Genomic DNA, 57,671 nt, shown 5'->3' with positions numbered 1-57,671 from the left:
AATTCGATTTGCGACAGAAGCCGAATTTACACTGTCAGCCTGCAATATTTCGCCACTGTATTGGTCGATAGAAATCGTGCTAATCCCGTTTGGGTGCGGGTCATTAGGAAATTTCTTCCTGACTTTAAAAGTTGCTTCAGGTGTCAAAGGCAAAGAAATAAAAGTGGTTTTAGCTTCCGGCCAAACAATACTAACTTGCTGTAATATTTCATCAAGGCTTTGCCTCGAACTGCTAGAATTGGGATGAGAAGTCAATGCTGGCTGGGGCTTTTCATTGGTTAGCCAATACAGAGTAGATTCAACCGGCACGTAAAAAATTATCGCTGTCCCTGTAGCAGAAATGAGGATTAGAAAAGCGACCGATACAATCCCAGAAACGTTATGTAAATCAAAGACAGTCCGCTGCCAATGAGCTTTCCAATTAATCGAAAATCCGCGACCCAAATTACGCCAACCAGTCCACAATACCAAGCCCGTAAAAATTATTCCTAGCATTACCAAACCGCAAATACCCACAACAAAATGACCGAATTCTCCTCCAGCTAATTCCGCGTGTAACGTAAAAACAAAACCTGTAAAAGTTTCTTTTTCAAAGTGCGTACCCGTAATTTCTCCGCTGTAAGGATTGACATAAACGTTAACTACTTCCTCACTCTTTGAAAGCATCGAAACTTGGCAAACTTCCTTCGCCGATCGCGGTAGCAAGATACTAAGAGCCTGATTTTGCGGATAAGCTTTTTCGACAAGTTGCAGGACATTTTCCAGCGGTATCCGTTCGGCTTGAGGAATTACTTGCAGGAGTTGGGGATTGAAGAACCGCTCGATTTCGGGACTGAAAACCAGCAAGCTACCCGTTAAAGCAATTACTGCTAAAAATATTCCTACCACCAACCCCAAATACAAGTGCAGTTTAAATGCGAGTTTGCGGAACTTCATCTGGAAATTTTTCTCAAAGCCGTTAACTGTTCTCATTAAGGTAAAACCGATAGTCCGACAGGGAATGAATTCCCTGTCTCAAAGCTAAAGTCCTCGCTATTAGGACTGAGAAAAACACTTTGGGAGCATCTCATATTTGTAAAAAGACTTCTTTTGACTCCTTCTTTCTTCCTCTTTCCTCCTGTCTCCTGTCTCCTGCCTCCTACCTCCAATTTCTAGCTTGGCTGCAAAAGTGAGATGCTCCCAACACTTTTCAACTCATTAGTCCTATGTAATACCAATTTAATGTGAAGTTGCACATATCTCGATCCCCCTCGCATCCCCCGAAAGCAAGGGGGACTTTGATCGGAATCTTGTCCCCCCCTTACTAAGGGGGGCTAGGGGGGATCGGATTCTATGCAGCCTCATAAAAAATTGGTATAAGAGGACTTTAGCTATTAGACAGGGAGTTTCAACCCCTGGCGGACTAGCGGGTGCGAGGACTGGCAGACTAACAGCTTAAATTGACACGCCTTGGGTTCTTGGAGTGTCCCTACGGGGGATACTAAACTACCTCATAAACCTGCAATCTGCTGTAATTACCAGTTAAGGCGGTAATTAACACTGAGAGTTAAACCTCTCGCTGCATAATTAGAGCTGTCTGAGCCAAATCCAGCTAAGTATTGCGACAGCACAGGAAAATATTGATTGTTCAATAAATTCTCAACTTTGACTTGTAGTTCGCCCAATCCAATTTTCACCGAGCTGATGTAATCCAACGTGAGATAGCTGCTAATCGGGCCGCCATCCGAGCCGTCTTTGAATGCTAGATCGCGATTTCCAGAATATAATAACTGTAACCGATTGTTCCATCCCGGCAAAGTTTCATTTTGCAGATAAGCTGTTAGCTTGAGCGGTGGAATTCGGCTGCTATCGAGGGCGAGAGAACGGCCATTGTCGTCCTCATATTCACCTTGAATATAAGTAGCAGTACCGCCGAGCGACCATGCTGGTGCAGGTTGCCAATCCACAGTTCCTTCTAAGCCGTAAATACGTTCTGGGGCGCGGATTAGTTCCAGGCGGCCTGTGTTGCCAACTGGTTGAAAATTCACTCCTAAATCGGAGGTATTGTAAAAAGCAGCCAGCGACATTTGCACCGATTGCCATCCTCCTCGAATGCCAATTTCGTAGTTGTTGACTTTTTGCGGTTGAGTTACTTCTAACGAAGATTCAATTCCGACAAAATCGTCGGGGGGTTGGCGGAGGATGCGACCGAAATCGGGAACTGAGAAACCTTGAGAAAAGTTGCCAAATACGTTGAAGTTGTTATTTAGTTTATAGACAGCTCCTGTATTAAATAAAGTGGCGTTAAATTTGCGATCGCCTCCTTGGATCTGGCGATCGTTAAAAGTCGTATAATCATTGACTTCTAACCCGATGCGTTCGTGACGTATCCCGCCACTTAGAATGACGATATCGTCAATATTCCATTCCACTTGACCGAAAAGGCCAAGGCTGTTGTAAGTGTAAGGAGGAACGAAAGGACGCTCGGAGATTTTCCGGTAAACCCGGCCGCCACTTGTGTCAAATCTCTCCGGGTCGTACAGGTCGAAACGCTGTCTGCTATCTTCAGTAACATAGTCAGAACCCCAAGTTAATCGCAGATTTTCGGCACGGGATAAAGGAGTGACGATCGCCAATCTACCTCCTATCTGTTCGTTCTCGCCTCGCGATCGAGTAACGCCGAGAAATGGCCCAAAGAAATCGGACGTGCGGTAATCAGAGGGAACACCTACATTGGAATTAGTTCGATAGTAGATTTGACTTTGAAGGCTGCTGCCAAAAAGGTTTTGGTTGGTGTAACTTAGGTTGAGCTGTGTACTTTTATTTCCCGGTGTTTCCCCGTCGATATCCAAATTTCCGGTGCGGATGGCCCGGGCTTTTTGTCGTCCTTCCCGATCGTCAACGCTAAAATCTTGGATCACATTGGGATCTTGGGTTTCCCGATAGTGATTGACAGTTAGTTGCAGCCGCTGTTGGGTGTCCAAATCTACCCCGACTTTGCCCATCACGTTGAAGAGGGTGCTGCTATCTCCGCCGAGTTCAAAAAAGGGAATACGATCGCCTTTGGCATCGTAAAAAGCTCCACTTCTGGCGATCGAGACAGTGCCGGTGAAATCGAAATTGCCACTTCGGCCAGAAATCGTCTGCTGAGCGTTAAAGCTTAGAGCATCTTCTGTATTTGTTAAAGCGCTACCGACGCCAACTTCAGTAACAGCAGTTAGCCTTTCCTCAGTTGGCCGGCGAGTAATAATATTAATCACGCCACCCGTAGCCTGAGAACCGTAGATTGCGGTAGACCCCCGCACTACCTCAATGCGTTCGATCGCACTGGGATCTATGTTTCTAAATTCTCTGCCAAAAGATTGAAGATTGGTCGTTTGCGGCACGCCGTCAATCAGAACGGAAACGTCGCGCCCCCGCAAAGTTTGTCCATAAGTGCTACTTTGTTGAGTCGGAGGCGCGAAACCAGGAACCTGATTTGCCAGAGCTTCCCCGATATTTCTCGATTGCCCTACCTGCTGCTGAAGTTCTTCTGAGTCTACAACTGTTATAGAGCGCGGCACGTTTGTCACTCTTTCTGCGGTTCGCGTTGCAGTAACGACGATTTCAATCGAGTCTCTCCCCACCTGTGGCGTTATAGCGGGTGGCTGTGTTGGTGTTCCTAGTGGCTGTGCTGTCGGCGGTAAGGGTTCTGTTGGTGTTCCTGGTGGCTGTGCTGTCGGCGGTAAGGGTTCTGTGGGCGTTGCTGGCGGCTGCGCTGTCGGCGGTAAGGGTTCTGTGGGCGTTGCTGATGGCTGCGCTGTCGGCGGTAAAGGTTCTGCGGGTATCTCTACCGGCTGCCCTGTCGGTGGTAAGGGTGCTGCGGGTGTCCCCGGCCGCTGTGTTGTAGGAGCCGGTGCAGGCGGGCGAGCAGTCATCTCCGAGCTGGGTTTTAAGCCCAGAATCAGACCCGCAGTGTTAGGAATCACCCGTGCTACTGGTTGACCCCTCTCGCCAATCACTTTGATGCGGATGGTGTTGTTATCTAAAGGAGTAACGGTGACAGAAGCAATTCCCGCAGCCGGTTTGTCTTGACGAAACTCATTTCCCCCCGGTAGTCGCAGTTGAGCGGTGATGACATCAGCTTGTAAAGTTTTGCCAAAGCTGGTGCTGAAGACTTGCAGGGGTCTTCCATCTTCAGTGTCTAGGATGATTTCGATGCCTTCTGACGTGGGGTTGAGGCGAACGCCCGTCACCTGCGCGATGGTGGAAGCGCACGCCGACTGAGCGATTAACGCTGGCACGACTCCTGCCAGCCCGAGGCTGCTTAATAATTTCTGCGATCTGTTCATTACTCTTGAATCAACAATTAATGGAACTTCGGATATGTGGTTGGCGTTGCTTGCACAACCTGATTTGTGGCAGCGTGGCTGCTTTTCTCTGGCTATTGAAACTGACTTGCCGAAGATCCTGCCCAGTTTTCGGGCGCATTTCGAGCCGATTCTCCCGTCCCTAGGGGATTTGTCTGGGAATGCAGGAGGTGCGTGAGGACAAAAGCCTCAGTCCGGTGGCGCCTTTGGGCGAGTTGGCACAGTGGGCGCGTTCCTCGGTTAAAGGCAGTAGTCGCTGGACACTTAATGAGAAAGTGCCTTAATTAGATAACAGAGTCCTTGCATCTGTCAAGAGCTAACTAATGCAAATTAATTGCATTTTAGATTGGTATGCGACCCTTCTATCTAGTTGGGGACTACTTGCCTATTATGGTTAATGGTAAGATCTTGACAAACGAGCGCCTAAAATGCTATGGCAAGAGTTAGAAAAAATTCTCATATAGGAAATGACAGGAGTCAATAAAATACCTCAAGCACTCTTGACAATTGATATCATCTAGTCTACTATCCTTAAAGTCGATAGTCGTAAAGTCCCTGAAGCTGATGTCGAAGCTGGCTCGGACTGAAAATTGCCCCAGAGCCATTGCCGAACAGGGCGATCGACCACAAAACGTGAAAACAAGCGTTAATCACCCGAATTGAAGACTAAAACGCGCTGATGGGAGACTGGTAACGCCTGACAACTGTTCACAGAAAGTATATGTGGCAAGAATTTGGCGGAACTGGTTGGCGTACTGCAAACAAGATTTATTAGGTGAAAAGAATCGATGAGTGACGCAAGCATTAAGGGAAACCAACTCACCGAAAGTTGTACTAATTTGGTGGAACTCCTACAAAACAGAGCGCTACACCAACCAGAGCAGAAATATACATTTCTGTTAGACGGAAAAACTGAAACCGCCAGTTTGACTTATCGACAGTTAGATGCGATCGCCCGATCGCACGCCGTGCGACTTCAGAAATTGGGGCTGACTGGCGAACGAGCCTTACTGCTTTTCCCGCCAGGATTGGACTATCTCGCCGCCTTTTTCGGATGTTTGTACGCCAAAGTTATCGCCGTTCCCCTCTATCCGCCGAAGCGGAAACGGAATTTAGGGAAAATTAGCGCCATCGCCAAAGACGCAGGAGCAACAGTTGCGATCGCTCCCACACGACACCTAGAAAATTTAGAGCAACTGTGCGAGCAAGCCCCGGAACTCAAAGCGATGCACTGGCTGAGTGCAGAGGCGCTTTCCGATGACGGCGAAAAGTGGCAGCAGCCAGCCATCCATCCCGACGAAGTGGCTTATCTTCAGTACACTTCCGGCTCAACCTCCACCCCCAAAGGCGTCATGGTGAGCCACGCCAACGTTTTGTACAACATCGAATACATTCACCGAGGCTTTCACCACGATGCCGAAAGCGTTGCGGTAACGTGGCTTCCCCCCTTTCACGACATGGGGTTAATTGACGGATTGCTCAAACCTTTGTATCTGGGAATTCCCTCTTACTTCATGCCGCCAGCCGCGTTTATTCAGAACCCGATGTGCTGGTTGGAAGCGATTTCACACTACAAAGCTACCCACAGCGGCGGGCCAAATTTTGCTTACGATTTGTGTGCTAGCAAAATCTTGGGCGATGGCCAAAAAATGCTCGACTTGAGTAGTTGGCGCGTGGCCTATAACGGCGCAGAACCGATTCACAAAGAAACCCTAGAACGATTTACCAAAGCTTTTGAACCCTGCGGTTTTCAGGCGGATGCCTTTTGTCCTGCTTACGGAATGGCAGAAACCACGCTAAAAATTGCCACGGTTCGCAGCGGGACAACACCGACTTTCTTAGCTGTTGATGCTGGGGCGCTGGAAAATAATCATATTGTAGAAGCATCAACAGGCGAAGGGGGCGCGAGAACTTTAGTCGGCTGCGGTTTCCCTGAATTTGGGACTAAAGTTGCGATCGTCAATCCCGAAACTCTGACGCCATGCCAGCCGCAGGAAGTCGGAGAAATTTGGGTAGCCGGCCTCACAGTTGCGCGAGGCTATTGGAATCGCCCAGAAGAGACAGAAAAAACCTTTCAAGCATATCTTTCAGATACCAGCGAAGGGCCATTTTTGCGAACCGGAGATTTAGGCTTTTTACGCGACGGAGAACTGTTTATTACAGGGCGACTCAAAGATTTGATTATCATCCGAGGTCGCAATCTTTATCCCCAAGATCTAGAAAGAACAGCAGAACGGAGCCATCCCAGTTTGCGGCTAGGGGCGATCGCGGCATTTTCCGTAAAAATTGCAGGCATTGAACAACTCCTTATTGTCCAAGAAATAGAATCTCGCAAAACACCGACCAATAGCGAGGAAATTATCAGCGCCATCCGATCCCGCATTGCGATCGAATATGAAATACAAGCCTATGGAGTAGTGCTGATTAAGCCCGGAAGCATTCCCAAAACGACCAGCGGTAAAATTCAACGTCGCGCCGCCTGTGCTGACTTTCTAGCTAACAAATTGGAAGTTGTCGCCAGTAGCATTTTAGAGATATCTAATTTTGTTGAAATAGAGAATCGCCTGACGCGAGAAAATCTGCTGACAGCCGAGTTAGAACAACGGCAGGCACAGTTAGAAACCTATTTGCGACAGCAGGTAGCGAGGGTGCTGAAAGTCAGCGTTTCCCAAATCCCATCGGCACAGGATTTTAGTAACTTGGGTTTCGATTCATTGGCGGTATTTGAATTAAAAAATCAGCTCGAAACGGATCTCAAAATTGCTTTATCAATAGAAGACTTATTCGAGAAATTAAGCCTTGCTCAACTAACAGCCAAAATTTTAGAAAAATTGGCAGAAGCGCCGACACTTGAGTCTATTCAGGCAGTTTCTCGCCTACAAAACATCCCCCTTTCTTTTGCCCAAGAGCGCTTATGGTTCTTTGACCAATTGGAACCAGGAAACCCCTTCTATAACCTCTGCGGTGCAGTTCGGATTACAGGACAACTCAATGCAGAAACGCTCAGACAAAGTATTGAGAAAATTATCGAGCGACACGAGATTTTAAGAACTGCGTTTGCTGGTGGAGAAAAAGCCCAAGTACAAATTATTTCTGATGCAAAAAGTTTCCCATTACCGCTGATAGATTTGAGCTATTGCTCCCCGGAGAAACGCGAAAAAGCAGCGCAAGAACTGTCGTTGCAAGAAGCACAATCGCCCTTTGATTTGACTCAGCCAAATCTGCTCCGCGCCAAGCTTCTGCACCTATCTGAAATAGAACATACCCTGCTCTTGTCCGCCCATCATATCATTTTTGACGGGTGGTCTTTGGGCGTATTTTTACGGGAAATAGCTGCATTTTATGAAGGATTATCTAATAAGAATTTAGTCGCGATTCCACCGCTGCCAATTCAGTATGCAGACTTTGCAACTTGGCAGCGCCAACAAATGCAGGGAGAAATATTAGAAACTCAACTTACTTACTGGAAACAGCAGTTAAGTGGCAGCGCAGCGGTTCTAAATTTACCAACAGACTTTTCTCGTCCCGCTGTTCAAAGCTACAAGGGAGGTCGGCAATTATTTGAATTGCCAGAGCACTTAACCGAGGCAATTAGACAATTGAGTCGCCGCGAAAAAACTACTTTCTTTATGACATTGCTGGCAGCATTCAAAACACTGCTTTACCGCTACACGGGGCAAGAAGATATCCTCGTCGGTTCACCAATTGCCAACCGCAACAGCAGCGAAACCGAATCATTAATTGGATTTTTTGTCAATACTTTAGTCCTGCGGACTGACTTAAATGGAAATCCCACTTTTCGAGAGTTGCTGAGTCGAGTGCGAGAGGTTGCATTAGGCGCTTACGCGCATCAAGATGTACCGTTTGAGAAGTTGGTAGAAGAATTGCAGCCGAATCGAGATTTAAGTCACTCGCCTTTATTTCAGGTGATGTTTGCCTTTCAAAATGCCTCTGAATTCGCCTTAGAATTGCCGGGTTTAAGCCTGAACTGCCAACAGATTCACAGCGGCACAGCCAATTTCGATTTAACGCTGGAATTAGAAGCGACAGCAACAGGTATTAGAGGGTGGTTTGAATACAGCATAGACTTATTTTCACCGACCACTATTGCGCGAATGGCAGGACACTTTCAGAACTTATTAGAAAGTATCGTTGCCAATTCTTCCGCACGACTGTCAGATTTGCCCATGCTTGCAGAAGCAGAACGCCAGCAACTACTCTTTGAGTGGAATAATACTGGGATAAATTACTCCCAAAATGGGTGCGTTCACCGTTTGTTTGAAGCGCAGGCTGCGAAAACCCCTGATGCTGTTGCGGTGCAATTTGAATGTCAAAGTTTGACTTACCAAGAATTAAATAATCGCGCGAATCAACTCGCACATTACCTGCACTCTTTCGGCGTAAAACCCGATGCCATAGTCGGCGTTTATCTGGAGCGATCGCTCGATGCGATCGTCGGAATCTTAGGCGTATTAAAAGCAGGTGGCGCTTATTTACCTCTCGATCCGAATTATTCCAAAGAACGTCTTAATTTCATGTTAGAAGACGCTGGAGTTCAGGTACTGCTAACGCAAACACAATTAGCAGCAAACTTACCTGCGCAGAAGATTACTGTGATTTGCTTGGATGCAGAATGGGAGAAAATTTCTCCACAACATCAGTCAAATCCTGATAGCGTCGTTGGGCCAGAAAACCTCGCTTATATTATCTATACATCCGGGTCTACTGGCAAGCCAAAAGGGGTTATGGTGCAGCATCACTCTTTGGCGAATTATACGCAGGCTGCAAGTGTCGAATATGGCATTGAAGCGAACGATCGCATTCTTCAATTTGCTTCCCTCAGCTTCGATGTCAGTGCTGAAGAAATTTATCCCTGTTTAACGCGAGGCGCAACTCTGGTACTGCGCGAAAATTCCATGTCAGACAGTATTTCTTCCTTCCTACAAAAGTGCCGGGAGTGGGAAATCACCGTCCTGAATTTGCCGACAGCTTACTGGCACGAATTCACAGCCATGCTCAGTACCAAAACCCAAGAATTTCCCCCGTCAGTGCGCTTGACAATTATTGGTGGAGAAGCAGCGCTTCCAGCGTCGCTAGATCGGTGGCAAAAGTGCGTATCAGAAAAAGTGCGGCTTGTTAATGCTTATGGCCCCACAGAAACAACGATTTCCGCGACGTGGTGCCAGTTATCGGCAAATATTTCTACTGCAAAATCTCTGCCGATTGGTCGTCCAATTCCAAATGCCCGCACCTATGTACTCGATGCTAATTTGCAACCTGTTCCGATCGGAGTTCCCGGCGAACTTTATATCGGGGGTGCAGGGGTTGCGAGAGGATATATTAACCGTTCAGAGTTGAATCGAGAAAAATTTATTCCCGATCTTTTTAGCAAAGTGCAAGGCGATCGCCTTTACAAAACAGGCGATTTAGTCCGCTATCTCCCCGATGGCAACTTAGAATTTCTCGATCGCACCGATCGCCAAGTAAAAATTCGCGGTTTCCGCATAGAGTTGGGAGAAATCGAATCTGCACTCAGCCAACATCCAGACGTGCAAGAAGCCGTCATTTTGGCGCGTGACGAAGATTCAGCCGGAAAGCGCTTAATCGCCTACCTCGTTTTAAATTCAGCACTCAGCATTGGCAACTCTGCACTGATTAAAAATCTGCGCTCTTTTCTCCAGAAAAAACTGCCAGATTATATGGTTCCTGCCAGTTTCATGTTTTTAGAAGCGATGCCACTGACGCCAAACGGCAAGGTGGATTTTAAGGCACTTCCCGCACCGGAAACTAACAGTTCAGATGCGGATTTTATCGCTCCTCAGACTTTAGAAGAACAAGTATTAGCGGAGATTTGGGCGGAGGTTCTGGGTTTAAAACAGGTGGGAATCAATGACAATTTCTTTGAGTTGGGAGGTCACTCTTTGTTAGCAACTCAACTGATTGCCAAGGTGCGCGATCGCTTTCAAGTCGAGCTATCGCTGCGCTGCTTGTTTCAATCCCCCACTGTCGCCAGTTTGGCAGTTGCGATCGCGGAAACTAAAAGCGAGCCATATCAAGAACCTATTAAATTACTGCCGACAATCGCCCCCGATGCTCAAAATCGCTACCAACCCTTTCCGCTCAACGAAATGCAGCAGGCGTACTGGATCGGGAGAAATAGCTTCTTTGAAATGGGCAATGTTGCGATTCACGGTTATGTAGAAATTGAGAGCGACGAGTTAGATTTAGAGCGGTTTAGCCTCGCATGGCAGCGAGTTGTAGAGCGTCACGATATGCTGCGGGCGATCGTACTTCCGAACGGACAGCAGCAAATTCTGGAAAACGTGCCCGCTTATAAAATTGAGGTTTTGGATTTGCGATCGCTCGATCCAAAAGTTGCCGGCGAACAACTCGAAGCAATTCGCGATCGCCTTTCTCACCAAGTGCTGCCGCTCGATCGCTGGCCGCTGTTTGAGATTTGCGCTTCGCAAATAAGCGATCGCCGCATCCGCCTCCACATCAGCATTGACGCCTTGTGCATAGACGGCTGGAGTTTTCAAATTTTGTTTGGCGATTTGGTAAAACTTTACCGCAATCCCAATACTGCGATTCCCTACGGGATAGCTCCGCTTCACGCGCCCTTGCAACTGTCTTTCCGCGACTGCGTGTTAGCTGCGATCGCCTTAGAAAACTCCCCATTTTACCAGCAATCCTTAGATTACTGGCGCAATCGCCTCAAAACCCTGCCACCAGCGCCGGAATTGCCCCTCGCCAAACACCCGAATTCCTTAACGCAGCCGCGATTTAAACGTTGGAGCGATCGCTTAGATTTCTCAACTTGGCAGCGACTCAAAACGCGCATAGCTCGCGCCAGCCTCACTCCTACGGGTTTATTGCTCGCCGCCTATGCAGAGGTGCTTTCCCTGTGGAGCAAAACACCTCGGTTTACCCTCAACGTGCCGCGCTTTAATCGCCTTCCCCTCCATCCTCAAGTTGAGGAAATTATCGGAGAATTTGCGTCATTTACTCTGCTAGAAATAGATAACTCCAAGCGAGAAAGTTTTGAAGTACGAGCCAAGCGATTGCAAGAACAACTTTGGCAAGATTTAGAACACCAATATGTCAGCGGCGTGCGCGTTTTGCGAGAACTCGCCCAAGCGCAAGGTACAACGGCAGCGTTGATGCCAGTTGTATTTACGATCGATCCGCAAAACGCGCCAGGGGAAGATACTTCTATCTTTTCACTCATTCAAGAATTGGGAGAATTGGTGCACATTATCGGTCAAACTCCGCAAGTTTGGATCGACGCGCAATTTACCGAAACCGCCCAGGGGCTTTCTTTTAGCTGGGATGCAGTGGAAGAACTCTTCCCGCCAGGGATGATTGACGATATGTTTGACGCCTATTGCCGCCTGTTGCAACGCCTCGCCAATGAAGAGGAAACTTGGCAGAAAACGGTGCAGTTTCAGCAAGCCTTTACTAACAGCATTGAGGCACCCATTCCTGATGTATTGCTGCACGAATTGTTTGCTGAGAAAGTCGCGTCGCGATCGCACGAACCCGCCATCATTACTTCAACGCGCACTCTGAGTTATCAAGAATTGTATCTGCGATCGAATCAAGTCGCTCACCGATTGCGGAAGCTGGGAGCTCGCCCTAACCAGTTGGTTGCCGTCGTCATGGAAAAAGGATGGGAGCAAATCGTCGCTGTGCTGGGCATTCTCGCATCCGGGGCAGCTTATTTGCCCGTAGATGCGGCGCTGCCAAAAGAGCGGCTGTGGTATTTGCTGGAAAATGGCGAAGTTGAGATTGTTTTGACGCAATCTCAGTTAAATCAGCGATTGGAATGGCCGGAAAATGTGCGGCGAATTTGTCTCGATACTGAGGAATTGGTGGCCGAAAGCAACGAAGCTTTGGAATCAGTTCAGCAACCGGAAGATTTAGCTTATGTGATTTATACTTCTGGCTCAACTGGTTTGCCGAAAGGCGTGGCGATCGCGCACCGAGGTGCAGTCAATGCGATCGCTCAGACCAACCAAGTGTTTAATGTGGCCGAGTGCGATCGCGCGATCGCAGTCACCGCACTGCACCACGATATGTCCGTTTACGATATTTTCGGCATCCTAGCAGCCGGGGGAGCGATCGTCATTCCCGATGCCGCACAACGGCTAGACCCCGCTCACTGGGCGCAATTGATGGTAAAAGAGCGCGTCACCATTTGGAACTCGGTTCCCCCGATGATGGAAATGCTGCTCGATTACGCTGCAGGACGTTCTGAAGTGTTGCCGGAGTGTTTGCGCTGGGCGTTTCTCGGTGGAGATTGGATACCGATAACGCTGCCTGAGAGGTTAAGGGCGATCGTCCGTGAATGTCGCGTTGTCAGTGTCGGCGGCCCAACTGAAACCACTCTCTGGAACATCTGGTATCCGGTTGAAACGGTTGACCCCTCTTGGAAGAGCATTCCCTACGGATCGCCGATCGCCAATACACGCTATTACATTTTGAATGAAAGGCTCGAAGACTGTCCCGTCTGGGTTGCCGGCGAGATGTGCTGTGCGGGAGTTGGACTGACAAAAGGATACTGGCGGAATGAAGAAAAAACTCGCGCCAGTTGCCTCACGCACCCCGTCACGGGCGATCGCTTGTACCGAACGGGAGATTTAGGGCGCTTCCTCCCTGACGGCAATATCGAATTTTTAGGGCGAGAAGATTTCCGCCTTAAAATTCGAGGATTCCGCATCGAAGCCGGAGAAATTGAAGCTGCTTTGAACGAGCACCCAGCAGTCAAAGCATCCATTGTCACCGCATTCGGAGAAAATCACAGTCAAAAGCGCTTAGTAGGGTATATTGTTCCCCAACAAAATGCTGTCCTTGCGACTGAAGAATTGCGCCAATTCCTGAGAGAAAAACTGCCCGATTATATGGTGCCGTCTGCATTGATAATTCTGGAGGCGCTGCCACTTTCGGCGAACGGCAAAGTTAACCGTAAGGCTCTGCCCGAACCGGATGCCGCAATTCCAGAAGCAAAGATTTTTGTCGCACCGCGCACCCCTGTTGAGGCAATGTTAGCGAGAATTTGCTGTGAGGTTCTCGGTATCGAACAGTTAAGCATTGCCGAGAACTTTTTTGAACTAGGAGGAAATTCGCTGCTGGCAATTCAATTAGCAGCACAGGTACGAGAATATTGTCAGATAGAGTTGCCTTTGTGCGATATTTTTGCAGGGCGATCGATCGCCGTACTTGCCGAAAAGATTTCTGAAGCAAAAAACAAAAATGCGGCCGTTGAAGAACCCGCGATCGTTCCCGTTTCGCGATCGGCGTACCGCAGGTCACTGTCCTCTTTGCGCTAACCACAAATCAGTGATGAGTCATGAGTTAGCAGCCAATAATATCAAATCCGGTAGCATCGGAATTAATATTACCCACAGCCAGGACACGGCAGTGCCGTGTCCCTACAATTAATCGCGGTAGGGAAACGGCACTGCCGTGTCCTCTATATTATTCCGGTGCTCATAACCAATCCCCAAATATCTGCTGCAATCCCAATTACCAATTACCAGCTACTAATCCCATGACGGTGCATTTTTCCGAAAAACCTCCAACAGATACTCGCGACTCTGCAAATGCTTCCGAAGAAGAAGTATTTGCATTTCCCACCTCTTTTGCCCAGCAAAGATTGTGGTTTATCGATCAATTTGAACCGGGAAACCCTTTTTACAACCTTCCGGCGGCTGTGTTACTGAAAGGCCGGCTAAATGTAGTAGTGCTAGAACAAAGTTTCAAGGAAATTGTGCGCCGTCACGAAGCTTTGCGGACGACATTTGCCACTGTAGACGGTCAACCTGTGCAGGTGGTTGGTCAGAAATTTAATTTCGGGATGCAAGTTTTAGACCTGCAAAAATTGTCCGAAATTCAACGAGAAGCGGAAGTCAAAAAACTGGCAGCAGCAGAAGCTAGTCAACCTTTTGACCTAACCAAAGGGCCGCTGTTGCGAGCTAATTTGCTACAGTTAGATGCTGAGGAATATGTCTTGCTGCTGACGCTACACCACATTATTTTTGATGGCTGGTCAATCGGAGTCTTTCTGCAAGAATTAGCAGCACTTTACGAAGCGTTTTCGATTGGCAAACCATCCCCACTTCCCGAACTTTCCATACAGTACGCCGATTTTGCTATTTGGCAGCGGGAATGGCTGGCGGGCGATCGCTTGCAAACTCAACTTAACTACTGGAAAAAGCAGCTAAGTGGCGCTCCCCCCTTGCTGGAATTGCCAGCCGATCGCCCCCGTCCCCCCGTGCAAACCTATCGGGGCGCGAAAGAATCATTGCTCATCCCGAAAACGCTAACGGCAGCCCTCAAAAAGCTCAGCCGCCAGGAAAATGTCACCCTGTTTATGACGCTGCTAGCAGCCTTTAAAACGCTGCTCTATCGCTATACAGGACAGGCAGATATCCCCGTTGGCTCTCCCATCGCCAACCGCAACAGAGCGGAAATTCAAGGGCTAATCGGGTTTTTTGTCAATACTTTGGTATTGCGAACTGATTTGTCAGGTGAACCAACTTTTCGGCAGTTGCTCGATCGCATTCGGGAGGTGAGTTTAGAAGCTTACGCTCACCAGGATTTGCCGTTTGAGAAACTGGTTGAAGAGTTGCAACCCGAGCGAAATTTGAGCTACAATCCACTGTTCCAAGTTGCTTTTGTTTTGCAAAGTGCGCCCGTTGCTGCTGAATCAATTGCCGGACTAAATCTCACTCTTTTAGATATTGAAAATCAGACAGCAAAAGTTGATTTAACCCTGCATTTAGAAGAACAGCAGGAAGAAATTAGCGGTCAGTTTGAATACAGCACAGATTTATTTGATGCAGCCACAATCAATCGAATGGCGGGGCATTTTCTCACCTTGCTGGAGGGCATAGCTGCCAACCCCGATCGGCGGATTGAAGAGTTGCCGTTGCTGGGGGAAAAAGAGCGGCATCAGTTATTGGTAGAGTGGAATGACACCCGCGCCGATTATTCGAGCGATCGCTGCATTCATCAATTATTTGCAGCGCAGGTCGATCGAACTCCCGATGCCATTGCAGTCGTATTTGAAGACCAAAAACTCACCTACCGCGAGCTGAATGAACGAGCCAACCAACTCGCGCATTACCTGCAACAACTCGGCGTTAAACCAGAAGTTTTGGTGGGAATTTGCGTCGAGCGAGCGATCGATACAATTATCGGCATTCTCGGTATTCTCAAAGCCGGGGGCGCTTACGTTCCCCTCGATCCAGCCAACCCGCGCGATCGCCTTGCTTTTATACTCGAAGACGCGCAGGTAAATGTGCTGCTGACTGAGAAAAAGTTGTTGCAAACCCTTCCCCAATGCAGCGCCAAAATCCTTTGCCTCGATGGGGATAAAAGTGCTTTCTCCCAACACAGCAAAGAAAATCCCGCCAGCGGCACCACTGCCGAAAATCTCGCCTATATTATCTACACTTCTGGCTCAACTGGCATCCCCAAAGGCGTTTTAGTTGCTCACTCAAACGTCCTCCGCCTGTTTGCTGCTACCCAGTCGTGGTACAACTTCAACGAGCAAGATGTGTGGACGCTGTTTCACTCCTATGCTTTTGATTTCTCAGTCTGGGAAATTTGGGGCGCTTTGCTATACGGGGGGCGACTCGCGATCGTGCCTTATTCAGTCAGCCGATCGCCCCAAGATTTTTACAGCTTGCTATGCAAAGAACGAGTCACAGTTCTCAACCAAACTCCTTCTGCATTTTACCAGTTGATAAAAACAGAAGAATCTGTCGGAATTGGCGAAGATTTAAGCCTGCGCTTAGTAATTTTTGGCGGGGAAGCTTTAGACTTGCAAAGCTTAAAACCTTGGTTCGATCGGCACGGCGATCGCCACCCCCAACTGGTCAATATGTATGGCATTACAGAAACAACTGTCCATGTCACCTATCGGCCGCTGACTGCCGCTGATTTAAGTAAAAATGCCAGCCTTATTGGCCGTCCAATTCCTGACTTGCAAGTTTACCTGCTCGATCGCAACTGCCAACCTGTTCCCATCGGCATTCCTGGGGAAATTTACGTTGGTGGCGCTGGCGTCGCGCGGGGCTATCTCAATCAGCCAGAATTAACGGGCGATCGGTTTATTTCAAACCCCTTTAATGACAGTTTGAAAGCGCGGTTGTACAAATCGGGAGACTTAGCTCGCTATCTGCCAAATGGCGATATTGAATACTTGGGACGAATTGACCACCAAGTAAAAGTGCGCGGTTTCCGCATCGAATTGGGAGAAATTGAAGCAGCCCTAGGACAGCATCCAGATGTTGCCCAGGCTGTAGTTATAGTGCGAGAAGATGTACCGGGCGATAAGCGCTTGGTAGCTTATATTATTGCTAACTCAGCAGCACAAAATAAGCATTCTATACTGATTCACGAACTACGCTGCTTTCTGAAAGAAAAATTGCCGGAATACATGATACCTGCTGCTTTTGTGACACTGGAATCGCTGCCTTTAACAAACAACGGTAAAGTCGATCGCAAGGCACTACCTGCACCGGATCGCGATCGGCCAGAACTCGAAGAGGCATTCGCCGCGCCCACCACGGCTATTGAGAAAATCCTGGCAGAAATTTGGGCGCAAGTATTGGGGTTAGAACAAGTTGGAATTGACGACAATTTCTTTGAATTGGGCGGCGATTCTATACTCAGCATTCAAGTCATTTCTAAAGCCAATCAAGCTGGGTTGCGACTCACACCAAAACAACTGTTTCAACACCAAACCATTGCACAGTTAGCAGCCGTTGCCGATACAGACAAATTAAACTTAACCGAACAAGAATTAATCATTGGCGAAGTTCCGCTGACACCGATTCAGCACTGGTTTTTCGAGCAAAATCTCTCCGATCCGCACCACTGGAATCAGGCGGTGCTTTTAGAGTTGCAGCAACCTCTCGAACCTGCATTAATTGAGTCAGTTTTGCAGGAATTGCTGAAGCACCACGACGCGCTGCGCCTGCGTTTTGCGCGAGGAGAATCTGGCTGGCAGCAGGAGATCGCCAATCCCGACGAGGTTGCGACCTTTACCTGCATTGATTTGTCTTCGCTACCTCCAGAGGAGCGAGAAGCCGCTTTCCAAAATGCTGCCACTCAGTTGCAAATTAGTTTGAATTTGTCCGAGGGGCCATTACTTCGCGCTGCCCTATTTGACTTGGGCAAACATCAGCCAAATCGCTTGTTATTGGTTATTCATCACTTAGCGGTTGATGCTGTTTCCTGGCGAATTTTAATTGAGGATTTCCAGACAGCTTACGGGCAGATTAGCCGCGACGAAACAGTGGCGCTACCGCCCAAAACAACCTCCTTTAAGCAGTGGGCAGAACGCTTGCATGAGTGGGCGCGATCGCCCGAATTGCAGGGAGAGTTCGATTACTGGTTCGCCCTTTCTCATCAACCAACTTCTAGCTTGCCAATAGATTTCCCCACAGCAGCCAATTTAGTTGCATCTGAAAAAACAGTATCCGTTGCTTTGAGTGTTGAAGAAACAAAACTGCTCCTGCAAGAAGTACCTGCCGCTTACCGCACTCAAATTAACGATGTATTGCTAACTGCTTTAGGTCAAGCATTTGAACGCTGGACTGGCAATAACTCACTTTTACTTGACTTAGAAGGTCACGGGCGCGAAGATATATTTGAAGCAGTAGATTTGTCGCGCACGATCGGCTGGTTTACCGCTGTTTTTCCCGTTCTGTTAAATTTAGAAAAACCTTCCGATCTAGGGGCGACCCTCAAATCAGTGAAAGAGCAATTACGCGCCGTGCCTAATCGCGGTGTTGGCTGCGGTGTCCTAGGATATTTAAACCCAAAAATTGCTAAAAATTTGCACAAACTGCCGCAATCTGAGGTAAGCTTTAATTATCTCGGACAGTTTGACCAAGTGCTGCCAAAAGCTTCTTTATTAATGCTGTCTTCCGAGCCGAGTGGCCCCCTTCGCAGCCCGCGCGGAAATCGGCGTTATCTGCTGGAAATTAACGGATTTATTGCCAGCGGCAAGCTGCAATTAGATTGGACCTACAGCGAAAGTATTCACCGACGAGAAAGCATTGAAAATTTAGCAACGGGCTTTATAGAATCGCTGCGATCGCTAATTCAATACTGTCAGTCCCCCGACGCTGGTGGCTGCACTTTTTCTGACTTTGCAGAGTTTAAGTGGAGCCAGTGGAGCCAGGACGATTTAGATAACATTACCGCAATTTTGGGAGAGCTGTAATATGACCAAAGGCAATATCGAAGATTTTTATCCCCTCTCCCCAGCGCAGCAGGGCATTCTCTTTCATTCCCTTTACCAGCCAGAATCGGGCGTATATTTCGGGCAACTGCTGTGCGTTTTGCGCGGCGATCTCAATGTTTCTGCGTTGAGAAATAGTTGGCAAAAAGTTGTAGAGCGACATCCCATTTTGCGGACTTGTTTCCTGTGGGAAAAGTTGAAAGAACCCGTGCAAGCGGTGCGTAAGCAGGCTGCATTATCTTGGCAGCAGATGGACTGGCGATCGCTCTCGGCATCCGCACAACAACAGCAGCTAGAAACATTCCTCAAAGCCGATCGCGAGCAGGGCTTTGACTTGACATCAGCTCCCTTAATTCGCATTGCACTGGCGCAGTTAGAAGCAGATACTTTTCAGTTTATTTTGAGCCACCACCACTTAGTTTTAGATGGGTGGTCGCTGGCGATCGTCCTCAAGGAAGTTTTTGCCTTTTACCAAGCAGAATGCCAGGGCGAGGAATTGCACCTCAAACGCCCTCGCCCTTATCGGGATTACATCGCGTGGCTGCACCAGCAAGATTTATCTGCGGCTGAGTCATTTTGGCGGCAAACTCTCAAAGGTTTGGCAGCCCCAACTGCGATCGCCCGATGCAATATTGTCGCGGGAAACCGTTTAGAAAGTAGTGGCGAACAGCAGGTGATATTTTCTGCAACAGCCACCGCCGCACTGCAATCTGCCACGCGGCAGCATCAGCTAACATTAAATACCCTCGTACAGGCAGCTTGGGCGCTACTTTTGAGCCGATACAGCGGCGAGGAAGATGTGGTTTTTGGTACGGTTGTCTCCGGGCGACCGCCAGAGTTAATGGGTGTTGAATCGGTAGTGGGACTGTTCGTAAATCCTCTGCCAGTGCGCGTAAAAATTGATCCGCAGGATGGTATTTTATCCTGGTTGAAAGAACTCCAAGCGCAACAAGTTGAGGCGCGGCAGTATGAGTACAGCCCCCTCGTTGAGGTGCAGGGGTGGAGCGAAGTTCCTCGGAGTTTACCTTTATTTGAGAGTTTGGTCGTTTTTGAGAATTATCCCTCGGATGCTTCTTTGCAAGAGAAGATTCACAACTTAAAAGTAGAGAATATTCGCTCCTTGGAAACAACGAATTATCCTCTAACCGTGATGGCAATGCCCGGTGCGGAATTGACGCTGAAAATTATTTTCGATCGTAGCTGCTTTGAGGACAGTGCGATCGCGCGAATGCTCACACACCTGCAAACTTTACTAGAGGAAATGACTCTCAATCCTGACCGGAAACTGTCAGAATTGCCCCTATTGAGCGCCGCCGAACGCCAGCAATTACTTGTCCAGTGGAACGACACCCAAGCGGATTACCCCAAAAATTCCTCAATTCATGAATTATTTGCAGCACAAACAGAGCGAACCCCAGATGCAGTGGCTGCAATTTGCGAAAATGAACAATTGACTTACCGCGAATTGAATGCCAAAGCCAATCAAATCGCGCATTACCTGCAATCTCTAGGCGTAAAACCCGAAGTTTTGGTGGGAATTTGCTTAGAGCGATCGCTCTCCATGCTGGTGGCTATTTTGGGCATTTTAAAAGTCGGTGCCGCTTACGTTCCTATCGATCCTGCCTATCCCCAAGAACGCCGATCCTTCATGCTGGCCGACGCAAAAGTTCCGGTGCTTTTGACTCAAAAAAACCTCCTAGAAACCCTCCCCGAACACAGCGCAAAAGTCGTCTGTATCGACGCCGAATGGCAGGAAATTTCCCGCGAGAGCGATCGCAACCCCGCTGTTAAAGTGGAAGCCGATAACCTCGCTTACGTCCTCTACACCTCCGGCTCAACAGGCACTCCCAAAGGCGTACTCGGCACCCACCGAGGCACAGTCAATCGCTGTTTTTGGAACCCCTATCCTTTTATCGAACAAGATATTTGCTGTCAAAAAACCTCCTTAAATTTTGTCGATTCGGTTTGGGAAATCTTTGCTCCTTTGCTGCATGGGTTGCCAACTGTCATTATTCCCGATCGAGCCGTCAAAGATATTAACCAATTCCTTCAAACCTTATCAAAGCAAAATGTAACGCGACTGGTGCTGGTTCCTTCTTTGTTGCGCGCAATCTTAGATTCATTCCCTGATTTAGACAGGCGTTTGCCTCAATTAAAGTATTGGATTTGCAGCGGAGAAACTCTGCCGGTGGAACTTTGCCAGCAATTTCGAGAGCAGATGCCCCAGCGGGTATTAATCAATCTTTATGGCTCTTCTGAAGTAGCTGCGGACGTGACGTGGTACGATGCAACTCACTGTGTCGAGAAAGTGCCAATCGGTCGCCCGATCGCCAATACGCAAATTTATCTGCTCGATCGCAATTTGCAACCCGTTTCGATAGGAATTCCCGGCGACATTTACGTCGGGGGCGATGGATTGGCAAAAGGCTACTTAAACCGCCCCGACTTAACCTCGGAGAAATTCATTTCTAACCCATTTGGGCAAGAAAAATTAGATTTTCTCGGTAATTCTCATCAAAAAGTTTTGTTCAAAACAGGCGATATCGGTTGTTACCTGCCGGATGGTAATATAGAATTTCTGGGCCGTGGCGACTCCCAAGTAAAAATTCGCGGTTTCCGCATCGAACTCGGAGAAATAGAGGCAGCACTTTCTCAACATTCTTCTGTGTCCACCGCTGCTGTTTTGCTTCAAGAAAATGAACCAGGCAGTCAACGCTTAGTCGCTTACCTAGTTCCTAACTCAGAGTTCAGAAATCAGCAGCCAGAACTTATTTCCGAACTGCGTTCATTCTTGAAGCACAAACTGCCCGATTACATGGTGCCTTCAGCTTTTGTGCTATTAGATGCGCTGCCATTAACGCCCAACGGAAAAATTGACCGCCTCGCCTTATCTCAAAGGTGCGATTACGTTTCTGATGAAACAGCCTTCACTGAGCCACAAACGCCCACAGAGGAAGAAATTGCTGAGATTTGGACTGCTCTTTTAGGGCTAGACAAAGTAGGAACGAACCAAAACTTTTTTGACCTCGGCGGTCACTCTCTGATGGCAACACGGTTAATATCGCGAGTGCGATCGTGCTTTGGGGTAGAGTTAGCGCTGTGCGATTTTTTTGCCACTCCCACAATTCAGAATTTAGCTGAACTAATCGAGGAAGAAATTCTGGCAAACGCCGATTCTAACCAGATAGATGAATTGCTCGATCTCTTAGAAAAGAGTGATGGAGAGTCAGCACAAACTGTGATACTGACTGAGTAAATATCGGGCTGGTAAAAAAACCAAAAAGCCTTTTTCTCCTTAAGGGTTCGGTGGGAAATAGGAGATTTCAAAAGCCAATTTTACAGGAGTAATTCGGGATGATTCAACAAACAGTAAGACCCCAAGATTCTCAAGATGTAAGGGAGCCATTAAAAGCCTCTGTTACCCCACTTGAAGAAAAGTTAATGGAGCTATTCAGTGCTTCAGAAAAGTCGTTTTTGGCAGAAGAAGCAATGGAGGAGCGAATTTCTGCCCTAGTTCAAGACTTTTTGTACGCAAAAACCGCTAGTACAGATATTGACTTAGAGTTAATTATTCAGGAGTTTAGAGAAAACAAAATTCCCGCCCTTCCTACAGATGTTGGAAATTATATCGATGATTTGACCCAAACCCTCGTTGCCCATTCCATTCACACATCTTCCCCCCGATATATCGGTCACATGACGAGCGCACTTCCCTATTTTGTGCGCCCGATCGCGAAGCTGTTAATCGCGATGAATCAAAATTTAGTCAAGATGGAAACTGCCAAAGTTTTAAGCCCCTGCGAGCGCCAGACTTTGGCAATGATGCACCGATTAATTTACGATTTTTCTGAGGATTTTTATAACCAGCACATTCAAAAAAATGACAGCACGCTCGGTATCATGACAACGGGCGGCACCCTAGCTAATATCACAGCTTTGTGGTGTGCTCGCAACGCTTCTTTAGGGCCAAAAAATAACTTTAGTGGCATTGAAAAAGAAGGGTTGTACGCAGCTTTAGAGTTTTACGGCTACAGGGGAATGGTGATCATCGGCTCCAATTTGATGCACTATTCTTTTGAAAAGGCTGCCGGTTTATTAGGCATTGGCGATCGCAATCTCCTAAAAGTCCCCACCGATGCCAATCACCGCATGGATTTGGCAGCGCTGCGCCAAACTGTAGCCGAATGTCGCGATCGCAATCTGCACATTCTGGCAATTATCGGTATTGCAGGCAGCACCGATTCGGGAAGTATCGATCCGCTTCCAGAAATAGCGGCGATCGCCCAAGAAGCAAACGCTCACTTTCACGTCGATGCCGCTTGGGGCGGCCCCGTGCTTTTTTCCCAACGTCACCGGCACAAATTAGCAGGCATTCAACTAGCAGATTCCGTCACCATAGATGGACACAAACAAATGTATTTGCCAATGGGAATCGGTCTGGTTTTATTCCGCAATCCCCAAACCGCCAAAGTTATTGAAAAACACGCACCCTACACGGTGCGAAAAGACTCGATCGATCTAGGCAAGCGCTCTCTCGAAGGCTCTCGACCAGGTGCGAGTTTGTTCTTACAAGCGGCGTTGAATATCATCGGCCATCAAGGCTATGAGTTTTTGATAGATGGAGGCATCCATAAAACGCAGCACTTGGCCAATTTAATTCGGAAAAATCCAGCCTTTGAATTGCTGCTTGAACCAGAAATTAATATTCTTTTATACCGCTACATTCCAGAAACATTCAGGGAAAAAGCAGCCCAAAAACAACTAACCGAACCAGACAACCACTTCATTAATCAATTTAACGAGAGCCTTCAAGAGGCCCAGCGGCGAGCCGGTTACACCTTCGTATCGCGAACAACCGTGCAAAACACCTGTTATGGCAAAACCATTCCCATTGTTGCTTTTCGAGTCGTCCTTGCCAACCCCCTCACCACTGAAGCAGATATCGATTTTGTTTTAAACGACCAGCTAAAAATAGCAGCAAACCTTTCCTTAACTATCACAAACAGCGACCACTGCGAGGAGGTGAATTATGATGTCTACTAATCGTTCAGAACGACTGAAAAACCTCTCGCCGCAGAAGCGAGCGCTCCTCCTCAAAGCATTGGGCAAAGAGGCAGTACAGGCTGAGCAATCTAAGCGTATTCCCAGGCGATCGCAGCAACATACGGCTCCCCTTTCTTTTGCCCAGCAACGGCTGTGGTTTCTCGATCTATTGTCTCCCGAAAACCCCGCCTACAACCTTCCTGCTGCTGTGCGTTTGCAAGGGCAATTGAATTTGTCAGCACTGCAACAAACACTCAATGAAATTGTCCGGCGTCACGAAGTTTTACGGACTGCTTTTGCAGAAATAGACGAGCAACCTGTCCAACAGATTTCTTCTTCCTTAAATTTCGCTTTGTCGGTGGTAAACTTGCAACATTTACCAGAAACTGAGCAGCAAGCTGAAATTGAGCAGCGTACTCTTGAAGAAGCCCAACGCCCCTTTGACTTAACGCGCTCGCCCTTACTGCGGGCCACTCTCCTGCAACTTGGTGCGGCAGAATATGTGTTGCTGCTGACGATACACCACATTATTTCTGATGGTTGGTCTATGGGGGTGTTGGTGCGAGAAGTGGCCGCACTTTATGAAGCTTTTTCCACTGACAAACCCTCTCCACTGCCTGAACTTTCCGTGCAGTATGCCGACTTCGCCAGTTGGCAGCGGCAGCATTTCCAGGGAGAGAAATTAGAAAAGCAGCTCGCTTATTGGAAACAGCAATTGGGAGGCACTTTAGCTGTGCTATCAACAGATAAGCAGCGCTCTCCCGTGCAAACTTTTCGAGGGTCGCAGCAATCTTTTGTAATTTCTGCTTCTTTAACTGAAAGGCTGAAAACGCTTACCCAGCAACAAGATGTCACCCTATTTATGACGTTGTTGGCAGCATTTAAATCCTTGCTATACTGCCACATAAAGCAGGATAACCTCGCTATTGGCTCTCCCATTGCCAATCGCAACCGCATTGAATTAGAGGAACTAATTGGATTTTTTGTCAATACTTTAGTGCTGCGAATTGACACGGCAGGGAATCCAACTTTCCGCGAACTACTCCGTCGAACACGCGAGGTAGCCTTAGCAGCTTACGCTCACCCCGATGTCCCTTTTGAAAAGCTCGTCGTGGAATTGCAGCCGGAGCGAAATCTCAGCTATAACCCGCTATTTCAAGTGTGGTTTGTTCTCCAGAATGCACCCATACCCCCCCTGAAATTAGGCGATTTGACCTTGAGCATTCTGGAATTCGATGTCGGTATGTCGAGACACGACTTAAGCCTCACTCTCTGGGAGGTTTCAGAAGGAATTCAAGGCTTATTTGAGTACAAAACCGACTTATTTGAGGCTGCGACTATTGCCCGAATGGTGAGAGGTTTCCAAACCCTCCTCAACCAGGTAGTCATCCAGCCAGATATCAAGATAGACAACTTGGCTAAAATTCTTGCCGAAGTCGAAAGGCAGCACCAAATCGAGCAGGAAAAACAAATTCATAGTTCCGGGATTAACAAATTAAAAATGGCTAAACGCAAAGTTATGAACAGTTTTACATGATGGCTCAATCTCTCATATTTCTTCTAGAAAAATGAATAAAATTTTCACCAATTTTGCAAAAACTATGACAAATACAGAAACAAAAAATCTCAATTCCCAAAAGTTAGGAGCAGTTAGGCGAAAAGCCGTCAGCCTGTCCTCAGAGGAATTAGTCAAAACCGCCTATCTCCAGCCCGAAAACCTTCTACCTCTAGTTGTTCAGCCAACAGTAGAAAAATTAAATCTCGCGGGTTGGGCACAGAACAATCGCTCATCAATTGAAACACAGTTATGGAAGCATGGAGGAATACTTTTCCGAGGCTTTGAAGTCGGCGGTGTGAATGGTTTCGAGCAGTTTATTCAAACTCTTGCTGGCAACTTGTTGGAATATTCTTTTCGCTCAACTCCCCGTAGCCAAGTGAGCGGAAATATCTACACTTCCACCGAGTATCCTGCCGAGCAATTCATCCCACTGCACAATGAAATGGCTTATTCTCGAAATTGGCCGCTAAAAATTGCTTTTTTCTGCGTTAAAAAAGCCGAACAAGGAGGAGAAACTCCGATCGCTAACAGCCGCAAAGTGTTTGAAAGCCTGGATTCAAAGATTAGAGAAAAGTTTGCCCAAAAAAAAGTTATGTATGTGCGAAATTACGGCGGTGGCGTAGATTTATCCTGGCAAAATGTCTTCAATACCGATCGCAAAATTGAGGTAGAAGAGTATTGCCAAAAAGCGGGAATTGAGTTAGAATGGAAAAGTGGCGATCGCTTGAGAACTCGGCAAATATGTCAAGCTGTCGCCCGGCACCCAAAAACGCAGGAAATGGTGTGGTTTAATCAAGCTCACCTCTTCCACATTTCCAATCTCGAACCCGTCGTTCGCAAAGAGCTTTTAACTTCTTTTAAGCAGGAAGATTTACCCCGCAATGCTTATTACGGCGATGGCTCGCCCATTGAAGATTTTATATTAGACGAAATTCGTCGCTGCTATCAGCAAGCAACAACTGTTTTCCCTTGGGAAGAAGGAGATGTCTTGCTGCTAGATAATATGCTAACCGCGCACGGACGTACCCCATTCTCTGGTTCGCGTCGAGTTGTTGTCGGGATGGCAGAACCGTTTAGCTGTCAAGATATTTAGGCTTATTAAAGGAACTTTAGAAATGCAAAACGAAACAATCGAAGGGTTTAGACTCTCTCCACAGCAACGGCATCTGTGGGAATTACAGCAAAATAATCCTAAACAGATCTATCGCGTTCGAGGTGCAATTTTAATTACAGGAAACCTCGATCGCGAGATTCTTAAAAGTGCGCTGCAAAATGTCGTGAATCGGCACGAAATCCTGCGGACTAGCTTTCACTGCTTGCCTGGGATGACACTACCCCTGCAAGCGATCGCCCGCACTGGTGAAATTCCTATCTCGGAATACAATCTGATTTGTTTGTCTCCCGAAGAACAAGAAGCTAAAATTGAAGCGCTTTTTCAGCAACTAAACCTGCTTGCTTTTGATTTTGAGCGCGGCCCACTTTGGCATCTCTCTTTAGTAACTTTGGGGGAAAACAAGCACCTATTGCTGGCGAACTTCTCTGCCTTAATTGCAGATAGTGCCACCCTGAAAAATTTCACCCGCGAACTCAGTCTCTCCTACTCAGCTTGTGGGCGCGGGGAAGAATTCTCTGATGAGTCAATGCAATATGCCGATATTGCTGAGTGGCAAAATGAGCTACTCGAATCAGAAGAAACGGCAATTGGCAAAGAATACTGGCGCAAACTGCATCTTGAATCTTTGGATTGCTTAACGCTTCCTTGGGAAAAGCAGAATTCCGCTTCGGAATTTCAGCCGCTAGTAGAAAGGGTGGAAATTCGGGGTGATTTGTTGAACAGATTGGAAGCGATCGCCCAAAAACACCAAAGCGATATTTCTACATTCCTGCTGACTTGCTGGCAAATTTTAATTTGGCGGCTTACCAGACAGCCAAACCCGATCGTCGGCGTAACTGGAAACGGCAGGAAATATGAAGAATTAGAGCGATCGCTGGGGCTGTTGAGTACCTATTTACCGCTAAATTGCGACTTGCAAGACGAATTCAGTTTTGCCCAAATTTGGCAGCAAGTTGAGCTAAATCTCAAAGATATTCACACTTGGCAAGAATATTTCACCTGGGAAGAAACTCTAGAATCCGATAAAAGTAACGCTTTTTTGCCCATCTGCTTTGAGTATGAAACAAAGCCAGAGAAATATGGCGAGTCGGGCGTTTCATTTTTCCTCGATCGGCAAGATGCCTGTGTAGAGCCCTTCAAACTTAAACTTTCCTGCCTTTCACGAGACAATTGCTTAATCGCCGAGTTTCGCTACGATCCGGCTTTATTTGAAGCTGAAGATGTCAAGCGCTTGTCACAACACTTCCAGGCTGTGTTAGAAAGTGCCTTAAAAAATCCACAAATACCCATCAGTCAATTAAATATACTGAGCGATCGCGATCGCCACCAGCTTCTCGTCGAGTTCAACCAAACCCAGAAAGATTACCCGACAGACAAGTGCGTTCACCAGCTTTTTGAAGAACAAGCAGAACGCACACCAGACAGCATTGCCGTCGTCTCTGAAAGCGAACAAATCACCTACCGAGAACTCAACGATCGCGCCAATAAACTCGCCCATCACCTGCAAAAATTGGGAGTTGAACCAGAGGCAATTGTCGGCATTTGCGCCGATCGTTCTTTAGAAACAATTGTGGGAATTCTGGGCATTCTCAAAGCAGGTGCCGCGTATTTACCCATAGATCCAGCAACCCCAGCAGATCGCAAGGCACTGATGCTAGAAGATGCCCGAGTGCAGGTGCTGCTAACGCAACAGAAACTCGTCGAAAGCTTGCCGAAAACTCACGCAAATATTGTTTGCATCGATACAGAAATTCCCACACTTTGTACCACTTACACGCCCCGTGTTTCTGCCGACAATTTAGCTTACGTCATCTATACTTCCGGTTCCACTGGCACGCCCAAAGGAGTAGCGATCGAACACCGGCAACTGCTCAATTACCTGTACGCTATTGAGGAAAGATTAAACCTGCCATCAGGTGCTAGTTTTGCCACCGTTTCTACCTTCGCCGCAGACTTAGGAAACACAGCGATTTTCCCGGCACTTTGTTCGGGTGGATGCCTCCATATAGTATCCCAAGAACGCGCCACCGATCCAGAAGCACTGGCCCAATATTTCCGCCGCCATTCTATCGATTGCCTCAAGATTGTTCCCTCGCACCTTGCTGCTCTTTTAACTTCTTCTGTCGCCGAATCTATTTTGCCACGAAGACGGCTAATTTTAGGCGGTGAAGCTGCAAGCTGGGAATTGATTGAAAAGATTCGTAAAATCAATCCAGATTGCCTTATTTTCAATCACTACGGGCCAACAGAAGCGACGGTGGGCGTACTCACCTATCAAGTGTATGGCGAGGAATTGAAAGGAATTTCCGAGACAGTTCCACTCGGCCAACCTCTAGCAAATACCCAGATTTATCTACTGGATTCCCATTTGCAGCCAGTGCCAGTAGGCGTACCTGGGGAACTGCACATCGGCGGCAGCAGTCTGGCGCGGGGCTATCTCAACCGCCCCGAATTGACCGCAGAAAAATTTATTCGCCATCCATTTGACGCGCAGGCACATCTTTATAAAACGGGTGATTTGGCTCGTTATTTGCCAGACGGAAACATCGAATTCATCGGGCGAATTGACAATCAAGTAAAAATCCGGGGCTTCCGCATTGAATTGGGAGAAATTGAAGCAGCGTTAGGGCAGCATCCAGATATCGCGCAGGCTGTAGTGGTGGCGCGGGAAGATGTGCCTGGTGAAAAGCGCCTGGTGGCTTATTTAGTTTCTAATCAGAAACAAGCACCAAGCAGCAGCGAAATTCGCCGTTTTTTAGCGCCAAAATTGCCTGATTACATGGTGCCTTGGGCTTTTGTAACGCTCAAAAGTTTGCCTTTAACTCCTAACGGAAAGATCGATTGGCGATCGCTCCCAGAACCTGACGAAATGCGGCCGGAGTTGACAGAAAACTTTGTCGCGCCTCGCACAAATATCGAGGAAGTTTTAGCCGCTATCTGGGCTGAAGTTCTCAAACTTGAAAAAGTCGGTATTTACGACAACTTTTTTGAATTAGGAGGGCATTCCCTATTAGCCACTCAAGTAATTTCCAGAGTGCGCCAAGCATTTCAGGTCGATTTGCCTTTGCACCGTTTATTTGAGTCTGCGACTGTCGCCGATTTTGCTGTAGCGATCGCGCAAAAGCAAGTCGAACAAACAGACAGTGAAATGCTAGCGAGGGTGTTAGCAGACCTCGATCAACTTTCAGAAGCACAAATTCAGGAAATTCTCGCCCAGCAAGGAGTCAGCAAATGAGTGATTTAATTGAACGCATCGCGGGTCTTTCTCCCCAAAAGCGCGAGTTGCTGTTGCAGCGACTCAACCATAAAAAAGAAAGCGTTTCGCTAGCAAAAATTCTGCCTCAAAGTCGAGATTCTAACACTTTTCCTCTGTCATTTGCTCAACAGCGGTTGTGGTTTTTTGAGCAACTAAATCCCGGCAACTTTACCTATCACATCGTCGCCGGCGTGCGTTTGACGGGCACACTCGACGCGAGATCCCTCGATCGCAGTCTCAACGAACTTGTCAAGCGTCATGAAGTTTTGCGAACGGCTTTTAAGACAATAAATGGGCAACCCATTCAGGCGATCGCTTCAAATCTGGAATTGAAAATTTTAGAAATAGATTTGCGATCGCTTCCTGAAACTGAACGATCTCGCGAAGTTGAACGGTTGATCGCCGCAGAAGCAAAGCAAGCTTTCGATTTGTCACAAGCACCCTTATTGCGTGCCAAATTGCTGCAATTGAGCGATTCAAACTGGGTGCTGCTATTGAGTACGCACCACATCATTTTCGATGCCTGGTCAATGGGAATATTCATTCAGGAACTGGTCACGTTTTATCAAGCCTTTTGCACTGGCAAACCTTCTCCCCTTCCCGAACTGTCGGTACAGTACGCAGACTTTGCAAGTTGGCAGCGCCAGTGGTTGCAAGGAGAAGTTTTAGAGACGCAGCTTGCTTACTGGAAAAAACAGCTCGGAGGCAATCTTCCTGTACTAAATTTGCCAACAGATCGCCCCCGCTCGGCAGTACAAACCTTCCGAGGTGCGGTGCATAAATTTACTATTCCCAAGGCAATCGCAGAGGAAATCGTCCAATTGAGCCAGCGGGAAAAAGCTACTTTATTTATGACCCTATTGGCAGCGTTTAAAACATTACTTTATCGCTACACCGGGCAAGAAGATATTTTGGTCGGCTCCCCCATTGCTAACCGCAACCGACGCGAAATCGAGGAATTAATTGGCTTATTTGCTAACACTTTAGTTTTCCGAACCAATCTGTCGAGCAACCCAACTTTTAAAGAGTTACTGGCTAGCGTGCGAGAAGTAGCTCTCGGCGCGTATAACCACCAGGATTTACCATTCGAGAAACTGGTAGAAATCCTACACCACGAACGAGATTTAAGTCATAATCCGCTATTTCAGGTGTTGTTCTCTCTGCGAAATGTTCGGACACCGCAGATAAAATTGCCAGGAGTGATGTTGAGCAATTTAGAAATAGAACGAAAAACCGCGAGATTTGATTTAGCGCTTGACCTGGAGGAAGGATTAGAGGGTATTAATGGAACGCTTGAGTATAGCGAAGATTTGTTTGACGCTAGCACTGCACGACGGATAGCCGGACATTTTATTACCTTACTAGAAAGTATAGCTACCAATCCCGAACAGCGCCTTTCAAATTTGCCAATCTTGACAAAACCTGAACAGCAGCAACTGCTGTTCGAGTGGAACAATACTCAATCTAATTTTCCGCAAGATAAGTGCATACATGAACTATTTGAAGCCCAGGCAGAACTGACACCAGATGCGATCGCTGTCGTCTTTGAAAATGAATATCTGACTTACCGGGATCTGAACAAAAAAGCAAATAACCTCGCAAGTTACTTGCAAAAAATTGGTGTCAATCCAGAATTTTTGGTAGGAATTTATGTCGATCGCTCCCTAGACATGGTGGTAGGGCTTCTCGGCATCCTCAAAGCCGGTGGTGCTTACGTTCCCCTCGATCCAGCATATCCGCCAGAGCGCCTTGCATTCATGCTGGAAGACGCGCAAATTTCAGTATTACTCACTCAGCAAAAACTATTAGAAACCCTGCCAAAAAACACCGCCTCCATCGTGTTTATGGATGGAGATTGGGAAAGCCTATCGAGCTGCGACGAGCCAGTCGTGGGTTTACAAAATTCCTCAAATTTAGCCTATGTCATCTATACTTCAGGCTCAACAGGTCAACCCAAAGGAGTGCAAATTTCCCACGCCTCTGCCGTTAACTTCTTGAGTTCTATGCGCCAACAACTCGCGATCGCAGACGGCGATGTTTGGCTAGCAGTAACATCCTTATCTTTTGACATTGCAGCGCTGGAACTGTTCCTGCCTATTACAACAGGTTCTCGCGTCGTTGTAGCCAGCCGAGAAGTAACATCTAACGGGGAAAAGCTGTTAGAAACATTAACAAATTCTGGCACAAGCATTATGCAAGCTACTCCAGCCAGTTGGAAAATGCTTTTAGCAGCAGGATGGCCGGGAAACAATCAATTAAAAATACTGTGCGGGGGAGAAGCTTTACCCCGACAGCTCGCCAATCAGTTGCTTTTGCGTGGCGCTGCTGTGTGGAATTTATACGGCCCTACAGAAACCACTATCTGGTCAACTCTCTATCAGGTCGATCGCAAAGATGAATCAGTTTCCATCGGTCGCCCGATCGCTAACACTCAAATTTTCATATTAGACCGCTATTTAATGCCGGTTCCCGTTGGCGTATTTGGCGAACTGCACATCGGCGGTGCCGGCTTATCTAGAGGCTACCTAAACCGACCGGAACTAACCGCAGAAAAGTTTATTTCTAACCCCTTTACAAAGAACGAAATTTATGCTTCATTCATCCTTAATTCTTCATCGTTTATTCTTTCAGAACGCCTCTATAAAACCGGGGACTTGGCTCGCTATCTCCCAGATGGAAACATTGAATTTATGGGGCGCAGCGACCACCAGGTGAAAGTTCGCGGATTTCGCATCGAATTAGGCGAAATTGAAGCGGTACTCAGCCAATACCCAGCCGTGCGAGAAGCGATCGCACTCGTTCGAGAGGACAATCCGGGCGACAAGCGTTTAGTAGCTTATATCGTTGTTAACTCAGCACTCCGGGGCGGACAGGGGGACACTGCTCCTACGAATTCAGAATTTATTAATCACTTGCGCGTCTTTCTCAAACAAAAACTGCCGCAGTACATGATACCGTCAGCGTTTGTGCTGCTGGAAGCCATGCCTTTAACGCCTAATGGAAAAATCGATCGGCGATCGCTAAGAGCACCTGACACAAACACAGCGGAATTCGAGAGCAATTTTACCGATCCTCGAACTCCCGAGGAGCAATTAATAGCAGAAATTTGGGCGGAAGTTCTCGGTTTAGAGCGAGTTGGCATTCACGATAACTTCTTTGAATTAGGAGGTCATTCATTGCTGGCTACTCAGGCGATCGCCCGCCTGCGAGAAGCTTTTCAAGTTGAAGTACCTTTGCGCTCTCTTTTTGAATCGCCTACCGTCGCAACTGTCACCGAAAGCCTCTTGCAATATCGCGCCGAGCAAACACTGAAAGCACCCCCCATCGATCGCGCATCGCGGGAGGGAGAATTGCCCCTTTCCTTTGCACAACAGCGGCTCTGGTTCGTCGATCAATTGCAACCGGGCGATCCAGCGTACAATATTCCAGCCGCCGTGCGCTTGAAAGGTGCGATCGACGTGACAGCATTACAGCGCAGTTTCCAAACAATTATCGATCGCCACGAAGCCTTGCGGACAATTTTTAACACAGTGGAAGGGCGATCGATTCAAACGATTATTTCCTCCCCGACTTTCGCGCTTTCAGTCATAGATTTGCAGGAATTCCCTCACTCGCAGCGGGAAACCGAAGCGATGCGACTCGCTCTTGAAGAAGCGCGACAACCTTTTGACTTAGCAAAATGGCCATTAATGCGCGTCACTTTGCTACAGTTAAACGAGACAGAATCTATATTATTGCTAACCATTCATCACATCGTTGCAGATGGCTGGTCCCTAGGGGTAATAGTGCGGGAAATGGCTGCACTCTACGAAGCTTTTTGTGCTGGCAAAGCTTCCCCACTTTCCGAACTTCCCCTTCAATACGTCGATTATGCCGTCTGGCAGCGAAACTGGCTTTCTGGGGAAGTTTTAGAAACAAAACTTGCCTATTGGAAGCAACACTTAGGCAATCCTTTGCCAGTGCTGCAACTGCCTACCAAACAACCGCGCTCTAATGTTTCTACCTATCGGGCTGCCCTTCAACCGTTCCAGCTTTCCCCAACCCTTTCGCAAGCCCTCAATAAGCTGAGTCGTCAAGAAAATGCCACCCTATTTATGACGATGCTAGCCGCTTTAGAAACGCTGCTATATCGCTATACAAATCAGGATGACATCATTGTCGGCACAGACCTGGCAAATCGCACCCAAATTGAGACAGAAGCTTTAATAGGCTTCTTTGTCAATATCCTCGTTTTGCGGACTGATTTGAGTGGCAATCCCACTTTTTGCGAATTGCTCGCAAGGGTGCGCGAAGTCACTTTAAAAGCCTACGCTCATCAAGATTTACCCTTCGACAAATTAGTGGAGGAATTGCGCCCCGATCGCAGTCTAAATCAGACACCAATCTTTCAAGTTTTATTCGTCATGCAAAATATGCCGATGCCTGCTTTAAAGCTGGGCAATTTAACTTTGACTCCCATAGAAGTTGACAGCGAAATTGCCAAATTTGATTTAGTTCTCTTCGTGGGGGAAACCGAGCGGGGAATTGCCGGTAGTTGGAAATATAATGCAGGTCTTTTCGACTGCGCCACCATCGAGCAAATGTCAAATCGCTTTGAAACCCTCCTCAGCAGCATTGTAGCGCAGCCAGAAACTCGGTTAAAAAACTTGGAAATTCTCACGGAAGCTGAAAAACAAAAACAAACCATGCAAGAACTAAAGCGCGAAAAACTAAATTTTAGCAAGTTTAAGAGCATTAAACCGAAAGAGGTTGCTCTGCCTGAAGGCGAATTGATAAAAACCGAGCTTCTCCAGCCTGGGGAACTATTCCCCTTAGTCATCAAACCCGCTATTAACAATGTCGATCTTGCAGACTGGGCAAAGAACAACCGCGAATTGATAGAAGCAAAATTGCTACAGCACGGAGCAATTCTGTTTCGAGGATTCATTGAGCCTGTGGTTTCTGCTTTCGAGCAGTTTGCTCACGCAATTTGTCCTGAATTATTTGGGGAGTACGGGGATTTGCCCCGGGAAGGAGTTAGCCCAAAAGTTTACGGTTCAACTCCTTACCCCGCAGATCAAGCTATCTTGTTTCACAGCGAGAGTTCGCACCTGCACCGCTGGCCGATGAAAATCTGGTTTTTCTGCGTTCAGCCAGCGCAACAAGGCGGAGAAACGCCGATTGTTGACTGCCGTAAAATTTACCAGTTGCTAGACCCGAAACTCAGAGAAAAATTTGCCCAAAAGCAAATTATGTACGTCCGTAACTACACAGACGGACTGGATGTAAGCTGGAAAGATTTTTTCAAAACGGAAGACAAATCGGTGGTTGAGGAATACTGCCGGCAAGCTGGGATGAAATTTGAGTGGAAAGCAGGAAATAATTTGAGAACTCGCAAAATTCGCCCCGCAATTGCCAAGCACCAAAAAACTGGAGAGATGGTATTTTTTAACCAACTTCCCTTGCACCACATTTCCTGCTTAGATGCGGCAACCCGCGCTTCCTTGCTCTCTGTTTTTGGAGAAGAGAATCTCCCCCGCAATGTCTATTACGGTGACGGCACTCCTATTGAAGATTCGGTAATGGAAGAAATTCAAGCAGTGTACGCGCAAGCTGCTGTTAGTTTTCCCTGGCAAGCAGGAGACATCTTAATGCTAGATAATATGCTTGTCGCTCACAGTCGCAATCCATTTATCGGTTCGCGAAAAATTGTTGTAGCGATGGGCGAAATGATTCCTGAATTAGGAATTTAATTCCCTCTCATCTCTGCCACGCAGAACCTGGAAACGAGAATAAAGTAGTGCTTTGAGAAATAAAAACAATGCAAACAATTAATGGATTTCGGCTTTCACCCCAGCAAAAATATCTGTGGATGTTGCAGCAAGACAGCCCGGCTTATCGCATTCAATCCGCTATTTTGATCGAGGGAAGTCTTCAAACTGATAACCTAAAGAAAGCTTTAGAAAAAGTGAGTAAGCGTCACGAAATTATCCGAACCAGTTTTCAGCGAAGGCCAGGGCTAAAAATTCCTATACAAGTTATTTCCGAACATAGCTTTGTTTCGTGGAACTGGGTTAACTTGAGTGAAGTGACTCTCCAGGAGCAAGAAGCCAAACTTGAAGATATTTTTCAGCAAGAAAAGAGCGCTTTATTCAACTTCGAGGGCAATCCTGTTTGGCGCTTGTCTTTAATTACACTTTCATCTGAGAGGCATATTTTGTTAGTCAGTTTACCAGCACTGTGCGCCGATAGTCGCACACTAAAAAATCTGGTTCGAGAACTCAGCCAGTGCTATGCTGCCTCCCTTCACGGCGAAGAACTTTCCGATGAAGTTGTACAATACGTTCAATTTTCCGAATGGCAAAATGAATTGCTCGAAGATGAGGAAGCGGCGGAGGGCAAAGAATACTGGACTAGACAAGATTTATCGGCGCTAGCGAGTTTAAGGTTGCCGTTTGAAAATAGATTAATCAACGCGCCATCTCAATTTACTCCCCAAGCTTTTGAGTTCAAGTTAGAGTTAGCTTTGCTAAAAAAAGTGGAAGCGATCGCCCGCCAGTACAACACCTCACTTTCTACATTCTTGCTCGCTTGCTGGAAAATTTTGCTCTGGCGGCTGATTGGCCAATCAGAGCTCACTGTTGGCGTGGCATTCGACGGTCGAAAATACGAAGAACTAGAGCCAGCGCTGGGGCTGTTTGCCAAATTTTTACCGCTGTCGAGCCAACTAACAGAAAACTTTTCCTTCGCGGAAACCTGGCAGCAAATTCAGCAGGAAGAATGCGAGGCATACAAGTATCAAGAATATTTTTCCCACGAATATTTAGGCAACTCTTCCGGCTTTCCATTTGGTTTCGAGTTTGAGGAACAGCTCGAAAAGCATTCGGCTAGTGGCGTATTTTTTTCAATTGACAAGCAGTATGCGTGCGGCGATCGCTTCAAAGTTAAACTCTCTTGCCACCGCCAAAATGACTCGCTCGCCGCTGAGTTTCACTACGATCCTATCTTCCTTGCAGACAAAAGTATCCGGTGCTTGGCAGAGCAATTTTACGCCTTAGTGCAAAGTGCAGCCAGCAACCCACAAACCGCAATCAGGGATCTGGAAATGCTGAGCGATCGCGCCCGACATCAATTATTAGTAGAATTCAACAGCACAACAGCAGATTACCAGCTCGATAAGTGCGTTCACCACCTATTTGAGGAACAAGCAGAGCGATCGCCGAACCGGATAGCTGCTGTTTGTGAAAATCAGCAAATTACCTACAGCGAACTCAACGCCCGCGTTAACCAAATCGCCCATTATTTGCAACAATTAGGCATAAAACCAGAGGCGATTGTCGGCATTTGCGTCGATCGCTCTTTAGAGGCGATCGCTGGAATTCTAGGCATCCTCAAAGCAGGTGGCGCCTACCTACCGATCGACCCAGCCATGCCCAAAGAGCGCCTAGCATTGATGTTGCAAAATGCTCGGACTCCAGTGCTGTTAACCCAACAGCATCTCCTCAAAAATTTGCCTGAAACTCAAGCACAGATCGTCTGCTTAGACGCAGAAATTCCCTCTGTCTCCCCCTCTCCCTCTCCCCCTCTCTCTCCTGAAAATTTAGCTTATGTCATTTACACTTCCGGTTCCACCGGCACACCCAAAGGAGTCGCCATTGAACACCGTCAACTGCTCAATTACCTGCACGGCATTCAGGAAAAATTAAACCTGCCATCAGGTGCAAATTATGCTACGGTTTCCACCTTCGCAGCAGACTTAGGACACACTGTTATTTTCCCCGCTTTGTGTTCGGGTGGATGCCTCCACATCATCTCCCAAGAACGCGCAACAGATCCTCAAGCAATTGCGGCTTATTTTCAGCAACATTCTATCGACTGCCTTAAAATTGTTCCCTCTCACTTAAAAGCTTTGTTGAGCGATTCTAACGCCTCGCAAATCTTACCGAAAAAGCGATTAATTCTCGGCGGTGAGCCTTTGATGTGGAATTTAATTGAAACAATTCAGAAATACAATCCAGACTGCTCGATATTCAACCATTACGGGCCGACAGAAACAACTGTAGGCGTGCTGACTTATCAGGTAAAAATGCAAGGCGATCGCATTTCCCAGACAGTTCCTTTAGGTCGCCCGCTACCCAACACGCAGATTTATTTGCTCGATTCGCACTTGCAGCCGGTTCCTGTAGGGGTGGCCGGTGAATTATATATTGCTGGTGCGGGATTGGCTCGCGGCTATCTAAACCAACCAGAACTCACCGCAGAAAAATTCCTTTGCAATTCATTGACTCAGGAACCGAAAACTCGACTTTACAAAACTGGCGACTTAGCTCGCTATTTGCCAGACGGAAATATAGAATTTATCGATCGCGTCGATCGCCAAGTAAAGCTGCGAGGTTTCCGCATTGAATTGGGGGAAATTGAGGCGGGGCTGTCTCATCATCCCTCTGTACGCGAGGCAGTCGTTGTACTTCAGGAAAATGAACCGGGAAATCAGCGTTTAGTCGCCTATATCGTTGCTCACTCAAAACTCAGCCTTCAGGACTCACAACTGATTGAAAACCTCCGTTCATTCCTCAAAGAACAACTGCCCGAATACATGATACCTTCTGCTTTTGTGGTTCTGAAAGCGCTGCCACTGACTCCCAATGGCAAAATAGACCCTCAAGCGCTTCCTGCACCGTCCATAGCAGCCAATTTTACAGATACGTTTGTAGGCCCTCGCACTCCCGGTGAGGAGATTCTTGCCGGAATTTGGAGCCAGCTTCTCAACCTTAAAAAGGTAGGAATTCACGATAATTTCTTTGACTTGGGGGGACACTCATTACTGATTACTCAGTTGTTAGCCAAAGTGCGAGAATCTTTTCAGGTGGAATTGCCTTTGCGCGTTTTGTTTGAAGCTCCTACTGTAGCGGGTTTAGCTGAAAAAATCGAAATGCAACAAGGGGGCAACACAGCGGGCGATCGCCCCTCGAATTTCGATATTAATGCTGAAGCTATCCTAGACCCAGTCATCCGCCCTGAAACTGCAATTTTTGAGCCGACGGCTGAACCCACTCGTATCTTGTTAACGGGAGCAACAGGCTTTCTGGGAGCCTTTTTACTCCGCGAATTACTGCTACAAACTCAAGCACAAATTTATTGCTTGGTACGCTCGGACAATGCTGAATCAGCCAAGAAGCGCATCCAAAGTAGCCTTGAATATTATTCGATTTGCGACGAGCATCTTCACTACCGAATTATCCCGATTGCAGGAGATTTAGCTCAGCCACTTTTGGGGCTTTCAGAGGAGCAGTTTCGAGAATTGGCAAGCCAAATTGATGTCATTTATCACAATGGCGCGTTTGTCAAGTTCACTTATCCCTATTCGGTTCTCAAGCTTTCTAATGTTTTGGGAACTCAAGAAATTCTGCGACTGGCGAGTCAAATTAAGCTCAAACCCGTGCATTTTGTTTCTACTATATCCGTTTTCTCATCAGCGGGGGAATCTGGGGTGAAGGTTGTGGGAGAGCAAGACGAACTAACGCCGGGAGAAGTTCTCAAAGGCGCTTACCCCCAGAGTAAATGGGTAGCAGAAAAGTTAGTTGAAATCGCGCGCTATCGCGGAATTCCTGTTAGCATTTACCGACCAGGACGCATTTCAGGACACAGCCAAACGGGTGCTTGTAATTCCAGCGATTCACTGTACCGATTGCTTGCCGGTTGCGTGCAATTAGGATGCGTACCAGACGGAAACTGGATGATGAATGTAGCGCCAGTGGACTATGTGAGCCGAGCGATCGTTCACTTGTCGAGGCAAAAAGCATCGATCGGGAAAAATTTTCACTTAGTCAACCCTCATTCTTTCTACCTAAGTGAATTGGTGGGCTGGATTCGCTCAAGCGGTTATCCAATCGAGCGGGTTTGTTATGAGACTTGGCAATCAGAAATTGTGAATCGGGCTGGAAATTCTCCAGAAAATGCTTTGTACCCGCTTGTCGGTCTTTTTTCAGAAAAAGTTTCTGAAACGGAAATGTCACAATCAGGAACGCTACAGTTCGATTGCAAAAATACACTAGATGGACTTGCTACCACTGCCATCACCTGTCCGCAAGCAGATGCGAATCTGTTTCGCACTTACCTTTCCTATCTCGCCGATTGTGGCTTGATAGGTAGCCACAATTAAAACCTATAAGGGCGCAAAGCATTGCGTCCCTACCTCCCTCAATCTCTGGAGACTTCAAAATGAACGAATTGCAGCAAAGACACATGAAAGCGCTCATAGAGCGCTACACCGATCGCACAAAGACATCTAAGAATTTCGCGCAAAAATACCGTCCGGTTCTGGCTGATAATCGGGCTTCTGATGGGTTTCGCCTTCCCGTTAAGGAGATGTTTTATCCCATTGTCGCCGATCGCTCGCTTGGCTCTAAAATATGGGATGTTGATGGCAACGAATACATCGATATCACGATGGGATTTGGCATCAATCTTTTCGGTCATAATCCGACCTTTATTAAAGAAGCCCTATTAGAGCAACTCGATCGCGGTGTACAAATTGGCCCTCAAGCAGAAATTGCCGGAGAAGTTGCGGAATTAATCTGCGAATTAACGGGAATGGAGCGCGTCGCTTTTTCTAATACGGGCACGGAAGCGGTGATGGCAGCTTTACGATTAGCTAGAGCGGCAACTAAACGCAATAAAATTGCTTTATTTTCTGGTTCTTATCACGGTCATTTTGACGGAACTCTCGCAGTTCTAAAAAAGATCGATGGCGATTTATGCACCATTCCAAAAGCGCCAGGAATTCTCGCTAATTTTATTGAAGATGTTTTAGTTTTGGATTACGGCAGCCCTCACGCGCTGGAAATTATCAAAGCTCATCAGCACGAATTAGCGGCGGTTCTCGTGGAGCCGGTGCAAAGCCGCCGTCTCGATTTACAACCCAAAGAATTTCTCCACCAACTCAGACAATTAACAAAAGAATCAGAAATTGCGCTGATTTTTGATGAAATGGTTACTGGTTTCCGAATTCATCAAGGCGGGGCGCAGGGGTGGTTTGGCATTGAGGCAGATATTGCAACTTACGGTAAAATTGTCGGGGGCGGTATGCCCATTGGAATTATCGCTGGAAAAGCTGCTTATATGGATAAAATTGACGGCGGTTTGTGGAACTACGGCGATGATTCCTCCCCCCAGGTAAAAACAACAATTTTTGCCGGCACTTTTTGCAAGCACCCACTTGCTCTGGCTGCTGCGCGTTCCGTGCTGCGCTATCTTAAAAGTCAAGGCCCAGCCCTTCAGCAGCAGTTGAATCAGCGCACTTCACACCTAGTTGAAACCCTGAATGCTTATTTCAAAGAAAATGAAGTCTCTGTCTGGCTTGTAAATTTCGGATCGCAATTTCGCGCTGCTGCCTCGGTTGAGATAGATCCGCTACTTTTTCACTTACTTGAAAAGCGTATTTTCATAGGCGAAGGTCGTAGCTGCTTTCTCTCCACCGCTCACACTAATGAAGACATCGATCGCATCATTCAGGCCGTTAAAGAGAGTATTCAAGAAATGCGCGAAGGAGGCTTTTTCCCGGTTTCTTCTCATCCCCAAGCAGAAGTTGTTTAGGCTCTTCCTTCCTTACTTGCCATGCCAAACTAATACCATTTTTTTAAAGATGTGCTAGAGATAAAGAATGTAAAATCCAAGACCATCCTGTGAGAAAACCAATGACATAATTCGTTAAAGATGCTAAGATTTCCTGAACTTTTACGCGGAGTTCGTCAAGATTACTAAAAACTAACTTTCGCTTAAAATTCTTTGATGTATTCCCACACTCTTTCTGTTGGATTTACTTCAGGACAATGAGGAGGCTGAAATAGTAAAATAATATTGTCTGGCAATTCAGATGTGCTTAAAAGATGACCGGGAGCATTATCGACTTGAATAATATGCAATTCATCGGGATATTCAAGCTAAAATTGTTGCAAATATGCTTGAAAACAAACTTTATCTCAAGGGGAAAACTCCCAAAAAAAACTTATTCCCGTAGATGGGGATACGGCGACCTAATGCCAGAAACATTTAAATTTTCCTTGAGGTTCTCCTACGGGCTTTACACCCCGTAGTGTTATCCTTCGTCTCTGAATTGTATGTAGTCCTAATCGAGTTTCGTCACTACACCAAAACAGAACTTTCTTGTATTTCTTTACTTGGTCAGGATTTCGATCCAGCAAGGCTTTGATTTGTTAAGGTAGGCTATTATTGAATTCATTGATTGCCGTTGTCTTTTGTTCCCTACTGCGGGGTATTGGGATTTTTAATTTACTTTTAAACTCCCCTTTAAACAAGGTATCTCTTCGATCAACCTGAGCCAGAGATGAGCTTCTTTATAACTGAAAAATCCTTCGGGGTCTCTCAATTCTTGTTGTAATGCAGCCGCTACGTCAACTGAAAAATTCTTGGGTCTGCCAAAAATATGCCGATTTTTTAACAAGTTTTCCAGACCACCCTCTTTATATTGAAAGAGCCAGCGATGAATTGTGGTTTCACTTTTACCCAAAACCGACGATACTTCTCGGACTGTTTCTACTTTTTTTGATTGAAATAAAGCCTTTGAACTTTATCATATGCTAAAATTCTTTTTTGTTGCTTCCTAATCTTTAGCAATACTTCTACAGATTCGGCAATCTTTATATGAGGAAGACCAGACATTTTAATGTTCTCCTTGACTTTTTATAAATCTATCATAACTTTATAAAAATGGTATAAGAAGTTATAGTTAACTCCATTTTTTATGATAAAAACATCAATAACCGAGAAAAGAAATCAGAACTGGCGCATCAATATTAAAGAAACCGGGTTTTGGACAGGGATTAAAGGTTGAGATGCGCGGGTTCGTTAAAAAAACCCGGTTTCTGCCTCGGCGCATCAATCTTAAACAAATTGGGTTGTGGAGAGGGATTAAAGGTTGAGATGCGCGGGTTCGCCAAAAAACCCGGTTTCTATGGAGACTTGGGCTTTGAATTTCGAGATTCCGGCAAATCAAGCCCAGAAGTGTCAAAATATTAACAACCAGTTCATCCTTAAAATATATGGCTCCCGCCGTTTTAATTGAAAATCTTCAGAAACGCTACGGCACTGTAGAAGCCGTTAAAGATGTTTCCTTCAAGGTAGAACCGGGGGAAATATTTGGTTTGCTAGGGCCCAACGGTGCTGGTAAAACCACTACCCTGCGGGTACTTTGTACTTTAACATCGCCAGACAGCGGACGCATTGAAGTGTCTGGCATTTCTGCAGTCAGCCAGCCAAGAATTGCCAGACAAAGACTCGGCTATGTCGCCCAAGAAGTTGCTCTGGATAAGGTGTTGACGGGCCGGGAACTCCTGCAACTGCAAGCAGCCCTTTACCATTTACCCCGCAATACAATTAAAGGGCGGATTGACGAAATGGTGAAACTCCTCGGTTTGGAGGAGTGGGAAAATAAAAAGACGGGTACGTATTCTGGCGGTATCCGCAAGCGCTTGGATTTGGCTGCTGGGTTGCTTCACCAGCCGGATGTTTTGGTGTTAGACGAACCGACTGTGGGGCTCGATATTGAAAGTCGGGTGGTGGTGTGGGATTTCCTGCGGCGCTTGCGGGAGGAAGGTACGACGGTTTTGATTACGAGTCACTATCTCGAAGAAGTTGACGCTTTGGCCGATCGCGTGGCGATTATTGACAAGGGTACGGTGATTGCACAGGGCACGCCGCAGGAGTTGAAAAATCGGGTTGGGGGCGATCGGGTGACTTTGCGGATTCGGGAGTTTTCGCCGATCGAAGAAGCCCAAAAAGCCCAAGCTTTAATGCAATCTCTGCCTTTTGTACAGGAAGTAATTATCAACAGCGCTCAAGGAAATTCTCTCAATTTGGTAGTGAGTGCCCAAAGCGATGCGCTGGTGAGCATTCAGCAAGCTTTGAAAGATGCGGGATTGCCTGCGTTTGGGATTGCTCAATCTCGGCCGAGTTTGGACGATGTGTATTTGGCGGCGACTGGTAAGACGCTGTTGGATGCGGAGTTGGCTGCTGCTAGCAACCGCGATTTGAAGGCCGAGCAAAAGGCGGCGATGCGATCGTAATTTTAAACAGGCTTTCCGGCCTGTTCCACAAAGAGTAAATTTTCTGGTGGAACAGGCCGAAAAGCCTGTTCAGAAATAATTATTTGGGCGGTTGAAACCGCGTCTACAGAAACGAAGTCCGCGCAACGCGAGACTAAGAGATAAACCGATATTTAAGCTGGATTTGATATCATACATCTAACACTTGCTCTGCTGTCAGCGCTAATTCTGGGAAAGTTCTAGATATAATTCGCTCAGTGCCTCGGTAAGCAGTCATTTGATAAACCCTATTTTCATCAAGCAGATAAACAAAAACAGTCGGTTCTTTCGGGTTGCCCAAATAGTTTCTGCTTCCCAAAGCTAAATAATCGACAATCCAATATTCAGGAATTCCCAGCCGCTGATATTCATCCAGCTTGTCGATATAATCATCTTCCCAATTTGTTGAGACAACTTCTACAACTAATTGTGGTGGTTCAGTTAGGGCTGAATAGGCGAAGGGCTGCGATTCCCAGAGGGTTTTGTCTACTACTGTAACATCAGGATGGCGGCCTTGTTCTTTACCATTCGGGGTTAATGTCCTCAGCATAAATCTGCCAGATACCCTGTAATTGAGGGGGACGCGATCGACCTCTCTATCAAATTGTTTGATTAGAAAATCGGCAACATCCTCATGCAGTCTGATTGGTAATATTTTCACAATTTCTCCATTCACAAGTTCATAGCGGCCCTCTTCATCGGGAAGTTGCTTTACAAATTGCTCGAAACTGAGCATCTGCTTAGGTTGGGTAGGAGTTGCGGTCATTGTTTTATCTCATTTAGCTAGATATTTAAGACTATTCTGCAACCATTTTAACATACTGTTTTAACACAGGTGGAATCGTGAAAACTGTTTCAGATTCATAGCTCAATTTTTCGATCATTCCCCGTCGGGCTAAAGATTGAATAGCTTTACATAATTCGCCTTGTGAGCCTTGACATTTTGCCATCCATTGGGTAAACGAAACAGGCTCGATTTCATTGCTAAGTTGCGAAATCGCCTGTTTTTCTATTTCCGACAACCGCTGATAGTGCTGCTGCAATATCGGTGTCAATTCGTCACCTAAAAATACTGGTTGATAACTTAAATATTGAGAAACTCTGCCGTTAAATAAGTTGTTAATAGTTTGAGCGACTAATTTCAACCAGAGGGGATTGCCTTGATAAAGCTCAATCAATTCTGGCCAGTGTTCTTCATCTAATAAACCTTTTTCTCTCAGAATTTCGGTGGCGGCTTCACCTAAACCTGTTAACTGCAATAAACATACTGCTGAATTATCGTCGGTGAAGGTGAGGATGTCTGAGGGAGGTTCCCAACTATTGAGAATTAAGCAGCTATTGTGGGGAATTTCGCCGATGAGTTTAAATAGGGTTCCGTAGTTTTCATATCCGGGTTTATAATTTCCTGCAAGTTGCCCGCTGCTGAGAATTTGCTGCACGTCATCGAGTACGATCAGGCAACGATTTTCGCGCAATGTTTCTATGAGGATTGACAATTGAGTGTCGGTGTTGGCGGGTATGTTAATTTCTGGTTGATTTGAGAGAAATTGAATGAGGGTTTTGAGGGTGGTTTCGAGGGGTGGGGAGGTGCGGAGACTGAGCCAGATGATGCGATCGAACTGAGATTGAATTTGGGGGATGAGGTTACGGGCGATCGCGCTTTTGCCGGTGCCTGCCATGCCTGTGATGGTGAGGAGGCGGCAGTTTTGGCGGGCGATCGAGTTTTCGAGGGTGGTGAGGGGTGAGTTGGGGTAGTTGTAGAAGGTTCTGAGCTCTGGTGCGTCTCTTAAATCGAGTCGCGGTTTCTCTTGGGTGTCGTCTTCAGTTGAGGTTTGTGTTGGGGGTGAGTTTTGGGGAGTTGTTGGAGGGTGTGGCGTTTCTGTGCAAACGTTTATATTCCCTTTGTGGACAAGGTTAAAATAACCAGAATTTGAAATTTTAGAAAATTCATACCTCTCCATTGTGGAGCGCAAATTTGATTTCATTACATCTTCATCTAATATTTCTGAAAGAGTTTGCCATAACTTTGAGGCAACATTTCTGACATGGCGTTCAGTACAATGAACCTCTTTGGAAATTTCGGAGTATCTTTTACCTTGCCAAGTTCCCCGTACTACTGCCTGTTGCAGATCGTCTAGGTGTTTGCCGATCTTAGTGAACACCAAGCCATCCGCAAACTTTAAGAGTTCTTGAACATCCATTGATTGGGTAGGTGTAGGAGGTTTTATCTATTCTATCAGACTTTTTCTGACTTTTTCTGACTAAGGAGGGCAAAATATGACTTTGAACCGCTAGCTAATTTTATCAACTACTGGCAATTTGTGACATTATCCTACTTTACACTACATAAAAATTAACTTAAAATTAAATTAGGGGCTTTGAGACTCGTGAAATGTTCGGAAAAATTTTGTAATTTACAATAGGATAAAAAATCATGTCTAGTGCATTATCCCTACCTCAAGCTAATTTAAAAATGGCTCTCTGGCAAGTCGATGCTGATGCAATGAGTAGCAGCGACTTGTATGTGTGGTTAAATGATACCGGCTTGCCGCATGAAGTCTCGATCCGGCTGCATGAACTTGCCACATACACGAAAAAAGCTGGTAACAAAGTTTTACTCATCGGCAAAATTCTCCTCATTAAAATCATAGAATTTGTCAAAGCACATCCTAATTTAGCGATCGGGGCTGCTGTTGGCGTCGTTGTAGGAATTTTGGCAAATTCGATACCATTTGTCGGCCCCTTATTAGCACCTTTGGCAACAGTGCTGGGTATCCCAATTGGTGCAATAGCCGGCCACCGACTCGATCAACGCGCCCAAGGCAAAGAGGTGTCTGATGATGGAATTATTGGAATTGCTCAAAGCATTATTGAGATTGCCAAAGCATTTTTTCAACTGCTGATAGACGTTTTCAATACGATTTTCCGCAACGTCATCACTGCTTAACTGCCAAAATTAGCAAAAAAATTGAGGTCGAATATGTCGGCAAATAAAACACCAACCAAAGAGCAAATTCTGAAGTCAATAGAGCAACTGGAAAAAAACCCACATGATAAATTAGGGATTTTAGCAGATATTGGCATTGGTGTGGTGGGGGCTGCCGGTGCTGGTGCGGCGGTGGCAGCTTTCGGTGGTGTACCAGTTCTATTGGGGTTGTGGGTCGTTGCACCTCCCGTAGGATTAGTTGTTGGCGGTGCAGCTTTAGGTGCTGCTGCTCTTGTAGGGGTAAAACGAATGTTATTTGATGGCACTTCTGACCAGGGAAAAAAAGCAGAAATACTTAAAAACTTAAAAGAACAGCTAAGAGATATTGAAGCCAAAGAAAAAGCCTCTAACCTGCAAGACAGCGATAAAACTAAATTTATTGTTTCGTTGAAAGAACCCGTCAGGCTCAATTTAATTAGCCCGAAAGACGCTCAGGATTTAATTAGGGCCGTAGAAAGCGGTCAAATGACAATCAAAGAGGCAATTACAATGGTTAAGGATGTGGTTGAAGCTGCTAAACCATAGTTGCCTTCTGACTCCGTAACCTGGGAATGCTAAGTTGTAAGTCAGCGATCGCCCTTATTTTCCTGAAGCCCGATCGCCCTTATCCCATCCCCATTAACTCTCTTTCGTATGCGAGCGCTAAAAAGTGAGCTCGCCCTTATTCCCAAAAGTGCGTGAAGCGGAGCTATCCCGTAGGGAATCGCCCTTTCCATGCTCATGCTCTTGATTCGTGGGTGTCAATGAGATAGCTTATTCCCATTGTTCGAGTTCCTCGAATGGTAGGGGCTCAAAAAAAGTATCACCCAGTTTTCCTGTCAGTAAACCAGGCCTGCGAGGCTGTGGCTGTTCTCGTCCTAATCCGAGGCGAAAGTAGTGAATCAAGTCATAGATTTCTGCAAGTTTGTCTTCGGGAATGTCTTGTAGTTCTTGAACGATCTTCTCAATTAGCATAAATCAAACACTCCGATAGTTGCTGGTTAATCGATCGAGCTACTGCGATCGCCCTTAATAAGTAACTACTCATACTCTACTACAGCCGGACGGATTTTTTTAATTTCGGCTCCCACTGTTGGATCAAAATTAGTCAACCAAATATCACCCCATTTAGGAGAAGGAGAGTTAGCAGTCAATTAAATCTCCTGCTTTTAATTCTTGCCATTCTCTATCTTCCTGATAATGTGGCAACATTGCCTCAGCTTGTTTTGCTAGAATACTTCGCCTCTCTTCTAGCGGCAATTGCATAAATTCTCGGCGGCTGGGATAGTCGGCTAGTGTTGGTATTTCCAAACCTATATCAATATCTAATGGCTGTGCTTTACCTTCCAAAATTTCTTGTTTGGCGCGTTTTGCAGCCACAATCAGCGATTGTTCTGTATTCTGAAAAGATACATTCCACTGCTCTTCATCCCTCAAGTCTTCAAGATATTCTCGCAAATGTTCAACGACTCTATCTTGCAGAGTTTCCGGCAAAGATTCCATCATTTTGACCAAAGTGGCGATCCTCTTCGAGGGCTTCGCTAACGCCCTTGATGACATCAGCCAATCCTCCTAGTAAATCAAGTTTTTATTTAGCATATTTGATGAGCTTATTCTCAATTTTAGACCGATCGCCCGCCCAACCACACCAATACCTCCAGACTTGCTACCCTAAAGATAGTTAGATTTAATCAACAAGCAATTATGAGCGGTACTGTTACATCCCCCAACAACCTCAACCAGCAGCGGCCACTCTCCACAGCATCCGCTGACACTTCCAGTTCCCTGCTGGGCGACTTCATCCAAGAAACCCTCGCCTTAACCAAGCGCCTGTTTATTCAATTGCAGCGCCGCCCCTCGACGCTAGTTGCAGGCATTATTCAGCCCCTGATGTGGTTGGTTTTGTTCGGAGCTCTGTTTGAAAATGCACCCGCAGGCTTGTTCGGCGAAAGCCAGAATTACGGACAATTTCTCGGCGCTGGTGTAATCGTTTTTACAGCCTTTGCCGGGGCGCTGAATGCTGGTTTGCCGATTATGTTCGATCGCGAATTCGGATTTCTCAACCGCCTGTTAGTCGCGCCCCTAGCTTCCAGATTCTCGATCGTCCTAGCTTCCGCGATTTTCATCGTCACCCTTAGCTTTATCCAAACAGGCGCAATCGTTACAGCGGGTGCGTTTTTGGGCGCGGGATTCCCCGGAATTGCCGGACTCGGGGCGATCGCCCTAATAGTCCTGCTGTTAGTTTTGGGAGTCACCGGCATCAGTCTCGGTTTAGCCTTCGCGCTTCCGGGCCACGTAGAATTAATCGCAGTAATTTTTGTTACCAACCTGCCCCTATTATTTGCCAGCACCGCCCTCGCGCCGCTGTCGTTTATGCCAGAGTGGCTGCAAGTTGTAGTGACTCTCAATCCTCTGAGTTACGCGATCGAACCCATCCGCTATTTATACCTGCACAGCGATTGGTCGCTAGCTAGCGTCGTCATGGACGCTCCTTGGGGTAATGTTACCTTTGGAGGAGCGCTCTTAGTCTTGCTAGCCTTTGATGTCCTAGCGCTGCTGAGTATTCAACCCCTGCTGCGCCGCCGGTTTGCGTGAGGAAGGGCGATCGATTTTTGTGGGGTGGGCTTGTAGCCCGCCCTTGACTAGCTTTTGAGTGGTACAATATTTAGCCACAAGTCAGCATATTGTTGAGATACAATTGTTTTTTTGAAGGTTAAACTAATAAATTATGAAAGCCAAAACTTCTAAATCAGGAAAATTGATGATTCGGATTGCTGCAAGCGCGATCGCCACCTGTGCTATTTTATCGCCTCAAGCAACCTTCGCTCAAGCCAGCAATTTAAATAATAATAACGCCCAACCGCTGCAAGACTTTCAAACTCAAGACAACACCGACCCTTTTTCCGGCCGCAGCAGCGGCAGCGGAATATTTGACTTAATTCACAGATCCCGATTGGGAGGCGGCCGCAGCATGGAAGAATTCAATACCGAACAGCGCCAAAATTTGAACGATGCCGCCGCAGAATTTCGGAACAAACAGCGCCAACTACTGGAAAAACCAACAGCACCATCACAAGGGGCGATCGCACCTACAGAAATTACCGCCCCCGCCCCTTAAATTGATTTCTTAGATGATTCGGCGGTTGAAACCGCCAGAAAGTCAAACGATGTCGGCCGGAGGCCACTGGTTCATCAATAATATCCCAAACCCTTTGGTATCAACCGCCGAGTTTTCATCTTAATGTCTTAGTCCCCCTCTGCTTGGACTTCGTTTATGTAGCAGCGGTTTAAACCGCCCAAATTAGTCGTTCTAGCAGCGGTTTAAACCGCCGAAATTAGTCGTTATAGCAGCAGTTAAAACCGCCAAAATTAGTCGTTATAGCTTAATTAACAAATCCCCCAAACACCGCCATACCGTAATACTTCCAAGGAACCGCCACAGTCTCAAATCCCGCATTTGCCAGCATTTCCAACTGTGCCGCAAGTGTAGCTAGGCGATCGGGATTAGAATACCCGTAAGAAACACTCGTCCCCACCTTTGCCCGAATTTGTGCTAAAGTTTCTCCCTGACTTAGCGCCCAATCTTCCCGCGCCACTCCATAAATATCCTTCATTGCTGACGATTCTGCCACCACAGGATCGGCATTCCAAAAACAACCGCCAGCAGTTAAACTTTCGCCAATCCGTTGAAACAATTTCAACTTCATCTCATCCTCAAGATGGTGAATTGCCAGAGACGAAATGCCAGCATTAAACTTATCGCCCAAACCTGAAAAATTTGGATTATTCGCCCATTCTCCAAAATCCAATTCTATGCCAGTCCACCGGGCTGCATATCCTGCCGACTCTATTTTGGCGCGGGCAAAATCCAGCATTCGCGGCGAATAATCCACAGCAACAATTTCCGCAGACGGGTAGCGTTGCAGAACTTTTAAACTTAGTTCCCCCGTACCGCAGCCGAGTTCTAAAATCCGCTGGTTTGTGTTAGCAATGCAGGCTACTAATACATCCAGCATTTCGTCATATTTCGGTAAAAGCCGCCGAATGCCAGTATCAAAATCCGCAGTATTGACGAAAACTTCTCCCGGAAAAATTTCGTTGTTCGCAGTTGAGACAGTAGAGTCAGAATTCACGATCGCCAACCATAGACTACAATTGCAATCCTAACGTAGATACAGCAAAAAGTGAGTGAAGCGCAGCTATCCCGTAGGAAATCGCCACTATAAACTTATGCGTACTTTTACGGACAAGGGAAAAAATCGCGGTAAATCATAATTAACCATCCCTTGTACTCTCCAGTCTTGCTTACCCCAGACCCTAGCAAAACACTCACTCAATTTTAGATTTTAGATTTTAGATTTACTCCAACATGAGATGAATCTGGGAACTTAAACTTTCGTCTAAAAAATATTGCTCTCCACGACAAAATTCGCGGGCAATTATATCCATTTTTGGCCTGGTCTGAAAAAGCAGTGTTATGTTAGTAGTGCATAAAATCAAATCAAGATTCAACCTCACACTTGAGGATACCATGCGCCAGTTAATCTCTCGCAGTTTGGCTGCCATCAGCCAATTAATTTACAAGCGAATTCTCCTTGCGGTGACAATTTTATTTTGTGTAGGTGTAGGAGTAGCGATGGCAAATATGTCTCGTCTTTCCTCCAACCTCATCGAATCGCAAGCCCTCCAAAATGCCACCCTCTACGCCCAAGCTATTAAAGAAGCCCGCACCCTTTACAGTTCCGATGTTGTTAATCCTCTAAAAACCGCTAAAGCGATTAACTTTACCTACGATGACACCCCGACCAAAGTAACAGTTCCCGTACCGGCCACCTTCTTAATAGAACTGGGCAACCATATCACCAACAAAAATCCCGAAGTATCAGTTCGCCTCTACAGCGACTACCCGTTTCCCTGGCGGCGAAAAGAAGGCGGAGTTAGAGACGATTTTGAACGTCAAGCTATTACCTATTTAACCCAAAATTCCAATAAACAATTTTTCAGAACAGAGGAATTTCGCGGCAAACCAGCCTTTCGATATGCCGAGGCGGATATTCTAACTCCTAGCTGTGTGGACTGTCACAATACTAACCCCTACAGTCCTAAAACTGATTGGAAAATTGGAGATGTCCGAGGGATATTAGAAATTACTCAACCTCTGGAAACCATCACTAAAAAAACTCACAATGGACTCAAAAATCTGTTCTTACTATTAGCAGGACTTTCAGTTTTAGGCATCGCAGGATTAACTTTATCTATCAGCAGGTTGCGCCAAAATGCTAAACAATTAGAACATCGCGTCAGGGAACGGACGGCACAATTGCAAGAAACTAATGTAGAATTGTTGAAAGAACAGGAAAAGTGCGATCGCCTGCTGCTCAATATTTTACCCGAATCCATTGCTGCTAGGTTAAAAGACGGTCAAAGCAGTATTGCTGACGGCTTCGCAGAAGTCACGATTTTGTTTGCGGATATCGTGGGCTTTACCGTGCTATCAGCACAAATATCTCCCGAAGAATTGCTCGTTTTTCTCAACGAAATTTTTTCAGCCTTCGATGGGCTGACGGAAAAGTACGGATTGGAAAAAATCAAAACAATTGGAGATGCTTACATGGTAGTCGGAGGTTTGCCAAATCCCAGCACCAACCACGCCGAAAAGATTGCGGAAATGGCCTTAGATATGCAGGAGGAACTAGCAAAATTTAATGTCAAACATCATGCAGAAATTAACATTCGCATCGGCATCAATACCGGGCCTGCCATTGCGGGAGTTATTGGCACCAAAAAATTCATTTACGACCTCTGGGGCGATGCCGTCAATACAGCAGCCCGCATGGAATCCCACGGGATTGCCGGCAGGATTCAAGTCACACAATCAACTTACAATATCTTGCAAAATAAGTATCAGTTTGAAGACAGAGGAGTTATTCACATCAAAGGCAAAGGCGATATGAATACTTATCTGCTTGCAGGCAGGTTAGTCAGCGCAGTTTTGGTTTAATTTGTTTATTATATTATTCAGGGGCTAGCCAATACGCTTGGGATCAGAAGACCGGGCGGTTGAAACCGCTTCTACACAAGCAAAACCCGGATGGTGCGCGGGTTGAAGAGCGGGCGATTAAAATTACGTTATCTTCTTTCTTCAGTCCGCAGAGGCGGACTTCGTTTGTGTAAACCTGGTTTCAACCGCCGTCTTATCTTCGTCGAAAAACCCAAAATTTATGGCGATAAACCGGGTTTGTTTTCCTATATCCTAAATTAGCCATTTGCAGAATAGTAAATTTTATGTCAGCGCGCATTTTATCATTTTTGGATTTTTTTAAATCTCGCTTGTCCAGACAAATAGCTTTGTGGATATTTGCTAGCATTCTTGTCATAGAGGGAATTATTTTAGTCCCCTCTTATTTTCGGCGCGAAAATGAACTTTTAACTCAACTGGAACAGCTATCTCGGACAACTGTTGATTCCCTCGAATTTTTGCTAGCACAAGATGTTTCCGATCGCACTTTGTTTCAAGAAGAAGTAAAAAATATTACTAAGGATTCTCAAGTAGTCTTAGGACTATCTATTTATCAAGCTAACGGTGAATTAATATATACACTTGGCGAACCACCAGAAATCAGTTTAAAGCAACTAAAAAAAGCTCGTATAGTTCACCATCACAATTTCGATGGCAAGCGCTACGATATTGCTTGGACGGAGCGACATTTGGGAGGCGATTACATCTTAATTGTTCGTCACGATGCGTCCACCGTTCAACCGGAACTCTACGCATTTATCGGGCGGATTGCGGTTCTAGTCATCATTATATCAGCCTTTGTCACTTCGGTGACTATGTTCTTTTTAGGGGTGACAGTAATTGCACCTATTTTGAGATTGCGCGATGACTTGATCGCTGCCGGAGACGCTTTGAGCAAAGATCGAGAAAAACCTGATTTCTACTCTCTATCTGTCAAGCGCGATGACGAGTTGGGAGAAGTCATGGTCGCTTTTAATCAAATGTTTCACCGAGTCTACCAGGAAATCGCACAGCGGAAACAAGCTGAGGAAATATTGCGCGCCGAACAAGAAAAGTCGGAACGTTTACTGCTAAATATTTTACCCGTAATGATTGCCGATCGCCTAAAACAAGGCCAGATAAATATTGCAGATGGATTTGCCGAGGTGACGGTACTGTTTGCCGATATTGTAGGCTTTACCGAAATATCCTCCCGCACGTCTCCTGAAGAATTAGTCAAATTGCTTAACAAAATATTTTCAGCCTTCGATTGTTTGAGCGAAAAATACGGCTTAGAAAAAATTAAGACCATCGGCGACAATTATATGGTAGCAGGTGGTTTGCCACTGCCCTGTACAAATCACGCCGAATCTATTGCCGAAATGGCCCTAGAAATGCAGCAAGAAATTATGAAATTCCGCGACGAATGCGGTAAACCTCTTAATATCCGCATTGGCATTAATACTGGGCCTGTTGTAGCAGGTGTCATCGGTACTAAAAAGTTTATTTACGATTTGTGGGGAGATGCTGTGAATACGGCAAGCCGCATGGAGTCTCAGGGACTTCCTGGTAAAATTCAAGTTAGCAGCTCAACTTATGAGTTGCTGTGCGATAAGTATTTGTTGGAAAAGCGCGGTAAAATTAATGTTAAAGGTAAAGGGGCAATGACGACTTATTTGCTTAAGGGCAGAAAATTGTAACTGTCGCCCGCAGGCGGTATGGCTGGAAAGGTTGCAGCCCAGCTATTTTCAACAAACTAATTTTTTTTTAACGAACCGCGAAGACGCAAAGGACGCTAAGGAAGAGAAGAAGAAGGAAGAAGGAATAAAAAGTTTATAAGTGAGTGAAAGTTGCTATATTACAAGGGGAGTTGATGTTAGTTAGATGGTAAGTATGACGGCTAATCAGGAGCATATTTCTTCGAGTTCACCGATTTGGCAGCCCTTCACGCAAATGAAAACTGCTCCTGCGCCGCTGAAGGTGGTTCGCGGTAAAGGAGCGCTGTTGGAATTAGCAGACGGGCGGCAAATTCTCGACTGTATTTCTAGTTGGTGGGTGACGATTCACGGACACAGCCATCCGGTTCTGGCTGAGGCTCTTTACAAACAAGCTCAAACTTTAGAACACGTAATTTTTGCGGGATTTACTCACGAACCGGCACAGAAACTTGCTGATAAATTGATCGGCCACACGCCTGATTCTTTGACGCGAATCTTTTTTTCGGATAATGGTTCGACTGCTGTTGAAGTTGCTCTGAAAATGGCTTTTCAATATTGGCTAAATGTCGGAGAAACTAACCGCACTAGCTTTATTAGTTTTGAGGGAGGTTATCACGGTGATACTGTGGGCGCGATGTCTGCTGGCAGAAGTTCGCTGTGGTGGGAACCTTTTGCGCCTTTAATGTTTCCTGGGGATGTTGTGCCTTTTCCTGCGACTTTTGACGGGGATGCGGAGGTGGAAAGCAAGGAGGCGGAGAGTTTGGATAAATTGGAGTTTTTGTTGCAGCAGGGCGGCTGTGCGGGCATTTTTATTGAGCCTTTGGTGCAAGGTGCTGGGGGAATGCGAATGTGCCGCCCTGAGTTTTTGCGGGCGATCGCACAAATGGCCCGTCAGTATAATGTATTGTTGATTTACGATGAAGTAATGACTGGTTTTGGCCGCACGGGCGAACTGTTTGCCTCGGTTAAATCGGGAACTGCACCGGATATCATGTGTTTGTCTAAGGGATTGTCTGGTGGCTGCTTGCCACTTTCTGTCACAATGGCTTCGGAGGATATTTATCAAGCTTTCTGGCGAGATGAATCGGACAAAGCTTTTTATCACGGTCATTCTTACACCGGAAATCCGTTAGCTTGTGCGGTGGGTGTAGCATCTTTGGAGCTTTTGGAGCAAAACCCAAATGTTTATCAAGGGATGGAAAAACTGCACCACAAATATCTGAATCAATGGCTGAGAAATCATCCTAAACTAGAACGGATTCGGACTTGCGGCACCATCGCAGCAATGGATGTGAAAACCGAAAGCGTTTCCGGTTATTTTAATGACATCGCTCCTATGTTGAAAGCCAGATTTCTCGAAGCGGGCTTTTTGCTCCGCCCCTTGGGAAATACGCTTTACTTGATGCCTCCCTACTGCATTTCTCCTGATGAATTAGAATCGATTTATCGGGTGATTCGTCAGGTTTTGGATACTCTGTAAACCCTTTAATTTTAGTAATGAATTTACCCAATTGGAACGATTTGGCTGACGACGCGCTGGCGGGCAAATGTCTCTCTCGCGAGCAATCTTTAGCCGTATTGCGCGCGCCGGATGAGGTTTTGCTGGAACAACTAAACGCAGCTTATCGGGTGCGCCGCCATTACTGGGGAAACCGCGTCAGATTGCACTATTTGCTAAACGCTCAAAGTGGCCTTTGTCCTGAAGATTGCCATTATTGTTCTCAGTCCAAAATCTCGACTGCGGAAATAGAAAAATATCCGCTTTTAGCTAAGGAAAAAATTCTGGAGGCGGCCGGGCGCGCGGCAGATTTAAAAGCTGGTACGTTTTGTTTGGTAATTTCTGGCCGCCAACCCAACGCATCTACTTTCGATCGCGTTTTGGATGCTGTCGAGACTGTGAAGGCAAATTATAACCTAAAAATCTGCGCTTGTTTGGGGTTGTTGAGCGAGGAACAAACTCACCGTTTGGCTAAAGCTGGAGTCGATCGCGTAAATCACAATCTCAATACTTCCGAATCGTACCACACGGACATCTGCACAACTCATACTTTTGGCGATCGGGTCGAAACCGTCGAACACGTAAAAGCAGCGGGAATCACAACTTGTTCCGGCGGAATTTTGGGGATGGGCGAATCGGACGATGATGCGATAGACTTAGCGCTTTCCCTGCGAAAATTGGGCGTTACTAGCGTACCCGTCAACTTTTTCATTCCGATTCCCGGTACGCCCTTTGCAGGTTTAAACACATTAAATCCCCGCCAATGTTTGCGAATTCTCTGTATGTTCCGATTTTTGCTTCCCAGCCAAGAAATTCGGATTGCTGGGGGACGGGAGGTGCATTTGCGTTCCTTGCAACCCCTGGGACTCTACGCGGCTAATTCTATTTTTGTGGGCGATTATCTGACTACCCCCGGACAAGCGGCCAATCAAGATTGGGATATGATTCGAGATGCAGGATTTGCGATCGAATCCCCCGAAGGTTCTCTTTTAGAAGTTGATTCAGCAGTTACCAAATCCGAACAAAAAACCCTGGTTGTTTAACTATTATAGCAGTTTTCAATCGGATGAAATAGAGTAGGAAATGGCAGATTAAATAGAATAGGACACGGCAGTGCCGTGTCTCTACGGTTGAGATTCTTCAATCTCAAATCTAAAATCCTACAAGAGGGGAAAATTGTGGATAAACGCGAAGAAATTACAATCGCAGAATACCAAGCAACCGCCGAATCTTTCCTGCAAGGAACATGGCACCACGACGTATCCCAAAATCGATCTGCACTCACCGCTGCCATGCCCCGCAATCCCGGTAAAATCCTCGATATAGGATGCGGCCCAGGACGAGATTTAGTCGCGTTTAAAAGCCAAGGACACACAGTTGTAGGCTTAGATGCAACTCCGGCTTTTGTAGAAATAGCAAAAAAGTTATCCGGCTGCGAAGTTTGGCAGCAATCTTTTCTGAATCTCGACTTACCAAAGGCAGAATTTGACGGTATTTTCGCCAATGCTTCCCTGATTCACGTTCCCAGCGACGAGATGGTAAAAGTGCTGCAAAACTTACAAAAAGCCTTAGTTGCGGGCGGTGCAATTGTCATGTCAATGTGCCGGGGAAATTGGGAAGGCTACGACGAGCGACCGACCGGAAAACGCTATACTGCAGGATGGGAATACGAAACTTTAGCACCTTGTTTAGAACAAGCAGGATTTGCAATATTCAACCACTACTACCGCCCCCCCGGCTTACCGCGCGAAGCTCAATCTTGGGTAGTAATGGTCGGAAGAAGTCATTAGTCATTAGTCATTAGTCATTAGTCATTAGTCATTAGTCATTAGTCATTAGTCATTAGTCATTAGTC

General features: G+C 46.5%; 29 protein-coding genes and 1 pseudogene (1 of these 30 running past the window's edge). 20 read left to right on the top strand and 10 right to left on the bottom strand.

Going from position 1 to position 57,671, the window contains the following annotated elements; all coding sequences use genetic code 11:
- The 3 genes from QUA97_RS16570 to QUA97_RS16560 all read right to left on the bottom strand — a co-directional run.
- On the bottom strand, window positions 1-972 hold the 5' portion of the coding sequence (locus tag QUA97_RS16570; protein ID WP_194066904.1) for a PepSY-associated TM helix domain-containing protein. It extends 210 nt beyond the left edge of the window; 972 of the gene's 1,182 nt are visible here — the first part of the coding sequence; the start codon lies at window positions 970-972; the stop codon falls past the left edge of the window.
- 542 nt (window positions 973-1,514) lie between these two features.
- A complete protein-coding gene (locus QUA97_RS16565) occupies window positions 1,515-4,310 on the bottom strand; it encodes a TonB-dependent receptor domain-containing protein (protein WP_333195242.1) in 2,796 nt (931 codons plus the stop codon).
- Window positions 4,311-4,859: 549 nt separating this feature from the next.
- Complete coding sequence (locus tag QUA97_RS16560) at window positions 4,860-4,982, bottom strand: hypothetical protein (RefSeq protein WP_255515826.1); 123 nt, start codon at window positions 4,980-4,982, stop codon at window positions 4,860-4,862.
- 134 nt (window positions 4,983-5,116) lie between these two features.
- Here QUA97_RS16560 and QUA97_RS16555 point away from each other — a divergent pair, with 134 nt between their 5' ends.
- The 10 genes from QUA97_RS16555 to QUA97_RS16510 all read left to right on the top strand — a co-directional run bounded on the left by QUA97_RS16555 (window position 5,117) and on the right by QUA97_RS16510 (window position 41,130).
- Complete coding sequence (locus QUA97_RS16555; RefSeq protein WP_333195241.1) at window positions 5,117-13,657, top strand: amino acid adenylation domain-containing protein; 8,541 nt, start codon at window positions 5,117-5,119, stop codon at window positions 13,655-13,657.
- 221 nt (window positions 13,658-13,878) lie between these two features.
- On the top strand, window positions 13,879-18,567 hold the full coding sequence (locus QUA97_RS16550) for an amino acid adenylation domain-containing protein (protein WP_333195240.1): 4,689 nt from the start codon (window positions 13,879-13,881) through the stop codon (window positions 18,565-18,567).
- 1 nt (window position 18,568) lies between these two features.
- Entirely contained in the window at window positions 18,569-21,841 is a 3,273-nt protein-coding gene (locus QUA97_RS16545) for a non-ribosomal peptide synthetase (protein ID WP_333195239.1), read from the top strand.
- A 98-nt stretch (window positions 21,842-21,939) separates the two neighbouring features.
- Window positions 21,940-23,628, top strand: coding sequence for a pyridoxal-dependent aspartate 1-decarboxylase PanP (gene panP, locus QUA97_RS16540; RefSeq protein WP_333195238.1), 1,689 nt, complete (start codon window positions 21,940-21,942; stop codon window positions 23,626-23,628).
- Window positions 23,615-25,165 (top strand): condensation domain-containing protein, encoded by a 1,551-nt coding sequence (locus QUA97_RS16535; RefSeq protein ID WP_333195237.1) that lies wholly within the window; start codon window positions 23,615-23,617, stop codon window positions 25,163-25,165. Before panP ends, QUA97_RS16535 begins: the two co-directional genes overlap by 14 nt.
- A gap of 64 nt (window positions 25,166-25,229) precedes the next feature.
- Window positions 25,230-26,279: a TauD/TfdA family dioxygenase gene (locus QUA97_RS16530; protein ID WP_333195236.1), complete on the top strand. Its 1,050-nt coding sequence runs from the start codon at window positions 25,230-25,232 to the stop codon at window positions 26,277-26,279.
- 22 nt (window positions 26,280-26,301) lie between these two features.
- The gene (locus tag QUA97_RS16525; RefSeq protein ID WP_333195235.1) at window positions 26,302-29,535 is read left to right on the top strand and encodes a non-ribosomal peptide synthetase; all 3,234 of its coding nucleotides are present in this window, start codon (window positions 26,302-26,304) and stop codon (window positions 29,533-29,535) included.
- Window positions 29,532-35,288 carry a non-ribosomal peptide synthetase gene (locus QUA97_RS16520; RefSeq protein ID WP_333195234.1) on the top strand — a complete coding sequence of 1,919 codons (5,757 nt, stop codon included), beginning with the start codon at window positions 29,532-29,534 and terminating at the stop codon, window positions 35,286-35,288. The genes QUA97_RS16525 and QUA97_RS16520 overlap by 4 nt, the downstream gene beginning before the upstream one ends.
- A 68-nt stretch (window positions 35,289-35,356) precedes the next feature.
- Entirely contained in the window at window positions 35,357-39,697 is a 4,341-nt protein-coding gene (locus QUA97_RS16515) for a non-ribosomal peptide synthetase family protein (RefSeq protein WP_333195233.1), read from the top strand.
- A gap of 59 nt (window positions 39,698-39,756) precedes the next feature.
- A complete protein-coding gene (locus QUA97_RS16510; protein WP_194066893.1) occupies window positions 39,757-41,130 on the top strand; it encodes an aspartate aminotransferase family protein in 1,374 nt (457 codons plus the stop codon).
- Between the two features lie 43 nt (window positions 41,131-41,173).
- Here QUA97_RS16510 and QUA97_RS16505 read toward each other — a convergent pair.
- Window positions 41,174-42,216 (bottom strand): annotated as a pseudogene (locus tag QUA97_RS16505) (IS630 family transposase).
- Between the two features lie 380 nt (window positions 42,217-42,596).
- Between QUA97_RS16505 and QUA97_RS16500 the strand changes: the two are divergent.
- Window positions 42,597-43,619: an ABC transporter ATP-binding protein gene (locus QUA97_RS16500; protein WP_194066892.1), complete on the top strand. Its 1,023-nt coding sequence runs from the start codon at window positions 42,597-42,599 to the stop codon at window positions 43,617-43,619.
- 169 nt (window positions 43,620-43,788) lie between these two features.
- Here QUA97_RS16500 and QUA97_RS16495 read toward each other — a convergent pair whose 3' ends face one another.
- Window positions 43,789-44,403: a Uma2 family endonuclease gene (locus QUA97_RS16495; RefSeq protein ID WP_333195232.1), complete on the bottom strand. Its 615-nt coding sequence runs from the start codon at window positions 44,401-44,403 to the stop codon at window positions 43,789-43,791.
- A gap of 31 nt (window positions 44,404-44,434) precedes the next feature.
- Window positions 44,435-45,838 carry an NB-ARC domain-containing protein gene (locus tag QUA97_RS16490; protein WP_333195231.1) on the bottom strand — a complete coding sequence of 468 codons (1,404 nt, stop codon included), beginning with the start codon at window positions 45,836-45,838 and terminating at the stop codon, window positions 44,435-44,437.
- 233 nt (window positions 45,839-46,071) lie between these two features.
- On the opposite strand from QUA97_RS16490, the gene QUA97_RS16485 reads away from it, so the two are divergent.
- Complete coding sequence (locus QUA97_RS16485) at window positions 46,072-46,584, top strand: DUF2273 domain-containing protein (RefSeq protein WP_194066889.1); 513 nt, start codon at window positions 46,072-46,074, stop codon at window positions 46,582-46,584.
- A gap of 33 nt (window positions 46,585-46,617) precedes the next feature.
- The gene (locus QUA97_RS16480; RefSeq protein WP_194066888.1) at window positions 46,618-47,148 is read left to right on the top strand and encodes a hypothetical protein; all 531 of its coding nucleotides are present in this window, start codon (window positions 46,618-46,620) and stop codon (window positions 47,146-47,148) included.
- Window positions 47,149-47,376: 228 nt separating this feature from the next.
- Here QUA97_RS16480 and QUA97_RS16475 read toward each other — a convergent pair whose 3' ends face one another.
- The 3 genes from QUA97_RS16475 to QUA97_RS16470 form a co-directional block, all read right to left on the bottom strand.
- Window positions 47,377-47,577: a hypothetical protein gene (locus QUA97_RS16475; RefSeq protein WP_194066887.1), complete on the bottom strand. Its 201-nt coding sequence runs from the start codon at window positions 47,575-47,577 to the stop codon at window positions 47,377-47,379.
- A 65-nt stretch (window positions 47,578-47,642) separates the two neighbouring features.
- Window positions 47,643-47,756 (bottom strand): type II toxin-antitoxin system PemK/MazF family toxin, encoded by a 114-nt coding sequence (locus QUA97_RS28325; RefSeq protein WP_194066886.1) that lies wholly within the window; start codon window positions 47,754-47,756, stop codon window positions 47,643-47,645.
- Window positions 47,746-48,162 (bottom strand): hypothetical protein, encoded by a 417-nt coding sequence (locus QUA97_RS16470; RefSeq protein ID WP_333195230.1) that lies wholly within the window; start codon window positions 48,160-48,162, stop codon window positions 47,746-47,748. Before QUA97_RS16470 ends, QUA97_RS28325 begins: the two co-directional genes overlap by 11 nt.
- Window positions 48,163-48,306: 144 nt before the next feature.
- On the opposite strand from QUA97_RS16470, the gene QUA97_RS16465 reads away from it, so the two are divergent.
- Together QUA97_RS16465 and QUA97_RS16460 are read left to right on the top strand one after the other, a co-directional pair.
- Complete coding sequence (locus QUA97_RS16465; protein ID WP_194066885.1) at window positions 48,307-49,197, top strand: ABC transporter permease; 891 nt, start codon at window positions 48,307-48,309, stop codon at window positions 49,195-49,197.
- Window positions 49,198-49,330: 133 nt separating this feature from the next.
- Complete coding sequence (locus QUA97_RS16460; protein ID WP_194066884.1) at window positions 49,331-49,720, top strand: hypothetical protein; 390 nt, start codon at window positions 49,331-49,333, stop codon at window positions 49,718-49,720.
- 265 nt (window positions 49,721-49,985) lie between these two features.
- Here QUA97_RS16460 and QUA97_RS16455 read toward each other — a convergent pair whose 3' ends face one another.
- Window positions 49,986-50,735 carry a class I SAM-dependent methyltransferase gene (locus QUA97_RS16455; protein WP_194066883.1) on the bottom strand — a complete coding sequence of 250 codons (750 nt, stop codon included), beginning with the start codon at window positions 50,733-50,735 and terminating at the stop codon, window positions 49,986-49,988.
- Window positions 50,736-51,133: 398 nt separating this feature from the next.
- Here QUA97_RS16455 and QUA97_RS28320 point away from each other — a divergent pair, with 398 nt between their 5' ends.
- The 5 genes from QUA97_RS28320 (at window position 51,134) to QUA97_RS16425 (ending at window position 57,606) form a co-directional block, all read left to right on the top strand.
- Window positions 51,134-52,603 carry an adenylate/guanylate cyclase domain-containing protein gene (locus tag QUA97_RS28320; protein ID WP_194066882.1) on the top strand — a complete coding sequence of 490 codons (1,470 nt, stop codon included), beginning with the start codon at window positions 51,134-51,136 and terminating at the stop codon, window positions 52,601-52,603.
- Between the two features lie 284 nt (window positions 52,604-52,887).
- Window positions 52,888-54,300 carry an adenylate/guanylate cyclase domain-containing protein gene (locus tag QUA97_RS16440; RefSeq protein ID WP_194066881.1) on the top strand — a complete coding sequence of 471 codons (1,413 nt, stop codon included), beginning with the start codon at window positions 52,888-52,890 and terminating at the stop codon, window positions 54,298-54,300.
- Window positions 54,301-54,493: 193 nt separating this feature from the next.
- Complete coding sequence (gene bioA, locus QUA97_RS16435; RefSeq protein ID WP_333195229.1) at window positions 54,494-55,798, top strand: adenosylmethionine--8-amino-7-oxononanoate transaminase; 1,305 nt, start codon at window positions 54,494-54,496, stop codon at window positions 55,796-55,798.
- A gap of 17 nt (window positions 55,799-55,815) precedes the next feature.
- Entirely contained in the window at window positions 55,816-56,859 is a 1,044-nt protein-coding gene (bioB, locus tag QUA97_RS16430; RefSeq protein ID WP_333195228.1) for a biotin synthase BioB, read from the top strand.
- Between the two features lie 135 nt (window positions 56,860-56,994).
- Window positions 56,995-57,606, top strand: a complete 612-nt coding sequence (locus QUA97_RS16425) for a class I SAM-dependent methyltransferase (RefSeq protein ID WP_194066878.1) — start codon at window positions 56,995-56,997, stop codon at window positions 57,604-57,606.
- The last annotated feature ends 65 nt before the right edge of the window (window positions 57,607-57,671 follow it).

Origin of the sequence: Microcoleus sp. CZ3-B2 (assembly GCF_036705055.1) — a bacterium.
Lineage (GTDB): Bacteria > Cyanobacteriota > Cyanobacteriia > Cyanobacteriales > Microcoleaceae > Microcoleus.
The sequence above is the reverse complement of the archived record's forward strand: the minus strand, read 5'-3'. Positions and strand labels throughout refer to the sequence as shown.

Bases quoted from the DNA above. Each gene is read 5' to 3' on its own strand.
- QUA97_RS16565 (WP_333195242.1), bottom strand. From the start codon at position 4,310: ATGAACAGATCGCAGAAATTATTAAGCAGCCTCGGGCTGGCAGGAGTC.
- QUA97_RS16555 (WP_333195241.1), top strand. From the start codon at position 5,117: ATGAGTGACGCAAGCATTAAGGGAAACCAACTCACCGAAAGTTGTACT.
- QUA97_RS16550 (WP_333195240.1), top strand. From the start codon at position 13,879: ATGACGGTGCATTTTTCCGAAAAACCTCCAACAGATACTCGCGACTCT.
- QUA97_RS16545 (WP_333195239.1), top strand. From the start codon at position 18,569: ATGACCAAAGGCAATATCGAAGATTTTTATCCCCTCTCCCCAGCGCAG.
- panP (WP_333195238.1), top strand. From the start codon at position 21,940: ATGATTCAACAAACAGTAAGACCCCAAGATTCTCAAGATGTAAGGGAG.
- QUA97_RS16535 (WP_333195237.1), top strand. From the start codon at position 23,615: ATGATGTCTACTAATCGTTCAGAACGACTGAAAAACCTCTCGCCGCAG.
- QUA97_RS16530 (WP_333195236.1), top strand. From the start codon at position 25,230: ATGACAAATACAGAAACAAAAAATCTCAATTCCCAAAAGTTAGGAGCA.
- QUA97_RS16525 (WP_333195235.1), top strand. From the start codon at position 26,302: ATGCAAAACGAAACAATCGAAGGGTTTAGACTCTCTCCACAGCAACGG.
- QUA97_RS16520 (WP_333195234.1), top strand. From the start codon at position 29,532: ATGAGTGATTTAATTGAACGCATCGCGGGTCTTTCTCCCCAAAAGCGC.
- QUA97_RS16515 (WP_333195233.1), top strand. From the start codon at position 35,357: ATGCAAACAATTAATGGATTTCGGCTTTCACCCCAGCAAAAATATCTG.
- QUA97_RS16510 (WP_194066893.1), top strand. From the start codon at position 39,757: ATGAACGAATTGCAGCAAAGACACATGAAAGCGCTCATAGAGCGCTAC.
- QUA97_RS16500 (WP_194066892.1), top strand. From the start codon at position 42,597: ATGGCTCCCGCCGTTTTAATTGAAAATCTTCAGAAACGCTACGGCACT.
- QUA97_RS16495 (WP_333195232.1), bottom strand. From the start codon at position 44,403: ATGACCGCAACTCCTACCCAACCTAAGCAGATGCTCAGTTTCGAGCAA.
- QUA97_RS16490 (WP_333195231.1), bottom strand. From the start codon at position 45,838: ATGGATGTTCAAGAACTCTTAAAGTTTGCGGATGGCTTGGTGTTCACT.
- QUA97_RS16485 (WP_194066889.1), top strand. From the start codon at position 46,072: ATGTCTAGTGCATTATCCCTACCTCAAGCTAATTTAAAAATGGCTCTC.
- QUA97_RS16480 (WP_194066888.1), top strand. From the start codon at position 46,618: ATGTCGGCAAATAAAACACCAACCAAAGAGCAAATTCTGAAGTCAATA.
- QUA97_RS16475 (WP_194066887.1), bottom strand. From the start codon at position 47,577: ATGCTAATTGAGAAGATCGTTCAAGAACTACAAGACATTCCCGAAGAC.
- QUA97_RS16470 (WP_333195230.1), bottom strand. From the start codon at position 48,162: ATGTCATCAAGGGCGTTAGCGAAGCCCTCGAAGAGGATCGCCACTTTG.
- QUA97_RS16465 (WP_194066885.1), top strand. From the start codon at position 48,307: ATGAGCGGTACTGTTACATCCCCCAACAACCTCAACCAGCAGCGGCCA.
- QUA97_RS16460 (WP_194066884.1), top strand. From the start codon at position 49,331: ATGAAAGCCAAAACTTCTAAATCAGGAAAATTGATGATTCGGATTGCT.
- QUA97_RS28320 (WP_194066882.1), top strand. From the start codon at position 51,134: ATGCGCCAGTTAATCTCTCGCAGTTTGGCTGCCATCAGCCAATTAATT.
- QUA97_RS16440 (WP_194066881.1), top strand. From the start codon at position 52,888: ATGTCAGCGCGCATTTTATCATTTTTGGATTTTTTTAAATCTCGCTTG.
- bioA (WP_333195229.1), top strand. From the start codon at position 54,494: ATGACGGCTAATCAGGAGCATATTTCTTCGAGTTCACCGATTTGGCAG.
- bioB (WP_333195228.1), top strand. From the start codon at position 55,816: ATGAATTTACCCAATTGGAACGATTTGGCTGACGACGCGCTGGCGGGC.